The organism is Pseudomonas turukhanskensis (genome assembly GCF_027922365.1).
GTDB classification, from domain to species: domain Bacteria; phylum Pseudomonadota; class Gammaproteobacteria; order Pseudomonadales; family Pseudomonadaceae; genus Aquipseudomonas; species Aquipseudomonas turukhanskensis.
Genome location: NZ_BSFN01000011.1, coordinates 115,344 through 162,724, shown reverse-complemented (window position 1 = coordinate 162,724; position 47,381 = coordinate 115,344). Strand labels below are relative to the sequence as shown.

Genomic DNA, 47,381 nt, shown 5'->3' with positions numbered 1-47,381 from the left:
CGCAAGCTGCTGCACATCGCCTATGGTGTACTCAAATCGGGACAACCCTTCGATGTGCAAAAGGCGCTTGCCCACTGATGGGCAAGACGGTATCTACAAGGCGACGGGTCAGGCGTAGAGCCGCTCGAACGCCAACCAACGCCCAAACGCCCCACCTTCAACCCACGCCCGCGCCGCCGCGATATCCGGGGCGAAGTAGCGGTCTTCGTCGTAATGCGCCACTTCGCTGCGCACCAATTCAATCACTTCCACCAGCAGCGGCGAGGTTTTCAGCGGCGCATGCAGCTCCACGCCCTGGGCTGCGCCCAGCAATTCGATAGCCACTACCGCGCTGCTGTTGCCGGCCATATCCAGCAGGCGGCGGGCGGCGAAGGTGGCCATGGACACGTGGTCCTCCTGGTTGGCCGAAGTCGGCAGGCTGTCGATGGACGCCGGGTGACCCAGGGTTTTGTTTTCCGAGGCCAGGGCGGCCGCCGTGACCTGGGCAATCATAAAGCCGGAATTGAGGCCGCCTTCTTTCACCAGGAAAGCCGGTAGGCCGGACATCGCCGGGTCTACGAGCTGGGCGATACGTCGCTCCGACAGCGCACCGATTTCCGCAATCGCCAGGGCCAGCACGTCGGAGGCCATGGCCACCGGTTCGGCGTGGAAGTTGCCGCCCGACAGCACGTCGCCATCGGCGCTAAATACCAACGGGTTGTCGGAAACGGCGTTGGCTTCGCGCAGGAATATCTGCGCAGCAAAGCGCATATGGTCCAGGCAGGCGCCCATCACCTGTGGCTGGCAGCGCAGGGAGTAGGGGTCTTGCACGCGGGTGCAGTCGGCGTGGGATTCGCGAATCTCGCTGGTGCTGCCCAACAGCTCGCGGTAGAAGGCGGCCACATCGATCTGCCCAGCTTGACCGCGTACGGCCTGAATGCGTGGGTCGAACGGCACGGCCGAGCCTTTCAAGGCTTCGACGCTCAGGCTGCCGGCCACGACGGCGGCGCTAAACAGTTTCTCGGTGGCGAACAGGCCACGCAGCGCCAGGGCGGTGGACACCTGGGTGCCGTTGATCAGCGCCAGCCCTTCCTTCGGCCCCAGCACCATTGGTTTCAGCCCGGCAATGGCCAGGCCTTCCACGGCATCCATTTCACGGCCTTGATGGCGCACACGGCCGACGCCGATCAGCACCGCCGACATATGCGCCAGCGGCGCCAGGTCACCCGAGGCGCCCACCGAGCCTTGCGAGGGAATGCAGGGGTACACCTTGGCGTTGTACAGCGCCGTCAGGGCTTGAATCACCTCCCAGCGAATGCCGGAAAAGCCTCGGGCCAGCGAGCCGACCTTGAGTGCCATGATCAGCCCGACGCTGGCGTCATCCAGCAGCGGTCCGGTACCTGTGCAATGCGAAAGCAGCAGGTTGCGTTGCAGCTTGGCCAGCGACTCGGTCGGGATCGAGGTGCGCGCCAACAGGCCGAACCCGGTGTTGATGCCATACACCGTGCGCTTGTTATCGATGATTTCCAGCACCGTGCGGTTACTGGTGTCGACCACTGCCTTGGCCGCCGGGTCGAGTTCCACGGGGCACTGCTGCTGATATATCGCGCGCAGTTGGTCGAGGGTAAGCAGGCCTGGCTGAAGAAGCAGTGGGTGCGACATAGGAGTGGTCCTGAAGAGTGCCGGTAAAGGTAACGAGCACCTATATACACTTGTATATACAGGTTAGGCAAATTGCACGTGAGCAGGCTGGGTTCACATCAAAGATGCAGCCGCTTATGCAGTGTGGTTGATATGCAGCGTTGATGAGCGAGGCGTGGGCGAGGGCTGCACTGCTCAATAGATGTAAAAACCTTGATCCGGTCCCCTCTCCCTGCGGGAGAGGGCTAGGGTGAGGGGCTCTGCGCGCACTTACTCAGGGCGCGATCACGCCATACCCCCGCGCCATCAACGCCGCCAACAACGGCAGCACCAGCAGGCCCAAGAGCTCCAGCCTAATCACCATCGTCACCCACTTGGCCTGCTTGGCGCTCACCTGCGGCACCTCGCCGGCCTTGAGCGCATTGCGCCAGTTGAGAAACACAAAGGTCGGCACAATCGACACCAGCCCGATCAGAATGAACAACCCGAACTTGGCGTGAAACACACTGTTGTGCAGGTAGTAATCCAGGCCTTTGCCATACCACAGCACTCGCGCCGCACCGGTCAATAGCACCAGGCCGGCTGTGGCGCCGTAGGCGATGTCGATGCGCACCAGGCTGCGTGCCCGGGGCAGGTCCAGCGGCAATTTGAACAGCTGGTGTTCCAGGGTCAGCAAGGCGAACAGCAGAAAAATCGACAGGTAGTGCAGGTACGCGGCAATGGCGGCGGCCATGGTGGTTCCTCGGGCTTGTCAGGTTTTTTGCGCGGTTCAGTTAAGCGCGTCGTACGTCTTTTTGCCCTCGTAGGCGCTGAACTCCACCCGGTTCCGGCCATTGCCTTTGGCGTGGTACAGCGCTTTGTCCGCGCGTTTGAGCGCGCGCTCGGGGTTTTCCTGCGCGTCGGCCAGGGCGCAGCCGACGCTGATGGTCAGCTCCAGTTCCACCTCGCCAGCTTCGATAGGCGTGCGGGCCACCGAGGTGCGAATGCGCTCGCCAATACGCCGCAACTCTTCTTCATCGTGCACCTGGGTCAACACCACAAATTCTTCGCCACCGCTGCGGGTGACGATGTCCTGCGGGCGCACGGCAGCGGTGATACGCCGGGCGCACTCCCACAGCACCTTGTCGCCGGCGTCATGGCCGTGTTGGTCGTTGACCCGTTTGAAGTAATCCAGGTCGCAGAACAGCAGCCCCAGCTTCAGGTCACGCTCCTCTGCGCGGGTTTGCTCCCGAGGTAGAAAGTGTTCGAGGCCTGCGCGGTTCCATACCTGGGTCAGGCTGTCGAGCATGGCTTTGCGTTGTTCCCGGCTAAGGGCCGCGCGCAGTTCCTTGGCGTGCTCACTCATATGGCGCAGCTTCAGGTAACCCTCGGCCAGTGTGGCCATGTCTTTCAGCCGTCGTTTCTGTTTACTGCTCAGATGCTTGGGCTTGGGATGCAGCAGGCACAGCGTGCCAATCGCATGGCCGCTTTCGGTATACAGCGGCTGGCCGGCGTAAAAACGCAGAAACGGCGGGTTGGTGACAATCGGGTTATCGCTGAAGCGCGTATCCAGGTGCGTGTCTTCGACCAGGAACAGGTCATCTTGCAAGATGGCGTGGCCGCAGAACGAGATATTGCGCGGGGTCTCTGGCACGTCCAGGCCACGCCGCGCTTTGAACCACTGGCGATCGCGGTCGACCAGGCTGATCAGCACCGTCTTCACCTCGAACATTTCGCCCACCACTTTTACCAGCACATCGAGGTACGGGTCGGCGGGGGTGTCCAGCAATTCCTGGTTATCCAGCACTTGCTGACGAATACGTTCGTTAACTGGGATTTCCGGGCTGAGCATGCACTGATCCTTCGGGGTTAGGCGAAACAAACCACTGGTCGTGGCGGGTCAGGTGGTAAGCATAGACACCCAGACACAGGCTTCGCAGCAACATAAAGCCCAGAAATGCGATCCACAGCCCGTGGTTGGCATAATCGCGCAGCCACCAGGCCAGCGGCAGGGCCAGCAGCACGCTAAGCAACATGGCGTCGCGCATTTCCCGGGCGCGGGTGGCGCCGATAAACAGGCCGTCGAGCAGGTAACTCCAAACTGCCACCAAGGGCAGCAACGCCAGGTAGGGCAAGTAGATATCGGCCGTGCTGCGCACCGAGGGGATATCGCTTTGCAGGGCGATAAAGAGATGGCCGCCGACAGCGAAAAACAGCGCGAACACCAGGCTAGCAATCAGCGACCAACCGCCGGCCACCACCAGACTGCGCACCAGGCCCTGGCGATCCCGGCTGCCCAAGGCATGGCCGCATAGCGCCTCGACCGCATGGGCGAAACCGTCCAGGGCGTAGGCCGTCAGCAGCAGGCCATTGAGCAGCAGGGCCTTGGCCGCCACCGTGTCATCGCCCAGACGCGCGCCCTGCACGGTGAGCAAAAAGAACACGCCTTGCAGCGCCAGCGAACGAATAAAAATGTCGCGGTTCACCGCCAACAGCGGCCGCCAGCTCTCCCAGCGCGCCATCGCCGCCCACTGGGTACGGCCGGGATAACGACGCAGCGCGCCGCCCGTCAGCGCCAGGCCCAGCAGCGCGCCGCCCCATTCACTCAGTACCGCCGCCCGCGCCGCGCCGACCACGCCCCAGTCCAGGCCGAGCACAAACCACAGCGACAGCACGATATTCAGCACATTGGTGCCCAGCAGAATCGCCAGCGGCGCGCGGGCGTTCTGAGTGCCGAGAAACCAGCCAATCAACGCGAAGTTGGCCAGCGCCGCCGGCAAGCCGAACAGGCGGGTATGGAAGAAGGCGCGGGTCTGCTCATCCAGCTCGGCAGAGGGGTTCATCCAATCCAGCGCCAGGTCGCCGAAGGGCAGGGCCAGCAACCCCAAGGTCAGCGCCAGCAGGGCGGCCAGTGCCAGGCCCTTAATCAGCACCTGCCGCAACGCACCGCCGTCGGCGCGGCCGCTGGCCTGGGCGGCAAAGCCCGTGGTGCCCATGCGCAGAAAACCGAGGATACCGACGATCATCACGTATAACGTGCTGCCCACCGCCACCGCGCCCAATTGGTGGGCATGGGGCAAATGGCCGACCACCGTGCTGTCCACCAATGCCACCAGCGGTACGGAAATGTTCGACAGAATCATGGGGGCGGCCAGCGCCCAGACACGGTGGTGAGTGGGCGTATGGGCCCAGGCTTCGCGCAGCATCGTTAGCTCCCTGTTGGCGGCGCAGTATAGAACTCGCGATGGGGGCTTATACACCGCCTGAATAGAGCCAAACGGTCATTCACAACGTCAGCGACTGGCCTACTCTGAAACGACGGACCCGTTTCCGAGAGGTAATAGCCATGACAATAAAAACAAGAAAGTGTCTGATCGCGTTTGGTTTGCTGATGGTCTGCGGTTTATATGGCGCGGCAGCCGCGCGGGTGGAGTTGGCACGCCAGGGCGCGCCGGTGGCGCAGGTGTCCTGCAAGCAGGATCTGTGTGTGCCGCATACCGGGTGGCTGAGTTCGATGCGCTAGAAATACAATGCATCGCGGCTGAAGCCGCTCCTACGGGGGCCCGTTCTCTGTGGGAGCGGCTTGAGCCGCGATTGCTGCAAACGAAGGTTTCAGCGCAACTCGCCGACCATCCCCGCCGTCACACTCAACACGTCCTTGGCCAATTGCTTGGAGCGTTTGCCATCCCAGCCGGTTTGCGCATTGGGGCTGTCGTCGTGGTCTTTGAACGGCATTTCGATGGTGAACGACAGGCAATCGAATTCCTCACCCACCGCATTGCAGGCCAAGGTCATATTGGCTTTGCCGCGCTCGCTGCGCGGGTAGCCAAAGCGCGTCTGAAATTCGGCACCGTGGGCCACCAGGCGTTGGCGGAAACGGTTTTCCAGGTCGGCAATGCGCGAGGTATACCCGGGGTTGCCCTCACAGGCCGCCGTGAAGACATGGGGAATTTCTTCGTCGCCGTGGATATCCAGAAACAAGTCCACGCCCACCTTGCGCATTTGCTGCTGCACAAAAAACACTTCCGGCGTTTCCGCTTCGTTGGCTGACTGCCAGGCGCGGTTCAGGTCCTTGCCGGCGGCGTTGGTGCGCAGGTGGCCGCGGTAAGCGCCGTCGGGGTTTACGTTCGGCACCAGGTACAAGTCGGCCTGGCGCAGCAGCGCATCCATCTCGGCGTCGTCGCGCAGCTTGAGGCGCTCAATCAGCCCTTCCATGAACCACTCAGCCATATGCTCGCCAGGGTGTTGCTGGGCGATGATCCAGACCTTGCGCTGGGCGTGCGGGTTGCGGCTGATGCGCAGCAACTGGATATCGCGGCCTTCGAGGCTTTTACCGCACGCCACCAGCTCGGCGTCGGCCTTGAATAGCGCCTGGTCGATCAACCAGTCATGGCGTTCGCGGCTGTAAGGTTCGAAATAGGCAAACCAGATCTGCGCCTGTTCCACTTCCAGGCCAAAGCTCAGGGTGCCGTTGGCGTAGGTGCTGGGCACGCGGAACCAGGTTTTACGGTCGTAGGAGGCAACGGCGTTATAGCCGTCCCAGGCCCAGTTGTAGGCCGACTCGCCCGCATTGGTAATGCTGAAGTCGTAGCGCGCACCGGGGGTGAGGTCTTCGGCTTTGAAGTGAAACCACTGGAAGTGGTGGCTGTTGAGGTCCTTGCGCATTTTCAGCAGCGGGTGCTGCGGGTTGCTGCTGTCGTGGACCTCAATGTTGCCACTGTCAAATTGCGCGCTGATTTGCATGGTGAGCCTCTACATCTGTGCAGTGCCCTGGGAGCGTCGGGCGTATGGCACCTAGCTTCGCAGGTGATCGCGTGCTTGCAAACGCAGAAGGCGACACAAATGTGCAAGGCAGCGGGTTAACTGATCAATAGACTCAGCAGCCACAACCCCAGCACCAGCCAGATCAGCCCCAGCACAATCGAGCGGCGCATAAATGCCCGCACGGCGCTAAATAGCAGCAACAAGCCAATGACCAGCGCCACGATGCTCAGCAGCGACGGCGTAATGCCCAGCGCGCTGGACAGGCCATGGAGAAACTGCCTGCCGGCATTGCCGATCAGTTGCAGCACGCCGCTCAGGGCATCGACGATAAAGCGGATAACGCTGCCCAGCGCATGGCCAAGCCAATCGAAGAATCCTTCTACCTGCATGCTCTGTCCTCGGTTGATGTTCAGCTTGGGCAAGCGCAGCGGCTGGCGGTTCAATCTGAAGTAGGAGCCAGCTTGCTGGCGAAGCCTGGAAAAGGTGTGCTGCAGGCCCAATGGTTCGCGAGCAAGCTCGCTCCTACGAAAAACAGCGAGCAAGACCGTGAACCACCTGAACGTACAGGTGATGTAACCTGCCCTTGTTACGCTACCGGCCACCCAGGATGAGTACGCCGTTTTTATGACCTCAGTTGCATTACGCTTGGACACCGCCGTAACGCCCGCGCAGTTGTTTGTGAGCGGGGACTGGACCCTGCCGCATTACAGCCAATTGAGCCGCGATGTAGCGCGTATGCGCCCGCAACTCGATGCCGCCACCGGCGTGCAACTGGCCGGCCTGCAGGGCCTGGACACCTCCGGCGCGGCGCTTCTGGCCGACCTGCTCGGTGCCGAGCGCCTGATTGATCTTGCCGCCACCGATCCCAGCCTGAATCCCGCCCGCCAGGCCCTGCTCAATTCTGTGGGCAGTGCGCTGCGCACCTACTGCCAGCCGGAAAAACCCAAGGCTCGCGCCGGTCTGGCCGACGTGTTGGCCCATATCGGTGTTTTCGTCGCCAGCCTGTGGGAGCGCATCGCAGCGCTGTTGGGCTTTATCGGGCTGGTGCTGGAGACGCTTGTGCGTGGGCTGTTCAGTCCGCGCCGCTGGCGGGTTACGTCCCTGGTGTCGAACATCGAGCAAACGGGCCTGGATGCCGTGCCCATCGTGGTGCTGCTGACCTTTATGGTCGGCGCCGTGGTGGCGTTTCTCGGGGCCACGGTATTGGCCAATTTCGGCGCCACTATCTATACCGTCAACCTGGTGGCCTTTGCCTTTCTGCGCGAGTTCGGCGTGCTGCTGACCGCCATCCTCATGGCCGGGCGCACGGCCAGCGCCTTTACCGCGCAGATCGGCTCCATGAAGGCCAACGAGGAAATCGACGCCATCCGTACCCTGGGCCTGAACCCCATCGAGTTGCTCGTGCTGCCACGGGTGTTGGCGCTGCTGATGTCGCTGCCCATTCTGACGTTTCTGGCCATGATCTCGGGCATTCTCGGCGGCGCTGTGGTGTGCCTGCTGGTGCTGAATATCTCGCCCACCATGTACCTCACCATCCTGCAAACCATCGAGGTGCAGCACCTGTTGGTGGGCCTGGTCAAAGCGCCGGTGTTTGCTTTTCTGATTGCCGTGATCGGTTGCCTGGAAGGCTTCAAGGTCAGCGGTAGCGCGCAGTCGGTGGGCGAGCACACGACCTCGGCCGTGGTGCAATCCATCTTCGTGGTGATTCTGCTGGACGCGGTGGCGGCGATGTTCTTTATGGAGATGGGCTGGTGACCACGCAGACTGCACTTATCGAGGTCCGCGACCTCACCAACGCGTTTGGCCCGCAGGTGGTGCACCAGCACCTGGACCTGGACGTGATGCGCGGCGAAATTCTCGGCATCGTCGGCGGCTCGGGTACCGGCAAGTCGGTGTTGCTGCGCTCCATCGTCGGCCTGCAACGGCCCACCGCCGGCAGCGTCAAAGTGTTCGGCGAAAACCTGCTTGATCTGTCGCCGGAAAAACGCTCGCAGGTCGAGCGCCGCTTCGGTGTGCTGTTCCAGTCCGGCGCGTTGTTTTCCTCGCTCACGGTGCTGGAAAACATTGCCCTGCCGTTGATCGAACACGCGGGCCTCAGCCGGGACGAAGCCGAAGGGCTGGCGGTGGTCAAATTGGCTCTGGCCGGCCTGCCGGAGTCGGCAGCCTACAAATACCCGGACTCGTTATCCGGCGGCATGATCAAGCGCGCCGCCCTGGCCCGTGCCCTGGCGCTGGACCCCGAAATCGTGTTTCTCGACGAACCCACCGCAGGCCTGGACCCCATCAGCGCCGCCGCCTTCGACCAGCTTATTCTGACCCTGCGTGACGCGCTGGGCCTGACTGTGTTTCTGGTCACCCATGACCTGGACACCCTCTACACCATCTGTGACCGAGTGGCCGTGCTGTCACAAAAACGCGTGCTGGTGGCCGGCGACCTGACCACAGTGGCCGCCACCAAAGACGCCTGGGTTCACGACTATTTTCATGGCCCCCGTGGCCGTGCCGCGCTGCAAGCCAGTGCCCGTTTAACGGAGAACAATTGATATGGAAACCCGCGCCCATCACGTGCTGATCGGCTTGTTCACGGTGTTGGCCGTCGGTGCCGCGCTGCTGTTCGGCCTGTGGCTGGCCAAGTCGACGGCCGACCGCGAATTCGCCCTGTACGACATCGTGTTCTATGAAGCGGTCAACGGCCTGTCACCGGGTAGCACCGTGCAGTACAGCGGCATCAAGGTGGGCGAGGTGATCGCCCTGAAACTCGACCCCAAAGACCCGCGCAAAGTGCGCGCGCGTATTCGGGTTGCCGCCGACACGCCGGTCAAGCAGGACACCCACGCCAAGCTGTCGTTGGTGGGCATTACCGGCGGCTCCTTTATCCAGATGTACAGCGGCACGCCGGACAGCCCCAAGCTTGTGAGCAAAACCGGCAAGGTGCCGGTGATCGTCGCCGACAAATCGCCCATTACGGCACTGCTGGCCAGCGGCGAAGACCTGCTGACCAATATCAACAAGCTGGCCGCCAGCGCCAACGCCCTGGTGTCGCCGGAGAACGTCGCCCGCATCAGCCGCACGCTGGACCACCTCGACCAGGTGACCGGCACCGTGGCCGAAGAGCGCGAAGACATGCGCACCATCGTCAAGCAACTGGCCGCCGCCTCGCGCCAGGCCAGTGAAACCCTGGCGCAAAGCAGCAAGGTGATGGCCAGCGCCAACAGCCTGCTCGACCAGCAAGGCAAGGACGCGCTCAACAGCGCCCGCGATGCCATGGCCTCGCTTGACCGCGCGAGCAAAAGCATCGAACGCCTGCTCAGCGATAACCGTGACTCGCTGGATGCCGGCGCCCAAGGCTTGAGCGCCCTCGGCCCAGCCGTGGGCGAGTTGCGCGAAACCCTCAGTAGCCTGCGCGCCATTACCCGGCGCCTGCAGGAAGACCCGGCCGGCTACCTGCTGGGCGGTGAGAAGAACAAGGAGTTCCAACCATGAGTGCACGCGTGTCTCGCCCCCTGCTGACCATGGGGCTGCTGAGCCTGCTGGCGGCCTGTTCGATTCTGCCCAAAAGCGAGCCGAGCAATGTCTACCTGTTGCCGGCAGCGCCTGCGACCGCTGCCGGTTCGGCGGCAGCAGTGAACTGGTCGCTGCGCATCGCCAAGCCGCAGGCGACCATGGCACTGGACAGCCCGCGTATCGCCGTGGTGCCTGAAGGCAGTGTGATCAGCAGCTACCAGGGCTCACGCTGGAGTGACAACGGCCCGGTGCTGCTGCGTAACCGCTTGATCGAAGGCTTTCAGGCCGACGGACGCATTGCCGAGCTGAGCAGCGACGACGCCCAGTTGCAGGCCGATCTGGTGCTGGTCAGCGATTTGCGCGCCTTCCAGAGCGAGTACCACAACGGCCGAGTGACGGTAGTGGTGCGTCTGGATGCGCAGTTGGTAAACAGCGCCAGCCGCAAGATTGTCGCCGCCCGGCGCTTCGACGTGCAGCAGCCGGCCAGCGGCGATCAGGTGGCCGAGGTGGTGAGCGCCTTCGGCCAGGCCAGCAACACGCTGAGCAGCCAACTGGTGCCATGGGTGCTGGAGCAGGGCGCGCGCAATCAGCGTCCCTGACCAGTGGTAGTGAGGAATGCCGGGCCGCGGCTAAAGTCGGTTATGCCGGCGGTCGATAAGTACTGAGCACGCCGTCATAAGAGCGTAATTTTCTGACCGAACGGTCGGGTGCTTTGTATACAATCTGTCGCGGTTTTCCCACCAAGCTCACACAGGTATTCGCCGATGCGCCTTTGGCAACGCAGTATTCAGTGGCAGTTGATCCTCAGCATGGGCGCCGCTCTGCTGGCCAGCATTCTGATTGTTGTCGGCATTTATGCCGCTGTGGTTAACCGCCTCGCGGAGCGGGCGTTGGTGGAGCAGGCCTTGCCAGCCAGCGTCACCGCCATAGGCAATGACCTTGAACGGATTCTCACCGAACCCTTTACCGCCGCCCGCGCCATCGCCGAGAACACCATGGTGCAGGACTGGCTTTCCTCGGGCGAGGATGCCGGTCAGCAGCAAGCCTTTGTGCGGTATTTGAAGGGGGTACAAACCCAGCAAAAAGCCCTGACCACCTTTATCGTGGGCGCCGGTAGCGGCAACTATTTCACCGACAAAGGTCTGGACCGCACACTCACCCGTGGCCCGGCGGAAAACGGCTGGTTCTACAATTTTGTCGACGGCAGCGACAACCGCGCGGTGCAGATCGATACCGACAAATCCACCAACCAGCCGACCCTGTTTATCAACCAGCGCATCACGGCCAATGGCAAAACCATTGGCCTGGCGGGCTTGGGTTTTGGCCTGCAGGCGATGTCGGATCTGGTGCGCAACTTTCACTTCGGCAAAAGCGGGCGCATTTTTCTGGTCAGTGCCGATGGCAAAGTAAAAATCCACCCGCAGGCCGAATTCAACGACACCCGCCAACTCAGCGACCTGCTGGGAAAAGACGCCGCCGCCAAGCTGCTGACAGACGGCAGCAAGGCCGTGCACTTCGAACGGGACGGCGAAGATTACCTGGCGCTGGCGCAACCGCTGAAAACCCTCGGCTGGCTCCTGGTGAGCGAAGTGCCGGAAGGGGAAATCTATGCCGAGGCCAACCAGGCGCTGGTCACCAGCAGCCTGATCGGTTTGCTGGTGGCGTTGTTCTCCCTGGGCCTGGTCGTGTTGCTGGCCCGTGGCTTGGTAAAACCCATCAAGCAAGTGACCGATGCGCTGGTGGAAATCGGCGGCGGTGGCGGCGACCTGACGCGCCGGCTGGACGAGTCACGCCAGGACGAGCTGGGCGATCTGGCCCGTGGCTTCAACCGTTTTATTGGCAGCCAGCGTGAGCTGATCAGCGCGGTGCTGGCCACCAGCGTCAAGCTGCGCACGGCCATTGGCCAGGTGGCCACGGTGGTGGAAAACACCGCCGGGCGTGCCGGTCGCCAACATGAAATGACCGATATGGTGGCCACCGCCGTGCACGAGATGGGCCTGACCGTGCAGGAAATCGCCCGCAATGCCAGCAACGCCGCCAGCACCTCGGCGAGCGCGCGCGACGAAGCAGTGCAGGCGCGGCAAGTGGTGGGTGGCTCGATCAAGCAGATTGAAAAAATGTCCGATGACATCGGCCAAGCTTCCGGCGCCGTCGGCGAGCTGGCCAATGAAGTGGCCTCCATCGACCAGGTGCTGTCGGTGATTCGCGGTATTTCCGAACAGACCAACCTGCTGGCCTTGAACGCCGCGATCGAAGCCGCGCGTGCCGGGGAGATGGGCCGTGGTTTTGCCGTGGTGGCCGACGAAGTGCGCACCCTGGCCAGCCGTACCCAGGCCTCGACCGGCGAAATTCAGCAAATGATTCAGCGCCTGAAAACCGGGGCGCAAACGGCGGTCAGTTCGATGCAGGCCGGGCAATCGGCCACCGGTGATGGCGTGCAATCCAGCCAGCGCACGGGCGAGTCGTTGGGCTCGATTACCTCGCAGATCGAGCGCATCAGCGACATGAACACCCAGGTGGCTGCGGCGACTGAAGAGCAGTCGTCGGTGACCGAAGAGATCAACCGCAACGTGCAGGGCATTGCCGATCTGGCGCATGCCACCTCGGATGAAGTGCAGGCCTGTCGGCAGGATTGCCAGACCCTGCTGGGGCTGGCTGATGATCTTGGCAAGCAGATGGGAAGTTTCCGGCTTTGACTGCCGAGCTGGTTTTGTAGGGTGTGCTCCGCGCACCGGGCGATTTCCAAGTAAACGCCTCGTACGCCTGGAACATTTTCGTACTTGGATTCCCGCCTGCGCGGGAATGACGGGGGAGGGTGGTAATCTCCGTCGTCCCCGCGTAGGCGGGGACCCAGAATGCCGAGTCATGTGCGGTAGTAGGTCACAAGTTCTCTGATGTGTTGGTGGCGATCAAGCCCCCAACAAACTCTGCCCACACACCCGCAACACCTGCCCCGTCACCGCGCCACTGGTGGGCTGGGCAAACCAGGCCACCGTCTCTGCCACATCCTGTGGCAACCCACCTTGCCCCATCGAGCTCATGCGGCGACCGGCCTCACGGATGGTCAGCGGAATGGCCGCGGTCATTTGCGTTTCGATAAAGCCCGGTGCCACGGCATTGATGCTGATGCCGCGCTTGGCCAAAGTCGGTGCCCAGGCGTTGGCCAGGCCAATCAAACCGGCCTTGCTCACGGCATAGTTGCTCTGGCCCATATTGCCAGCGATGCCGCTGATAGAGGCCAGCAGCACTACGCGGCCGTTGTCGTGCAGCTTGCCGCCGTCGAGCAGCGCTTTGGTGAGCACTTGCGGGGCGTGCAGGTTGACGTCGATCACCGAATCCCAGAACGCCTCGCTCATCTTGGCCAGGGTTTTATCGCGGGTAATCCCGGCGTTATGCACCACGATATCGACGCCATCGGGCAGCGCCGCCAGCAGTTGCTCGGCGGCGTCCGGGGCGCAGATATCCAGCGCCACGCTGCGGCCACCCAGGCGCGCGGCCAGGGCGTCGAGGGCGCCTTTCATCGCCGGTACGTCCAGCAACACCACGCTGGCGCCATCGCGGGCCAGGGTTTCGGCAATCGAGGCGCCGATGCCACGGCTGGCGCCGGTGACCAAGGCGGTTTTGCCACCCAGCGGGCGGCTCCAGTCATTCACTTGAGTGGAGCAGGCAACCAGGCGCACCACCTGGCCGGAGACATACGCACTTTTCGGCGAGAGGAAAAAGCGCAGCGCCCCTTCCAACTGGTCTTCGGCACCCTTGGCCACATAGAGCAATTGCACCGTGCCGCCGCGGCGAATCTCTTTGCCCAGCGAACGGGTAAAGCCTTCCAGCGACCGTTGGGCGCTGGCGGCGAACGGGTCTTTCAGCGACTCCGGCGGGCGGCCCAGGACCACCACGTGGGGGCACAGGTCCAGTCCCTTTAACGCCGGCTGGAAAAACTCGCGCAACTGGTCGAGCTCCTCAGTGCTGCTGATGGCGCTGGCGTCGAAAATCAGCGCCTTGAGTTTGGGCCCGTGCTCGGCTGTCCAGCGCGGCAGGCCAAACAGGCCGTCTGCGCTGGCAAAGGCCTGGTCGGTCAGACGATTCAGGCTGGCGCTGGCCGCTTCGGCCAACACGCCGCCGTTAATCAGCAGCGCGCCCTCTACCGGCCGCATGCGCCCGGCCGTCCAGCGCTCCAGGCGCACCGGGGCGGGCAGGCCGAGGACGCCAACCAGGCGGTGGCCCATGGGGGAGTTGGCGAAGTTCAGGTAACGGTCAGACATGGCAGAAGGCTCCAGCAGGAGAGTCAAATGTAGGCCCACTCTACGCAGACCGACAGCGTGCGCAATTGACCGTGCCGCTTGTGGCGCTGGCAAGGCGGCCAATGCGAGCACGATCTGGCAAGCTAGTCTTGTGACCACGTATCTCCTGAGGAGTCTCACATGACGCAACTGCGCCGGGTCGCCATTGTTGGCGGTAACCGTATTCCCTTCGCCCGTTCCAATACCGTGTATGCCACCACCAGCAACCAGGAAATGCTCACTGCCGCCCTGGAAGGCCTGATCGAGCGCTATAAGCTGCACGGCGAAATCATCGGTGAAGTGGTGGCCGGCGCGGTGCTCAAGCACTCGCGTGACTTCAACCTCACCCGCGAATGCGTACTGGGCTCGCGCTTGGCCCCGGAAACCCCGGCCTACGATATCCAGCAAGCCTGCGGCACGGGCCTGGAAGCGGCGATTCTGGTGGCCAATAAAATCGCCTTGGGGCAAATCGACAGCGCCATTGCCGGCGGCGTGGATACCACCTCCGATGCACCGATTGGCGTCAACGAAGGCCTGCGCAAGATTCTCCTGCAAGCCAACCGCGCCAAAAGCACCGGCGACAAAGTCAAAGCTCTGCTGCAGATTCGCCCCCGCCACCTGGCCCCGCATATACCCCGTAACGGCGAGCCGCGCACCGGGCTGTCCATGGGCGAACACTGCGAGCTGATGGCACAAACCTGGGCCATCCCGCGCGATGAACAAGACCAGCTTGCAGTGGCCAGCCACCAGAAGCTCTCCGCCGCCTACGCCGAAGGCTGGCAAGACGACCTGCTCACGCCGTACCTGGGCCTGACCCGCGACCAGAACCTGCGCCCGGACATCAGCCTGGAAAAGCTCGCCACGCTAAAACCGGTCTTCGAAAAAGGCCCACGCGGCACCATGACCGCCGCCAATTCCACGCCCCTCACCGACGGCGCTTCGGTAGTGCTGCTGGCCAGCGAAGAATGGGCCAAAGCGCGCGGCCTGCCGATCCTCGCCTATTTCCGCGACGGCGAAGCGGCGGCGGTGGACTTCGTCAATGGCAAGGAAGGCCTGCTGATGGCGCCGGTATACGCCGTGCCGCGTCTGCTCAAACGCAACGGCCTGACGCTGCAGGACTTTGACTACTACGAAATTCACGAAGCCTTCGCCGCGCAGGTGCTGTGCACACTCAAGGCCTGGGAAGACGCCGAATACTGCAAAACCCGCCTGGGGCTGGACGCCGCGCTGGGCTCGATAGACCGCAGCAAGATGAACGTCAAAGGCAGCTCGTTGGCAGCCGGGCACCCGTTTGCCGCAACGGGTGGGCGCATCGTCGCCAACCTGGCCAAGTTGTTGTCGGTCGCCGAAAGCGGGCGCGGGCTGATCTCGATTTGTGCCGCTGGCGGGCAGGGTGTGACCGCAATCATCGAAAAGTAATCTAACCCCTGCTGACGCAATCGATCGCGTCGGCAGGATGTAGCAACTCCGTGATTCTCTTCCCCGTGAGAGCGCGGCATCGCCCCGGCGGTGCCGTTTTTTTTTGGGTGTTCGGCGGGCGATCGGCTGCGCGTCGGCATTGCTGCGTTGAAATGGTTTTTTGAATGCTCATGGGCACCAGCCCACTGCGCTTAAAAAAACTATTTCGCCTTGCACTGCTCTAGCTCGCTCGATCTCGAGTTGTGTGAGGCAAAAGATCGAGGGCTTTTGATCTGGCTTTTGACTTACCGTTTTTGATCTTGATCTACCCGCCCCTTGAGCGCAGGCCGAGCGGAGTCGTTGCGTAAGGGGTTGAGCGGCCGGGAGCCGCGAAAGGCGTGAGGGCCATGGATGGCCCTTCGCGCCGGCCCCTGGAGCGGCGACGTAGCGAGGGGAGTCGGAGCGCAGCGTAGACCCAAGGTAGGGGCAAGATTTTTTGGTTTCTTTTTCATCGACTGGAAAAAGAAACTCGCGCGTAAGGCGCGAAATAAAACGTTCAGCACACGCGGTAACGAAGAAGAAAACCGCTCGCCAGACAACCGCTTGGTGCGCACAGCACACCCTACAAAAGCGGATTGCGTAGGGCGCGAAACAAAGCGGTCACCTCTATCAGTGCCTGCGCAACTGATACACCCCACGACTCTGCGCCACCACCTCGCCACTGCCATCCAGCAGACTCAACTCCAACACATACTCCGCCTTGCCGGTCTCGCTGGCCTCGCGCTGCAAACGCTCGATCTCATCAGCCGCCAATCGCGCCTCTACCCGAATATCCCCGGTGGCCGGCCGACGAAAGCGCAGGTTCATTTCCTTGATCACCGGGTAGTAACGCTGGGTATCGAAACTGGTCAGAAACAACGCCCCGCCAGGAATCTCGGCAAGGGTAAAAAGCGCTCCGGCATACATGCTGCCGATATGGTTCTGGTTGCCCGCCAGCGGCATCAGCAACTGCACGCAGCCAGGCTCCAGCACCTCGGCCTTGAGGCCGCTGCGTTTGACGAAGGCAATCTGTTCTTCGGTGAGCTGACGGGCGATCTCGATGGGAAATGCCATGGGCTGGGTTCCTTCTTGTTATTGAAGGCCCAGCCTAGCCTTTGGTTGGTTTACAGCAATGACCTTAATGCTCGGCTCGCCTGACCAAAAGTGACGTATCAGATACCTTGGGTCTTGAGCCACGCCATCAACTGCGGCAACGGCATCGCGCCACTTTGCCGCGCTACTTCCTTGCCGTTCTTGAACAACAGCAGGCTTGGAATCGAGCGGATATTCAGCTGCGCCGACAGCTGCTGATTGGCCTCGCTATCTAGCTTGGCCAACCGTGCACGGCCCATCAACTGCCCAGCGGCTTGCTGGAAAATGGGTGCAAATGCCTGGCACGGTCCACACCAACTGGCCCATACATCCACCAGCAGCGGCAGGTCGCCTTTGATCTGGCTGGCAAAGCCCGCTTGGCTCAGGTCGAAGGGCTTGGCCTGCAGCACGGCGTCTTTGCATTTGCCGCAGCGCGGGCTGTCGCCCAGGCGGTCGGCGGGAATGCGGTTGAGGCCGTTGCAGTGCGGGCAGGGAATAACGAGGGATTCGGACATGACAGGCTCCAGAAGCGATAACCGCTATCTGGAGCCAGAAGCGCGTGGTTTCAAGCCGAGATCGCCATATAGATGTTGTAGGCGCTGATCAGGGTAATCAGGCTGCCGATCAGCATCAGCAGGGTTTTGGCATGCAGCTTCTTGCACAGCAGCGCGGCGAATGGCGCGGCGAACAGGCCGCCGAACACCAGGCCCGCCACCAGCAACCAGGTGCTTGGCTGGCCGGCCAGCAGAATAAATGACGTGGCGCTGGCGATGGTCAGGAAGAACTCGGCAAAGTTCACCGAACCGATGGTGGTCCGTGGGTCGCTGCCCGAGCCGATCAGCGTGGTGGTCACCACCGGGCCCCAGCCACCGCCGCCGGCGGCATCCACAAAACCGCCGAACAGGGCGAGCTTGGCAATGTGTTTGGGCTCGCGCTTTTGCACCACATGCTTGAACGCCTTGCGCAGGATATACAGACCCATGATCAGCAAGTACGCCGAAATAAAGGGCTTGAGCACCTTGCCGTCGAACTGGGTGATGATCACCGCGCCGAGCACGGCGCCGATCATGCCGGGGATCAGCAGGCGCAGAAACAGCTGCTTGTTAACGTTGCCCAGTTTTACATGGGAGATGCCGGAGAGACCCGTGGTAAACACTTCGGCGATATGCACGCTGGCGCTAGCGGCCGCAGGCGAGGCCCCCGCGCTGAGCAGAAAGGTGGTGGCGGTGATGCCGTAGGCCATGCCCAGCGCACCGTCGATGGCCTGGGCAAAAAAGCCCACTGCCACCGCGCTCCAGAATAGCGGGCTGGTCAGTGCACTTTCGATGATTTCCAGGCCACTGCTCTCGTGATTGCCGAAAAACAGACGCCAGGCCAGAAAGCCCAGCAGGCTCAGCAGAATGGCGACCGCAAGCCACATAGCAATACGCAGCACAGGATGGTTGGCGGGGTGGGAGACGTAGTCTTCAACCGGCGGCAAGCCCATTGCCTGGTGTTCGGTGTTGATCGGGCTTGGGGTGTAATCGAGTTCGCGGATTTTCATCTACAACAGAGCCTTGAGCGGGACGAGCGGTTAGCCGTTCGGTGAAGCAACGATAGAGAGCTTTGCTTAGAGAGTCTAAGAATCGTTCGGCAGGTTTATATTCTCTCTGGTTATTTGTGCGGGCTGTACTGGCGGCTCGGTTCGTGCCTGTACCTATGGTCTGCGGTTCGCTCTCCGTAGGATGGGTAGAGGCGTGGCCGAAACCCATCAACCGCATAACGATGGGTTTCGCTACGCCCTACCCATCCTACGAGGCGGCGGCAATGCAGACATTGGGCGTTTTGGGCGGTATGAGTTGGGAGTCGACGGTGACCTATTACCGTCTGCTCAACGAGGGCGTGCGCGATCACCTTGGCGGTTTGCATTCAGCCCCCTTGCTGCTGCACTCGGTGGATTTCGCGCTTATTGCCGCCATGCAAAAAAGCGGCGACTGGCAGGGCGCCGGTAAGGTGCTCGCCCACGCCGCCCATGGCCTGCAACAAGCAGGCGCCACTGCGCTGTTGTTGGCCACCAACACCATGCACAAGGTTGCACCGGCCATCGAGGCAGCGATGGGCATACCGTTGCTGCATATCGGCGATGCGGTTGGCCAGGCGTTGAAAGCGGATGGCGTAAAGAAGGCGGCGCTGCTCGGCACCCGCTTCACCATGCAGGAGGCCTTTTACCGTGAGCGGCTGAGTGAGCGTTTTGGAATTGAGGTGCTGGTGCCGCCACCGGATGAGCAGGCCGAAATTGACCGCATCATTTTTCAGCAGCTTTGTGTGGGGCAGTTTCCAGAGGCGTCGAAGCGTTATTACCTCGACTGTCTGGCGCGCCTGAAAGAGCAGGGCGCCGTAGCGGCGATTCTAGGCTGTACGGAGATTGGGCTGTTACTGGAGGGATGCGCGTCGCCGTTGCCGCTTCTTGATAGCGCCCATCTGCATGTGCAGATGGGGTTGGACTGGCTATTGGGGGTGGAGCAAGAGGCCAATACCCGAGTGGCGGGTATTGGCCCTACGACGAGCAACTGATTTCCAGGTGCTTGCCCCACTCAGGCGGCCGCTCGGCGAAGCGTTCCATGCCCGGCTGATCTTCAAACGGTTTGCTTAATACGGCGTGCAACAGCCGCACTTCGCTGTAATCACCTTTCTCCGCCGCCTCGATGGCCTGTTGCGCCAGGTAGTTACGCAGGATGTATTTCGGGTTGACCGCATGCATACGCGCCCGCCGTTCGGCCGGGTCGAGGTCGCCGCAGCGCGCCAGGTAGTCCGTCACCCACTCGTCAAACCCGGCCAGATCGACGAAGTCCTCACGCAGGCGCTTGAGCGCATCGGCCGCTGCGCTGTCGCCCAGTTCGCGGAAGAAGCGGGTGTAGTCCACCGCGCTGGTTTGCATCAATTGCAGCAGGCGTTCGATCAGTTTTTCGTCGTGCTCGTGTTCGTCATACAGGCCCAGGCGTTTGCGCATCAAGGCCAGGTAATGCGCCTGGTACAGCGGCAAAAACAGGTTCAGCGTATCGCGCAGGGCGTCCACGCTGATAAAGGGCGTGAGTGCCTGGGCCAGGGCCGACAGGTTCCAGTGGGCAATCGGCACCTGGTTGCTGAAGGAGTAGCGGCCGGCGTCGTCGGAGTGGTTGCAGATAAACCGGGCGTCAAAATCGTCGAGGAAGGCGAACGGGCCGTAGTCGAAGGTGATGCCCAGAATCGACATATTGTCGGTGTTCATCACCCCGTGACAGAACCCGTAGGCCTGCCAGTAGGCGATCATCTCGGCGTTGCGCTCCAGCACCTCGCGGAACATTGCCAGGTACGGCTCCGGCTGTTCCAGGCACTGCGGGAAGTGGCTCTTGAGCACATGCTCGCCGAGGGTTTTAAGCTGTTCTTCCTGCTTGGTGTAATAGAAGTATTCGAAGTGACCAAAGCGCACGTGGCTGGGCGCCATGCGCAGCACCATGGCGGCGCTTTCCTTTTTCTCGCGCCACACCGGCGTGCTGGAGCCGACCACGCACAGCGCCCGGCTGCTGGGAATGCCCAGGGCGTGCAGGGCTTCGGAGGCCAGAAATTCGCGGATGGAGGAGCGCAATACCGCGCGGCCATCGCCCATGCGCGAGTACGGGGTTTGCCCGGCGCCCTTGAGGTGCAGGTCCCAATGCTCGCCGGCGTCGTTCACCACTTCGCCCAGCAGCAGGCCACGGCCATCGCCCAGGCGCGGGTTGTAGGAACCGAATTGATGGCCGGAATACACCATGGCGCGCGGCTCGGCGCTTTCCCAGAGCTTGTGGCCTGCGAAGATTTCGGCGAATACCGGCTGCTCGGCCTCGTCCGGGTCTAGGTCCAGCAAGGCCATGGCGGCGGGGCTGGCTACGACCAGGCGCGGCTCGTCGATGGGCTCTGGCAGCACCTCGGTGGAAAACGCATCGCCCAGGCGGGCGAAGCAGTTATCGAAGGTCAGGTCGGCGAGGGTTTTCAACGGCGGTGCCCCATCGGAGAGCGGCCTGCGCCGCGGTGCATGTGATCTCGTAAGATGTGTTCTGCGCACCAGGGAACAACTCGGTGTTCATGGTGCGCGGAGCACACCCTACGGGGCTGGCGTTTCGGGTTCGTGTTCAGCGCAAACCTTCTGCTCCTGCCCCTCGCGGTTGGCGAGGAAAATTTCCATCTTCGGCGTGCTGCTGGAGTTGATGTCGTTGGCGCGGAACAGTTGGTCGATACGGCGGTTCAATTCGTCGGTGGCCGGGCCGCGGTCGCCCAGTTCGCGCACGTATATCTTCAGCTCGTGGTCCAGGGTACTGGCGCCGTACGACGTCAGTTGCACCGTGGGCGCCGGGTCGCGCAATACGCGGGAGTTTTCCTGAACAGCCTGAATCATCAGCTTGCGCACCAGGTCCAGGTCCGTGCCGCGCTGCACGTTGAAGGTCAGCACGATGCGGGTGATGGTGTCGGTCAGGGTCCAGTTGATCAGCTGGCTGGTCAGAATGGTCTGGTTCGGCACGATCACGGCTTTGCGGTCACCGTCGGTGATGTGGGTGGCGCGAATGCGGATGCGGTTCACGGTGCCGGTCACGGTGCCGATGGTCACAAGGTCGCCAATGCGTACCGGGCGCTCGAACAGCAAAATGATGCCGGAAATAAAGTTGGCGAAAATCGCCTGCATACCGAAACCGATACCCACCGACAGCGCGGCCACCAGCCATTGCAGCTTGTCCCAGCTGACCCCGAGGGTCGACAGGGTGCTGACGATACCGATGCCGGCAATGGCATAGGACAGCAGCGTGGTGGTGGCATAGGCACTGCCTTGGGCCAGCGACAGCCGCGAGAGCACCAACACTTCCAGCAAACCGGGCAGGTTATTGGCCAGGGCAATGGTGACGCCAATAATCAGCAGCGCCCCGAGCACGTCCATCAGGCTGATGGGCACCTGGGTGGCGGTTGCGCCGGTGCCGGAGACGTATTGGTAGAGGGTGACGTTGTCCAGGTAGGCGAACACGCTGATCAGGTCGGCCCACACCCAGTACAGGCAGCCAATAAAGCCGGCCAGCAGGGCCAGGCGGATCAGGCGCAGGGACTGCTGGTTGACCTGGTCGATATCCAGCGTCGGCGTTTCCACCGGCACTTCATCGCCGTCGACATTTTCCTTGGCTTGCGCCTGGCGTTTGGCCAGGGCGCGGGCATAGGCCAGGCGCCGTGCGGCAACGGCCAGACCACGCACAAAGGCGGCCTCGATAATCAGCCAGACGATCAACAGGTACAGGGTATTGATCAGGCGGTCGGTGAGTTTCAGCGAGGTGTAGTAGTAGCCAAAACCGACGGCGATGATCAGCGCAAACGGCAGCAGGGTGAATGCCGCGCCGATCACCAGGCGGAAGGGGGAGGCGTGTTCGCGCAACTGCTCGCCGAGCAGTAACTTGCCCAGCAGCCAGGTCATCAGGCAGAAGCAGGTCAGCACGGTGACGATACCGATCACATCTTCGGCCAGCGCCGCCGGTTGTTGCTCCGCCACGCTGACCACTGCCACCAGGGCCATCACCACCAGCCCCAGATTGCGGACTTTCTTGCTTAGAAAGTCCACTTGTGGACGCGGCCAACGGAAGTGCAGTTCGGCCACGCCGCCGGGCGCCAGAATGCGGTACAGGGTGTAGAAGACCAGCCAGGCCTGGGCCATTTCCAGCAAGGCCAGGCCTAACGCAGCGTTCTGCCCGCGGGCGTCGGCGCGCAACGCCAGGCCGCCCAGGGCCAGCAGCAGCGACACCGGCAAGGCCAGCAGAATGTTCAGCAGCAGCGCCAGCGGCGTGTGCAACTGGCTGTCGCGTTTGTAGTGGCCGATGTCTTCGTGCAGTTCATTGAGCTTGCGGTAGATGGTGCTGCGCTGCCAGATCAGCAGACCGCACACCAGCAATAGCGGCAGGAAAAACCACGGCCGCTCGCCCAGCGCCTCCACCAGTTGTTTGAGGCCGGCACCCCACGGCAGGTCCGCCATCTGGCTTTGCAGGTAGCGCGGTGCCACGCGCAACCAGGAGAAATCCAGCGGCTTGTTGCTGGGAATCCAGAACATCTGCTCTTCCAGTGTGGCGCGCAGGGCCTTGGCGGTGGCTTGCAGCTGTTTCTGGTTGAGTTGCAGGGTGATGGATTCGTTAAGCAGCGCATTGAGCTCGCGGCTCAGGCGCTCCAGCAATTCGCTGCGGGTATTGGCCAGGTCCAGCAGGGTGCGGCGCAGTTCCGGGGTCACCTGCTCGGCCGGCTGTTTCGCCAGCAGGCTGTCGACGTAGGCTTGGGGGCTGCTGTATTGGTCGCGGCTCTGGTCAAGGTTGAACTGGTACAGACGGATATCGGCAATCTCGTCGGCCAGGTCTTTGTTCATGGACAGGTGCGGCAGCGACTGTTTTTGCTGGTAGAGAATTTTGGACAGCAGCAGGCTGCCCTTGAGAACGTTGATCTGCTCTTCCAGCGATTGGTCGGCCTGGTTGACGCTGTCCAGTTGCTGCTTGGTCAGCAGGTTTTCCTTGGTCAGGTCGTTGAGGCGGTCGGTGGCGCGCAGCAGGTAGTCGGAGAGCTTGAGGTTCTGTGCGCTCTCCAGCGCTACCACACTGTCGGAGCCAGCGTTCTGCGCTTCCTTGGAAAGCTCGACCAAGGTTTTTTCCGACTGCGCCCGGCGTTTTTCGCTGATCAGGGTTTGCAGGTTATTGCTGGTCTGTTCGGCACGGGCGATGCGTTCTACCAGTAGGTCACGCTGGCCGTTGCCCAGGTCCTGCAGCACATTGTTGCCCGCCAGTTCGGCGCGGCGCAGGGTGATCTTCGCGCTCAGCGCCGCTTGTTCGGCGTTCAACTGGTCACGGCGTTCGGGCGGTAGCGGCTTGTTCGCTTCCTTGCCCACTTTTAGCAGGTTGGTGATTTCCTGTGCACGGGTCTGGCCGCTGGCAATTTCGGCTTGGGCCCGCTCTGGGCGGGTTTGCGCGGTAAGGATGTCGCTATTGGCTTCGGCCAGGGCTTTTTGCCAGTCGCTTAACTGGGTACTGAGGTCGGTCAGTTTTTGCTCAAGCTGCGGAATGCTCAGCGCGCCGTAGCGTTGGCGGAAGTCGTCGACTTGGCTGCTCTTGAGTTTGGTCAGCTCGCGCTGGTTGTCGGCGGTGAGCTTGGGGGCCTCGGTCAGCTTTTGCTTGAGCTGAATCAGGCGGGTCTCGGCGTCGTTTTTTTCCGCCAGCAGGGCCAGGGTGTTTTCCAGCATCTGCTTGACGTTGGCCGCGTCGGTTTCCGCCAGTTTGCGGTCGGCCAGGCTGTCGAGGCTGCGTTGCACGTCAGCGGCGGCCGGCGGTTCGGCGGCCTGCAGGGAGGGAACAATAAGGGCAAGGCCAAGCAAGCTGGCCGTAACCCATTTGCTAATAAATCGGGAACGGAGCGAATAGGGAAACAGAGACATGGTCGCCAATCGTGCGGCTCGGGAAGCGAGCAGTTTAGAGGAACAAGCCAGGGCCGGGGCGGCTGCCTTCGGGGAATTTGACGCCGACCTTGCGAATCTTGTTCCCTTCCATGGCCGCGACGGTCCAGGTAAGGCCGTTCCACTCCACTTGGTCGCCGATAACTGGCTCGCCGCCAATCTCGTGGGAGATAAACCGGCCGAGCGGCATCGTGCCGTCAAGATCGCCGACTTTAAGCCCGTACAGTGCGGCAATGGCGCTGAGTTCGGCATCGCCTTCGAGCACGAAGTCGCCGAAGAAGCGCAGGTCCAGGCCACGCTTGGGCGCCTGGCTGAACAGTTTGCCCAGGGCGGGCAGGTCGTGTTCGTGGCCGACCACGCAGAGCATGTCGCCGGCTTCGAGCGTGGTACTACCGGAGGGGTGCAGCAATTCGGTGCCACGGAACAGCGCGGCGATCCGCGTGCCCTCGGGCATATTCAGCTCGCGCAGGGCGGCGCCGATGCACCATTTCTCCGCGCCCAGACGGTACACGAACAATTCCCACTGACTGGTGGGGTGCACTTCCAGGCCAGCACGGGAAATCGGCGCCGGCTCTGGCGGTACGGTCACCCGCAGCCACTTGGCCACCCACGGCAGACTGGTGCCTTGCACCACCAGGGAAACCAGCACGATAAAGAACGCCAGGTTGAAGTACAGCTGGGCGTGTTCCAGACCGGCCATCAGCGGGAACACCGCCAGAATGATCGGCACCGCGCCGCGCAGACCAACCCAGGCGATAAAGACTTTTTCCCGGTCGTGGAAGGCCTTGAACGGGAACAGGCCGACGGCAACCGACAGCGGCCGGGCGATCAGAATCATCCACAGCGCCAGGGCCAGGGCTGGCAGCGCGATGGGCAGCAGGTCATGGGGCGTGACCAGCAAGCCCAGCACCAGAAACATACCAATCTGCGCCAGCCAGGCCAGGCCGTCGAGCATATGCAAAATGCCATGGCGCGAGCGGATGGCCTTGTTGCCCAGCACCAGGCCGCACAGGTACACGGCCAGAATGCCGCTGCCGTGCAGGGCGTTGGTGAGGGCGAAGGTCAGCAGGCCGCCGCTGACCACCAGCAATGGGTACAGGCCGTGGGCCAGGTGAATGCGATTGACCATTTTCAGCAGCAGCCAGCCGCCGCCCAGGCCAATGACGGCACCGATACCGAACTCGCGCAGCAGGTGCAGCAACAGGCCGAAGCCAAAGTGGTCCTGGCCGCTGGCGAGCATGTCGATCAACGTCACGGTAAGAAACACCGCCATCGGATCGTTGCTACCGGACTCGATTTCCAGGGTGGCGTTTACCCGCTCGTTCAAGCCCTTGCCGCCAAGCAGGGAAAACACTGCCGCGGCGTCGGTGGAGCCGACGATGGCGCCGACCAGCAGGCCTTGCATCAGGTTGAGGTTGAACAGCCAGGCGGCCGCCACGCCAGTCAGGCCGGTGGTAATCAATACGCCCACCGTGGCCATCGACAAGGCCGGTGACAACGCCACGCGAAAGCTCGATACCCGCGTACGCAGGCCGCCGTCCAGCAGGATGACCGCCAGGGCCAGGTTGCCCACCAGGTAGGCCAGGGGATAGTTGCTGAAGCCGATACCGCCAGGCCCATCGACGCCGGCGATCATGCCGACGGCAAGAATAATGACCAGAATGGGGATGCCGAGGCGAGAAGACAGCGAGCTCACCAGAATGCTTGCGCCTACCAGCAATGCGCCGATCAGAAACAGGCTATTGATGGCGGTGGCATCCAAGGCGCAACTCCAGAAGCAGGGGATAGATCGAAAATGGCATATAGCATGCAGCAGGCATGCCAGACGATTCTAACCTGCGCTTTCCCGCGCCTGTCAAAAAAATGCCCCGCACGTTGGCGGGGCATGGTTTTTAGCGATTAAGGATCAGTGGAGGCTCGAGATTCTGGGTCCCCGCCTGCGCAGAGTCGTCGGTGGTTACAGGGAAATCACCGTAACCCCCGCGTAGGGCGAATATCCGCATTGCGGATATCCGCCGTCAACTGGCGTTAGAACCACGCATCCTGCATGGCCAGACACGTATCGTCCTTGGCCTCCAGAATCGCCAGATCATGGTGCATGCTCGGCACTTCCCAGGTCAGGAAATAGCGCGCGGCCTGCAGCTTGCCGGTGTAGAAGTCGTGGTCCTGGGCGTCGCCCTTGGCCAGCCCTTCTTCGGCGCGAATAGCCTGCTCCAGCCAGCGCCAGCCGATGACCATATGGCCAAACACTTTCAGGTACAGCGCCGAGTTGGCCAGGGTGTCGTTGACCTTGCCTTTCATCAGGTCACCCAACAGGCTCAGGGTCACGGTGGAAAGGCGCGACAGCAGGTGTTCCAGCGGTTCACGCAGCGCTGTCAGCGACTCATGGGCCTCTGCACGCTGGCAGCAGTCCTGCACCAGTTTTACCAACTGCTTGAGCGCAGCGCCGCCGTTCATGGAGACCTTGCGGCCCAGCAGATCGAGCGACTGAATGCCGTAGGTGCCTTCGTGAATCGGGTTCAGGCGGTTGTCGCGGTAGTACTGCTCCACCGGGTATTCGCGGGTGTAGCCGTGGCCGCCGAGAATCTGGATGGCCAATTCGTTGGCTTTGAGGCAGTAGTCCGACGGCCAGGATTTGACGATCGGGGTCAGCAGGTCGAGCAGTTCCAGCGCGGACTTGCGCTCTTCTTCGGTGGCCAGCGTCTGGGTGTCGTCGAACAGCCGTGCGGCGTACAAGCCTAAGTCGAACGAGCCTTCAACGTAGGCTTTCTGGGTCAGCAGCATGCGGCGCACGTCGGCGTGCTCGATGATGGCGACTTGTGCGGTGGTTGGGTCCTTGCCGTCCGGCAGGCGGCCTTGCGGACGCTGGCGGGCGTACTCCAGCGAGTACAGGTAGCCGGCATAGCCGAGCATTACCGCGCCCATGCCGACGCCTATGCGGGCCTCGTTCATCATCTGGAACATATACGACAGGCCAGCATGTGGCTTGCCTACCAGATAGCCCACGCACTCACCGTTATCGCCGAAGTTCAGCGCGGTGGAGGTGGTGCCGCGCCAGCCCATCTTGTGGAACAGGCCAGCGAGAATCACGTCGTTGCGTTTGCCCAGTGAGCCGTCGTCGTTCACCAGAAACTTGGGCACGATAAACAGCGAGATGCCTTTAACCCCGGGCGGGGCGTCCGGCAGTTTGGCTAGCACCATGTGCACGATGTTTTCCGACAGCGGGTGGTCGCCGCCGGAGATGAAAATTTTGTTGCCCTTGATCCGGTAGGTGCCATCGCCCGCCGGTTCGGCGCGGGTGCGCAGGTCCGACAGCGAGGAGCCGGCATGGGGTTCGGTGAGGGCCATGGTGCCGAAGAAACGGCCATCGATCATCGGCTGCAGAAAGCGCTGCTTCTGTTCTTCGTTGCCGAAGCTTTCGATCAGGTTCGCCGCGCCCATGGTCAGGAACGGGTACGAGGTGGTGGCGGCGTTGGCGGACTGAAAGTGACAGAAGCACGCCTGCGACAGCAGGGTAGGCAGTTGCATGCCGCCGGCTTCGAAGTCACGCGAGGCATTGAGAAAACCGGCTTCAAGGAAGGCATCGACCGCCGGTTTCACTTCCGGAATGAGCACGGCGGCGCCGTCGACGAATTGCGGTTCGTTTTCGTCGTTTTTGCGGCAGTGGGGGGCGAACAGGTTTTCGGCGATGCTGCGGGCGGTGCCGATGGCGGCGTCGAAGGTTTCGCGGCTGTGCTCGGCGAAACGCTCGCGCTGGGTCAGGGCTTCGGCGTCCAGCACTTCATAGAGCTCGAAGGCCAGGTTACGGGAGCTGAGCAGAGTCTCGGACATGCGGCTTACCTGTTTTTGTTGGACGGTTGAAAACTACGTTACCGGAGTCTATTGCGCGTTCAGGGCAGCGCCTACCTTCATACAGGCCAGTGATAAAGCAGCAAAACCCACTGCGCCTGCGCATGGCCGCCGGGCGGGCTGGTAAACTTCGCCGCCTAAGCGCGCCCGAGGACCTTGCACGATGAATTACCGCCACGCCTTCCACGCCGGCAACCATGCCGACGTGCTCAAACACCTGATCATCAGCCGCATTATTGCCTTGCTGGCGCGCAAGGAAGCTCCGTTCGTGTGCCTGGACAGCCACGCGGGCCTGGGCCTCTACGATCTTAAAGGCGATGAAGCCAGCCGCACCGGGGAATGGCAGGAAGGCATCGCCCGCCTGTGGAATGCCGACGACCTGCCGGCCAGCACTGATGACTATTTCGACGTGCTCAAGGCCATGAACCCCGACGGCGAACTGCGCTACTACCCAGGCTCTCCGGAACTTGCCCGTCAACTGACCCGCGACCAGGACCGCGTGCTGCTCAACGAAAAGCACCCGCAAGACGGCCAGCTATTGAAAGAAAACATGCGCGGCGACCGCCGCGTGGCCGTGCACCTGGGCGAAGGCTGGCATGTGCCGCGCGCTTTGTTGCCGGTGGCCGAGAAGCGCGCGCTGCTGCTGATCGACCCGCCGTTCGAGCAGAGCGACGAGCTGGACCGCTGCATCACCGCGCTGAACGAAAGCATCAGCCGCATGCGCCAGACCATAGTCGCCATCTGGTACCCGATCAAGGATGAGCGTCAGCTCAAGCGTTTCTACCAGGGCCTGAGCAAATCCACAGCGCCGAAACTGCTGCGTGCCGAATTGTTTGTGCACAGCCCCGACGACGCCACGCGCCTGACCGGCTCGGGCTTGGTGATTGCCAATGCACCCTGGGGGCTGGAAGACGAACTGAAAGAATTGCTGCCGTGGCTGGCCAAGAGCCTGGCGCAAAGCGAGGGGAATTGGCGGTTGGATTGGTTGATCGCCGAATAATCGAACGGTGTGGACGTTCGATTATTCGTAGGAGCGGGTGCTATTTCGGCCGCTTCGGATCCACGTAATAGCTCACTTGCTGGCGTGGGTTCAAATACTCGCGCGCCGCCTCATCCAGCTCCGAGGCCCGCACGCTCTTGGCAATCGCCAACTCCGGCTCCTGCTCAAGATTGACGATCAGCGCCTCGCTTTTGGGAATGGCCGCTTCGTACAGAATCAGCGTTGGCTTGAGCGGCAGGGTCGGGTGCATGCCCAGTACCAGGCCGTAACGGCCGTCCTGCAATTGCACCAGGCTGCCCGGCGGGTACACGCCCATGCAACGGATAAAAGCCTTTAGCGCGACCTGGTCGAAGCGTTCCTTGTGCTGGTTGAACATTCGCGCCAGCGCCTCGTGCGGGCTGATGGCATCGCGAGGGTTGTTCGGGTTGCACAGGTTGTCGAAGTGATTGGTGATGCATACCACGCGGCTCAGGCGGCCGATGCTGGCCTCGTGCAGTTTGTTCGGGTAGCCGCTACCGTCACAATATTCGTGGTGCTCGTAGATGATGCGCAGCACCTCGTCATCGAGCATCAGCTTCTGCCCCCGGCGGCGACCGAACTCGGGGTGCATCTGCAAAAACTGCAGTTCCGGGCGGTTTAGCGGCTCGGTTTTGAGCAGTACCTTGCTGGGCACATCCATCTTGCCGATATCGTGCAGCAGCGCGCCCAGGCCCAGCGAGTGGCAGGCTTCACTGTCATAGCCCAGTTGGCGGCCGAGCATCATCGACAGCACAGTCACGTTCAGCGCATGGGAGTAGGCGTCTTCGGCTGCCTTGCCGTTGATGGTGTGCAGTACCACGCCGTCCTCGGCCATCATGGTGCCGACGAGTTCGCGAACCACCTCACCGGCCTGCTTTACCACATCCTCGGGCGCGCGGTGCAGGGTTTGGGTGAGTTCCTTGACCAACTGGCTGGTGTGGATGAACTTGCGGTCCACCTCGGACAGACGTTTGCGCAGCTTGCTCAGTTTGACCGCGCGGGCCTGGGCAGCCAGTTCTTCGGCGGTGGGCGGCGCGGGCGGAGGCGGTGGCTCTTCAACGATAACCGGGGGCAGTTCGTCGGGGTGGGGCAGGGGCAGGCAGTCGCTCTTGGCCGGGTCGTAGCGCACCTGCGGCAAGCCGAGGGCGAGCAGCGCGTCGAGCTGGGCCTGGTCCTTGATTTTGAAGCTATTGAACGCGAAGTCGTGCTCCCACCAATTCAGGTCAAGCTGAACATAGAGGCCGACGCACAGTTGTTCGGGGACGAGCAGTTTTTTGGAATCTGGCATGCCGGGCTCATGGGGCCACTGGTTATTTGCCCCTAAGTCTAGCGTGCCAACGGCGGGCTGTGACCCGCCTAATGGCTAACAGCCAGCTTTACTTCGCTGCATTTTTTCGGTTGACCTGCTGGGCGGCCTTAATAAGGTCGGCGCCGATCACCGCTTCGTACTCTTTCCACACCGGTTGCATGGCCGCGCGCCAGCTGCTGCGTTCCTGGTCGGTGAGCGTGATGACGTGGGTTTTGCCCTGGGTCAGTTGCTGGCGCGCCAAGACGTTTTGCGCCTCGGCGGCGTTATTCACCAGAAAGGTCACCTTCTCAATAATGTCTTCCAGCTCGGTGCGCGTGGCATGGGGAATGGCGTACCAGAACTGCGTGTTGGTCACCAGCATGTAGTCGAGCACGCCGTGGTTGGTTTCCATGATGTACGGCTGCACCTGGGCGTATTGCTGGCTGTAAATATTCGACCAGGTATTCTCGGTGCCCTGCACCTGGCCGTCTTTGAGCGCTTGCAGGGTGGCGGCGAATGGCAGTTTTACCGGCGTGGCGCCGAGGGCCGTGAATTGGCTTTCGATGATGGGGGAGGGCTGAATGCGAAAAGCCAGGCCCTCGGCGTCGGCGGGGTTGTTCAGCGGTTTGATAGCCGACAACTGCTTCATGCCGTTGTGCCAATAGGCCAGGCCCGTGATGTTGCTTTTCTGCATGCCGGAGAGCAATTGACGGCCCTTCGCGCGCTGCTGGAAGCGGTTCACGGCTTCAAGGTCGTCGAACAGAAACGGCAGGTCGAAGATTTGCAGTTGCTTGTTGTACTCACCGAACTTGGCCAGTGACGGCGCGAGGATCTGCAACTTGTTATCGCGCAGAGCCTGCAGCTCATCTGCATCGCCGTACAGGCTGGAATTGGGGTAAATCTCGACCTTCACTTTGCCCGGCAGGCGCTCTTCGGCGAACTTTTTAAACAGCAATGCGCCTTCGCCCTTGGGCGTGTTTTCAGCGACAACGTGGGAAAACTTGATGACGATGGGGGCGTCGTCGGCGAGCGCGGTGTTGGCGAAACCGAGCAGTGCGGAAAAACCTACGACCAGGCGGCTACGCCCGAGGCTAAACGTGTTCATGCGGATTCTCTCTTTTTTATAGTCGCGTGCGGTGCGGCACCGGCATGGCAGCTGGCAGAGAGTCATCCTACAACTTGTGTGTTACAGCAGCACTTAGACGTTCGCCAGGGCGTGAACCGGTCGAGACTGTGGGCAGTCAAGACCGGTGCAGGTGCCTTTACAGCAGGCAAACGCCGGTGCCACCCAGCCCGCAGTAGCCATTTGGGTTCTTGGCCAAGTACTGCTGGTGGTACGCCTCGGCGTAATAGAAGGCCGGCGCTTCGATGATTTCAGTGGTGATGGCGCCAAAGCCGGCCGCTTCCAGTTGCTTCTGGAAGGCCACCTGGCTGGTCAGCGCAGCATCGAGCTGAGCCGGGCTGGTGGCGTAGATGGCCGAGCGGTACTGGCTGCCGACGTCGTTGCCCTGGCGCATGCCCTGGGTCGGGTTGTGGGCTTCCCAGAACACTTTCAGCAGCGCTTCATAGCTGGTCACTTTCGGGTCGAACACCACCAGCACCACTTCGCTGTGGCCGGTCAGGCCCGAGCAGGTTTCATCGTAGGTAGGGTTGGGCGTATGGCCGCCGGCGTAACCCACGGCGGTGCTGTACACGCCGGGCTGCTGCCAGAAACGCCGTTCGGCACCCCAGAAACAACCTAGGCCGAAAATGGCCGTTTCCAGGCCTGCGGGGAATGGGCCCTGCAGCGGGTTGCCGTTGACGAAGTGCTGCTCCGGCACCGGCATTGGGCTTTCACGGCCGGGCAGGGCTTGCTCTGCGGTGGGCAGGTCGAGCTTGTGGGCGAGAATTTGCGAACGCAGCACCATGGCAGGCTCCTTGGGTTAACAGATGGGTTTTGCAGTTGTGGTGTTGCAGTGGACCGATTGCAAGGGCCAGCGTTACAACAGAATCAGGTCGCCGGTCGGCACGGGTAGCGGCGCAGGCTTTCCAGCAGGTCGCGGCCGGGAATGGGCCGGTCAAACAGATAACCCTGGCCGGTATCGCATTTGTGCCGGCGCAGGAAGCTTAACTGGGCGGAGTTCTCGATGCCTTCGGCCACGACTTTGAGCTTGAGGTTGTGGGCCATGGCGATCACCGCAGAGGTGATTTCCATGTCGTCCTGATTGTCCGGGATGTCTTTGATAAAGCTGCGATCGATCTTGATGACATCGATGGGGAATTTCTTCAGGTAACTGAGCGACGAATAGCCGGTGCCGAAGTCGTCCATGGCCAGGGTCAGGCCCAGGCTCTTCAGGCGGTTGAGCTGTTGGCGGGTGTCGTCGGTGGCTTCCAGCAGCAGGCTCTCGGTCAGTTCCAGTTCCAACAGGTACGCCGGCAGCTGTTCCTCTTCGAGAATATCGGCGATGGAGCCCACCAGGTCGGGGTCGGAGAACTGCTTGGGCGACAGGTTGATGGCCACCTGAATATCGCCCAGCCCCAGGGCGGTGAGCTGCTTGCTCATGCGGCACGCCTGGCGCGCCACCCATTTGCCGATGGGAATGATCAGGCCGGTGTCTTCGGCCACGCTGATAAATTGGTCCGGGTTGATCATGCCTTTTTCCGGATGGTTCCAGCGCAGCAGCGCTTCCATGCCGGTTAGGTGGCCGCTGCGCAGGTCGAGCTTGGGCTGGTAGAACACTTCCAGCTCGTTCTGGGTCAGGGCGCGGCGCAGGTTGTTTTCCACAAACAGCTTGTAGTTGGCCTCGGCGTTCAGCGTCTCGGTAAACACCTGCACCTGGTGTTTACCGTTGGCCTTGGCTTTGTGCAGCGCCAGGCCCGCGTGTTTCATCAACGTGTGGGAGTCTTCGCCATGCAGCGGCGCGCAGGCCAGGCCGACCGAACCGGTGACACTAATCAGCTGGTTGTCGACGAACAGCGGTTTATCCAGGGTCTGCAAAATTTGCCCGGCAATGCGCTGGCCTTCGGCGATGTCGCAGTTATCCAGCAGCACGGCGAATTCGTTACTGGCAAAGCGCGCCAGGCTGTTATTGGCGTTCAGGCTGTTGCGCAGGCGCCGGGCCAGACTCATAAGCAGCTTGTCGCCGGTCTGATGGCCGAGGCTGTCGTTGATGCGTTTGAAGTTGTCGATATCCACCAACAGCAGGCTGGTGGGTTTCTCGCTGTGGGCGGAGAAACGCTCTTCCATGCTGCGGATAAACGCCGGGCGGTTGCCCAGGCGGGTGAGGTTGTCGGTATAAGCCAGGCGCTCGATGCGCTGCTGGGCCAACTTGCTCTGGGTGATGTCTTCGTAAATGCCGATGTAGTGCGTCAGCTCGCCGTCGCCGCCATATACCTTGGAAATCGACAGGTGGCCCCAGTAGGGCTCCAGGCTCTTGCGCCGGCTGCGGAACTCGCCGTGCCAGCTGTTTTGCTGGGCGAGGTTGGAGTGGGCATCGAACAGCAGGTCGCTGAGGTTGGCGAGGGCGGGCAGGTCGGACAAACGCCTGCCCTGTACTTCATCCGGGCTGAACAGGGTGATGGCGGTAAAGCTCGGGTTGACGTATTCGACGATGCCTTCGCGGTCGATCAGCAAAAACGCGCTGGCGCTCTGCTCCACGGCGCGGCGGAACAGTTGCAGCTCACTGTTGGCACTGCGCCGTTGCTGGTTGACCATGGCATGGGCGAACTGGTCGGCGAGCTCGCCGGCAAAGGCAATTTCATCGGCTTGCCACACGCGCTCGGTACCCACGTGCTCCAGGCACAGCACCGCCACCACTTCACCGGCCACGCGCACGCTGGCATCAAGCATGGCGGTCACGCCACGGGGCAACAGGTGGGTTTCGGCCAGCTCGCGGGTGCGCGGGTCGCGCATGGCGCTGTGGGCATCGATGGCGCGGCCGCTGTGAAGGGCGGCAAGGTAGTGCGGGTATTTGCTGGCGTTGATCGGCGTGGGCAGTTCGTGCTGGCCGATGTCGGTGCTGAACATGGTGATGGGGTCGAGCATTTCCTGGCGCAGGTGCCAGAGGCTGGCGCGGGCGACGTTGAACGTCTCGCAGGCGGCCTTGGTGATCAGTTGTGCGGCCTCGAATACCTGGTTGTCGGAGCTGTAACGATGGCGCGCCAGGCGCACGATCATGCTCTGCTGGGCGCGGCTGCGTACCAGGTGCTGCAGGTGTTCTTCCTGGGAGCGTTGATAGAGTTCGAGGGAGGCTTGCAGGCGGCTGTTCTGGATTTGCAGTTCGGACTGTTGCGGCTGGCGGTCGGGGAAAACCGGTTCCTCCGCCGACAGGAGATAACCGCGTAGCAGCTGCCGGCCGTGTTGCTTGAAGGCTTCGCCAAGCTCCACCAGGTGCAGGACGCCCAGGGGCGTGTGCAGCTTGTAATGCACTTTGTAGTGCGGGCTGTCTTTGAGTTGCAGCTGAATGGTGTCGTGCAACTGGTAGCGTTCTTCGGGCTCCATGAGGCTGGCGTAGGGCGAGCCGATCAAGCCGCAAAGTTCACCGGCGGCCAGGCCCAGTTGGGCTTCGCAGGAGGAATCGAGGAATAAAAGCGTCCAGCTGGCCTCATTAAGCCGCTCGAAACGCAACATGCCGAGCCGCGAAGGCACTGGCAACTGCGTCACAACCTCGACCGCCGGACGGCTGGCGGCATCGGTATGGCTTTTCATCGGGAGACTCGCTTCCAGTATGCTGAACGAGTGGCTCGGGGCCACTTCTTCGGTAAGGGTGCATCATGCGAACACGACTGACAAGGCGGCTGGAAATATTGCCTGCGCTCGCCTCTATCTTGCTGGCTGCGTCTGCTGCGCAAGCGGCGCAGCCGCAGGCTCAATTGAGTGGTGCCGAACAGGCCCGCTACCTCAATGAACTCAAGCATTTGTACCTCACCAATGACGAGCGCCAGGCGCTGTTGGCGCAAAGCAACGAGCTGCTCGACACCTATGCCGTGCGCGCCGCTTTTCAGGTGGGCCAGCCTGACCGCCATGACCAGGTGTATCAACTGAGCGTCGGCGCGCCGGGGGAGCTGCTGATTCAGCAGAAAACCCGTGAGGCCGAAGGCGTAAAGCTGGAAGTGCGCAACCAGCGGCTGGAGGTATTTGGTGTGGACCCGTATATCAAATACGACTGCCCGCCGACCGAGCGCACCTGCGTACTGAAAAACCCCCAGGATGGCAGCCCGTGGCTGACCATTCGCCGTGATCATCAGGGCGCGGCGGAGCTGGCCAAAGCGTTGTCGTTCTTGTTGCGTAATCTTCAGCGCGGCTGATTTCCTGGTATCGGCGGATATCCGCTGCGCGGATATTCGCCCTACGCCTGACCTGGCAAGGTTTCCACCGTCGTCCCAGCGTAGGCTGGGACCCAGAATGCAGTGTCGAACCCCATTGCTCGTCCTCTCCAGGATTCTGGATCCCAGCCTGCGCTGGAATGACGGATGTCGGGTTTGAGTGTGTTGTTTTCCCGTGAAAAAACACGCAAAAAAAACCCCGCCAATCGGCGGGGCTGAGGTACGAGCGTGGCATGCCCGAAATATTGAAGCGTTAACGCCTTACAGCAGCATGGTGCGGATATCGCCCAGTACGTCGCTCAGACGTTTGGTGAAGCGAGCGGCAGCGGCACCATTGATCACGCGGTGGTCGTAAGACAAGGACAGCGGCAGCATCAGTTTTGGCTGGAACGCTTTACCGTCCCAAACTGGCTGCATGGTGGCCTTGGAAACCCCGAGGATCGCCACTTCCGGTGCGTTGACGATCGGCGTGAAGCCGGTGCCGCCAATATGCCCGAGGCTGGAAATGGTGAAGCAGGCGCCTTGCATGGCGTCGGCCGAGAGCTTCTTGGTGCGCGCTTTTTCCGCCAGTTCTGCGGCTTCGGCAGCCAGTTGCAGCAAGCTCTTCTTGTCGACGTCCTTGATGACCGGCACCAGCAGACCGTCCGGAGTGTCCACGGCAAAGCCGATGTTCACGTATTTCTTGCGGATGATCGCTTTGCCCGACGGCGCCAGGGAGCTGTTGAAGTCTGGCAGTTCCTTGAGCAGGTAGGCGCAGGCCTTGAGCAGCAGCGGCAGCACGGTGAGCTTGACGCCCGCTTTCTCGGCGACGGCTTTCTGCGCAATGCGGAAGGCTTCGAGCTCGGTGATATCGGCCGAATCAAACTGGGTAACGTGCGGCACATTGAGCCAGCTGCGGTGCAGGTTGGCGGCGCCGACCTGCATCAGGCGGGTCATTGGCACTTCTTCAATTTCACCAAAGCGGCTGAAATCGACTTCCGGAACCGGCGGAATGCCTGCACCACCGGTAGCGCCGGCAGCCGGTGCTTCCTTGGCCTTCTGCATCATGGCTTTGACGTAGACCTGCACGTCTTCTTTGAGCACACGACCATGCGGACCGCTGGCAGTCACCGCGCTCAGCTCAACGCCGAACTCGCGAGCCAGTTGGCGAACCGCCGGGCCTGCGTGGGTTTTGGCACCGTCTTTGGCCGGGGCTGCGGGCACCGCTGGTGCCGCTTCAGCCTTGGCGGGTGCGGCAGTTGCTGGAGCTGGCGCGGCTTCTTCTTTAGCGGCAGGAGCTGCTGCTGGTGCAGGCGCTGCAGCCGGTGCGCTACCTGCCACTTTCAGTTTCAGAATCAGGTCGCCGGTGCCGACTTCGTCGTCCAGCTTCACGCTCAGGCTTTCCACCACGCCGGCAGCCGGCGAGGGGATTTCCATGCTGGCCTTGTCAGACTCCAGCACCAGCAGCGATTGCTCGGCTTGCACCGTGTCACCGACTTTTACCAGCAATTCGATGATCTTGGCTTTGCCTGACGAGCCGATATCCGGCACGTGGATGTCCTGAACCGAGCTGCTGGTAGCAGCGGCTGGCGCGGCGGCAGGCGCAGGCTCGGCCGCTTTGGCCGGTTCAGCAGCGGGCGCGGCTTCGGCCTTGGCAGCAGGTTCGGCAGCGGCCGGCGCTGCTTCAGCGCCGTCCACTTCCAATTCCAGCAGCTCATCGCCTTCTTTCAGGCGATCGCCGAGTTTGACCTTCAGGCTTTTCACCACGCCGGCTTTCGGCGCGGGGATTTCCATGCTGGCTTTGTCCGACTCGAGGGTCAGCAGGCTTTGATCGGCTTCAATCCGATCGCCCACTTTCACCATCAGTTCGATAACTTCACCTTCACCGCTGCCAATGTCAGGTACGCGAATTAATTCACTCATTTAAGCGCTCCCTTAGCAGTCCAGTGGGTTGAGTTTTTCCGGGTTGATGCCGAACTTGACGATGGCTTCTGCCACCACTTTCGGTTCGATATCACCACGGTCAGCCAGGGCTTCCAGGGCTGCCAGCACCACGAAGTGACGGTCTACTTCGAAGAAGTGACGCAGCTTCTTGCGGCTGTCGCTACGGCCGAAACCGTCGGTGCCCAACACTTTGTATTCCTTGACCGGTACCCACTGGCGAATCTGTTCGGCGAACAGCTTCATGTAGTCGGTAGAGGCAATGACCGGGCCCTTGCGGCCACCCAGGCATTCTTCCACGTAGGTTTTCTTCGGCTTCTGCCCCGGTTTCAGACGGTTGCTGCGTTCCACGGCCAGGCCATCACGGCGCAGTTCGTTGAAGCTGGTAACGCTCCACACATCGGCGCCGATGTTGAACTCCTCACGCAGGATTTTCGCCGCTTCACGCACTTCGCGCAGGATGGTGCCGGAACCCAGCAACTGCACGTGGTGCGCCGCGTCGCGCTTGTCTTCTTCGAGCAGGTACATGCCCTTGACGATGCCTTCTTCCACGCCGGCCGGAATGGCTGGCTGGGCGTAGGACTCGTTCATCACGGTGATGTAGTAGAAAACGTCCTGTTGCTCTTCGGTCATCTTCTTCATGCCGTCCTGAATGATCACCGCCAGCTCGTAGCCGTAGGTGGGGTCATAGGTGCGGCAATTGGGGATGGTGCCGGCCAGCATATGGCTGTGACCGTCTTCGTGCTGCAGGCCTTCACCGTTGAGGGTGGTGCGCCCGGCAGTACCGCCAATCAGGAAGCCACGGGTGCGGCTGTCGCCAGCGGCCCAGGCCAGGTCGCCAATACGCTGGAAACCGAACATCGAATAGAAGATGTAGAACGGCAGCATCGGCTGGTTGTGGCTGGAGTACGACGTACCGGCGGCAATGAAGGACGACATGGCGCCGGCTTCGTTGATGCCTTCCTCGAGAATCTGGCCCTTCTTGTCTTCGCGGTAGAACATCACCTGGTCTTTATCCACCGGCTCGTAGAGCTGGCCGACCGAGGAGTAGATACCGAGCTGACGGAACATGCCTTCCATACCGAAGGTACGGGCTTCGTCCGGAATGATCGGCACGATGCGCTGGCCGATTTCCTTGTCCTTGACCAACTGCGACAGGATGCGCACGAAGGCCATGGTGGTGGAGATTTCGCGGTCGCCGCTGCCGTCCAGAATGGCCTTGAGGCTTTCCAGTGGCGGGGTCGGCACGCTGAAGCTCTTGGCGCGGCGCTGAGGCACAAAACCACCGAGGGCGGCGCGGCGCTCGCTCAGGTAACGGGCCTCGGCACTGCCTTCTTCGGGTTTGAAGAACGGCAGGTTTTCCAGCTCTTCGTCCTTGACCGGAATATCGAAGCGGTCGCGGAATTTCTTCAGGCTGTCGACATCGACTTTCTTGGTGTTGTGCGCGGTGTTTTTGGCTTCGCCGGCACCTGTGCCATAACCCTTGATGGTTTTGGCCAGAATGACGGTCGGCTGCTCTTTATGGTTGACCGCCTGGTGGTAGGCCGCATAGACCTTGTACGGGTCGTGGCCGCCGCGGTTGAGCTTCCAGATTTCGTCGTCGGACAGATCGGCAACCATCGCCTTGAGTTCTGGCGAGTTGAAGAAGTGCTCACGCACAAACGCGCCGTCTTTGGCTTTGTAGTTCTGGTACTCGCCGTCGATGACTTCGTCCATGCGGCGTTGCAGGATGCCGTCGGTGTCTTTGGCCAGCAGTGGGTCCCAGAAGCGGCCCCACACGACTTTGTTTACGTTCCACTGCGCGCCACGGAACACGCCTTCGAGTTCCTGGATGATCTTGCCGTTACCACGCACCGGGCCGTCGAGGCGCTGCAGGTTGCAGTTGATGACGAAGATCAGGTTGTCGAGTTTTTCGCGGCCAGCCAGGGAAATGGCGCCGAGCGATTCCGGCTCGTCGCACTCGCCGTCGCCCATGAAACACCAGACTTTCTGCTTGCCAGCCGGAATAAAACCACGGCTTTCCAGGTACTTCATAAAGCGTGCCTGGTAAATCGCCTGGATCGGGCCAAGGCCCATGGAAACGGTAGGGAACTGCCAGAAGTCCGGCATCAGCCACGGGTGCGGGTAAGACGACAGGCCGTTACCGTCCACTTCCTGACGGAAGTTGTTCATCTGGTCTTCGCTGATGCGCCCTTCCATAAAGGCACGGGCGTAAACGCCGGGTGAGGCGTGGCCCTGGAAGTAGATCAGGTCGCCGCCGTGCTCGTCGGTCGGGGCCTGGAAGAAGTAGTTGAAGCCAATGTCATACAGCGTGGCGCTGGAGGCGAAGCTGGAGATGTGGCCACCCAGGTCCGAGTCGCGCAGGTTGGTGCGCATTACCATGGCCAGAGCGTTCCAACGTACCAACGAGCGAATGCGGCGTTCCATGAACAGGTCGCCAGGCATGCGTGCTTCGTGGGTGACGGGGATGGTGTTGCGGTACGGCGTGGTGATGGCGTAGGGCAGTTGCGCACCGCTGCGGGTGGCGAGTTCGCCCATGCGGGTCATCAGGTAATGAGCGCGGTCTTCACCTTCACGGTCTAGGACGGATTCAAGCGCGTCCAGCCATTCCTGGGTTTCGACGGGATCGAGGTCTTGCATGGCTTGCTCCATGGCGGAAAGGCTTCCAGAATCGAAAACCTTGTGTTCGTTGCCGGCCTTATGGGCGGGCACGTAAATTCTTGGATTTACCGGAGGTAGGACCGGCCGCGTGTAGTTTTACTACAAATCGACGGACGTTTCAGCCCTTGGGACACATTCTTTCGTAGTAAAACTACATTGTGTACACATTAAAACGAAAGAATCGCGACAATCCGGGCCTCAGAGCGGGGTCCGAGCTGTACGTCGATCAACAGGATAGATCATGAACTTGCCTCCGCTCGTCGAGTTGCCTTCTTCGCTTCAGTCTTTTGTTCACCGTGCCGAGCAGTCGTTCAGGGCGGCGCTGGGTGAGGCCGCTGATCAATTCGATGCCTGGCCCGCCGAACGCCTCGAAGCGTTCAAGCGTGTAGTCGGCGCCAGCGACTTTGTCAGCGAACAGGCCGTGCGCGACCCGCAAACCCTCCTGGCCCTGGCCGCCAGCGGCGAGTTGGAACGCTCCCTGCAACCGGGCGACTTGCGTGCGCAGATGGCCGCCGCTCTGGCCGACTGTACCGACGAAGCGCAATTGGGTCAGGTGCTGCGCCGTCTGCGTAACCGCCAGCAGGTGCGCATCATCTGGCGCGATATCAACCGCCTGGCGGATCTGGCGCAGACCTGTCGCGATCTCTCCGATCTGGCGGATGCCAGCATCGACCTCACCTACCACTGGCTGTACCCGCGCCATTGCGAGCAGTTCGGCACGCCCAAAGGCCAGCGCAGCGGCGAGCCGCAGCATATGGTGGTGCTGGGCATGGGCAAGCTGGGGGCGGTGGAGCTCAACCTGTCGTCCGATATCGACCTGATCTTCGCCTACCCCGAGGGCGGCGAAACCGAAGGCGTCAAACGCTCGCTGGACAACCAGGAGTTTTTTATCAAGCTCGGCCAGCGCCTGATCAAGGCGCTGGATGCCATTACGGTTGACGGTTTTGTATTTCGCGTCGATATGCGCCTGCGCCCTTACGGCTCGGCCGGTTCGTTGGTGTTCAGCTTCAACGCGCTGGAGCAGTACTACCAAGACCAGGGCCGCGACTGGGAACGCTACGCCATGATCAAGGCGCGAGTGGTGGGCGGCGACCAGGCTGCCGGCGCGCAACTGCTCGATATGCTGCGCCCCTTCGTTTATCGCCGTTACCTCGACTTCTCCGCCATCGAAGCACTGCGCGCCATGAAGCTGCTGATTCAGCAGGAGGTGCGGCGCAAAGGCATGGCCGAGAACATCAAGCTGGGTTCCGGTGGTATCCGTGAGGTGGAATTTATTGCCCAGGCGTTCCAGCTGATCCACGGCGGCCGCGACCTCAGCCTGCAACAGCGGCCGCTGTTAAAGGTGCTGAAAACCCTGGAAGGGCAGGGCTACCTGCCGCCGGCGGTGGTTGCCGAAATGCGCGATGGCTACGAGTTTTTGCGCTACACCGAACACGCCATTCAAGCCATTGCCGATCGCCAGACCCAGATGCTGCCGGACAACAACGACGAGCGCGCTCGCGTCGCCTTTATCATGGGCTTCGATACCTGGGCGGCGTTCCATGAGCGCCTGATGTACTGGCGCGGGCGCATCGAATGGCACTTCCGCCAGGTGATCGCCGACCCCGACGAAGACGAAAACGGCGAGGCCGACCTGTGCGTCGGCAGCGAATGGCTACCGCTGTGGGAAGACGCCCTGGATGAAGAGAGCGCTTGCCGGCAACTGGCCGACGCCGGGTTTGCCGATGCGCAATCGGCCTGGCAGCGCCTGGCGGGCTTGCGCAGTGGCAATCAGGTGCGCGCCATGCAGCGCCTGGGGCGTGAGCGGTTGGATGCCTTTATTCCGCGTCTGCTGGCGCAGGCCGTCGAACATGAAAACCCGGACCTGGTGCTGGAGCGCGTGCTGCCACTGATCGAAGCGGTGGCGCGGCGTTCGGCCTACCTGGTGCTGCTCACCGAAAACCCCGGCGCCTTGCAGCAGTTGCTGACGCTGTGCGCCGCCAGCCCGTGGATTGCCGAGCAGATCAGCCGCTTTCCGCTGCTGCTGGACGAACTGCTTAATGAAGGCCGCCTGTTCAAACCGCCCTTGGCGCCGGAACTGGCCGCTGAGTTGCGCGAACGCCTGACCCGCATTCCCGAGGACGATCTGGAACAGCAGATGGAAGCCCTGCGCCACTTCAAGCTGGCCCACCGCCTGCGGGTGGCGGCTTCGGAAATCTCCGGGGCGTTGCCGTTGATGAAGGTCAGCGACTACCTGACCTGGCTGGCTGAAGCCATTCTGGACCAGGTGCTGGCCCTGGCCTGGCGCCACACGGTGGCCAAGCACGGCACACCGCAGCGCGCCGATGGCGGGTTGTGTGACCCGGATTTCATCATCGTCGGTTACGGCAAGGTCGGCGGCATTGAACTGGGCCACGGTTCGGACCTCGATCTGGTGTTTATCCATGACGGCGATCCGCACGCCGAAACCGATGGCGCCAAGCCTATCGACGGCGCGCAGTTCTTCAACCGCCTGGGCCAGCGGATCATCCACTTGCTCACCGCGCAGACCAACTCCGGTCAGCTGTATGAAGTGGATATGCGCTTGCGCCCCTCCGGCGCAGCCGGGCTTTTGGTGAGTTCGCTTGGTGCCTTCGAGCGCTATCAGGAGAACGAAGCCTGGACCTGGGAGCACCAGGCGCTGGTGCGTGCTCGGGTGCTGGTGGGCAGCGAGCGGGTGGGCGCGGCGTTCGAAGCTGTACGCGCCAAGGTGCTGGGCAAAACCCGGGAGCTGCAAGCGCTGCGCGCTGAGGTCAGCGAGATGCGCGCCAAGATGCGCGACAACCTGGGCAGCAAGCAAACCGCCGCCGGTACCGGGCAAAATGCCTTCGAGGCCGCAGCGCCGTTCGATCTCAAGCAGGATGCCGGTGGTATCGTGGATATCGAATTTATGGTGCAATACGCGGCCTTGGCGTGGTCTGGCGCGTATCCGCCGCTGCTGCAATACACCGACAACATTCGCATTCTGGAAGGCCTCGAGCGCCTGGGCTTGTTGCCCGCCGCCGATGCCACGCTGCTGCAAGAGGTCTACAAGGCCTACCGTTCCGCTTCACACCGCCTGGCCCTGCAAAAGCAGCCCGGCACCGTCAGCGGCGAGCAGTTTCAGCATGAACGCCAGGAAGTGATGCGCATCTGGCGCGAACTGGGGCTCAGTTAAGCTTCCTGCGTTGCACACATTGGCAGACTTACTATTTGCATTAGCAGTGACAGGGAGGCTCAAACGCCTCCCTGCTCATTTGCGGAGTTTGAATGAACATACTGATCGTAGGGCCGAGCTGGGTCGGTGACATGGTGATGGCCCAGACCCTGTTCCAGTGCCTGAAACAGCGCCACCCCGACTGCCAGATCGACGTGCTGGCGCCCGACTGGAGCCGGCCGATTCTTGAGCGCATGCCCGAGGTGCGCCAGGCCCTGAGCTTTCCTCTGGGCCATGGCGCGCTCGAACTGGGCACGCGCCGGCGCATCGGCAAGTCGCTGGCTGGCCAGTACGATCAGGCCATTGTGCTGCCCAACTCGCTCAAATCGGCGCTGGTGCCATTCTTCGCCAGTATTCCCAAACGCACCGGCTGGAAAGGCGAGCTGCGTTACGGCCTGCTCAACGACGTGCGCACGCTCGACAAAGAACGCTACCCGCTGATGATCGAGCGCTTTATGGCCCTGGCCTATGAGCCGGGCGCCGAGCTGCCCAAACCTTATCCACAGCCCAGCCTGCGCATTGAGCCGCAGAGCCGCGATGCGGCGTTGGCCAAGTTCGGCCTGACCCTGGACCGCCCGGTATTGGCCCTGTGCCCTGGCGCCGAGTTTGGTGAGGCGAAGAAGTGGCCCAGCGAGCACTACGCCAAGGTGGCTGAGCTGAAAATCCGTGAAGGCTGGCAGGTGTGGTTGTTCGGGTCGAAAAATGATCACCCGGTGGGTGAGGCCATTCGTGCCCGGCTGATTCCCGGCCTGCGCGAAGAAGCCCATAACCTGGCCGGCGAAACCTCGTTGGCCGAGGCGATCGATCTGTTGTCCTGCGCCAACGCCGTGGCCTCCAACGACTCCGGTCTGATGCACGTAGCCGCCGCCTTGAACCGCCCGCTGGTGGCTATTTATGGCTCCACGTCGCCCGGCTTTACCCCGCCCTTGGCCGACCAGGTGGAAATCGTGCGCCTGGGCATCGAATGCAGCCCGTGCTTTGACCGCACCTGCCGCTTCGGCCACTACAACTGCCTGCGCGAACTCAAGCCGCGGCCAGTGGTGGAAGCCTTGGCGCGTTTGGCGCCCGGCCCGGTCGAGGTCGATTGATGCGGGTTCTGCTGATCAAAACCTCGTCGCTCGGCGATGTGATTCATACCCTGCCGGCGCTGACCGACGCGGCCCGCGCCATTCCCGGCATTCAGTTTGACTGGGTGGTGGAAGAAGGGTTTGCCGAGATTCCGGCCTGGCACCCGGCCGTGGCTCAGGTAATTCCAGTGGCCATTCGCCGCTGGCGCAAAAACCTGTGGCAGACCTTTAAGAATGGCGATTGGAAACGCTTCAAGCAGCGCCTGGGCGAAACCCGCTACGACCTGGTGATTGATGCGCAAGGCCTGCTCAAAAGCGCCTGGCTGACCCGTTACGTACAGGGCCCGATTGCTGGTTTTGACCGTGATTCGGCGCGCGAGCCGATTGCCTGCCGGTTCTACGACCGCACCTACCCTGTGCCGCGCGAGCAGCATGCGCTGGAGCGCGTGCGCCAATTGTTTGCCCTGGCGCTGGACTATCCGCTGCCGCCCGGCATTGGCGACTACGGGTTGAACCGCGCGCAATTGGCCGATCCCAATGCGCCGCCATACCTGTTGTTTCTGCACGGCACCACCTGGGCCAGCAAGCACTGGCCGGAGAATTACTGGCGCCGTCTGGCTGAACAAATGAGCGAGCTGGGCTACGCCATTCGCCTGCCGTGGGGCAACGACGCCGAGCAACAACGTGCCGAGCGCATCGCAGCGGGGTTGGAAAACGCCGTGGTACTGCCCAAATTAAACTTGGCGGGCGTGGCCAAGGTGATTGCCGGGGCGCAAGCCTGTGTGGCGGTGGACACCGGCCTTGGCCATCTGGCCGCTGCGCTCGATGTACCGACTATTTCGTTGTACGGCCCCACTTTGCCGGGCCGCGTTGGTGCCTACGGCCGCTCGCAGATTCACTTGTGCGCCACCGGCCCGAATGCTGGCCTGGGCGACCGCGATAAACCCTGTTTCGATGACCTGCTGCCCGAGCGTGTGGCCACCGAGTTACAAGCCCTGCTGTTGGCGCCGGAGACCGTGTGATGCAACTGGCTTTTGTTCTGTACAAGTACTTTCCCTTCGGCGGCTTGCAGCGCGACTTTATGCGCATCGCCCTGGAGTGCCAGCAGCGCGGCCACAGCATTCGCGTGTACACGCTGATCTGGGAAGGCGATATTCCGCCTGGTTTCGAAGTGCGGGTGGCGCCGGTCAAAGCGTTGTTCAACCACCGCCGCAACGAAAAGCTGCTGGCCTGGGTGCAGGCCGATCTGGCCAAGCGGCCGGTGGACCGCGTGGTGGGTTTCAACAAGATGCCGGGGCTGGATGTGTACTACGCCGCCGACGGCTGCTTTGAAGACAAAGCGCAGAACCTGCGCAACGCGCTGTACCGCAAGTGGGGCCGCTACAAGCACTTTTCCGACTACGAGCGCGCGGTGTTTGCGCCGACCGCCAAGACCGACGTGCTGATGATTTCTGAAGTGCAGCAGCCGCTGTTCGTCAAACACTACGCCACCCCGGCCGAGCGCTTTCACCTGCTGCCGCCGGGCATCGCTCCGGACCGCCGCGCGCCGGCCAATGCCGCCGAGGTTCGCGCGGAGTTTCGCCGCGAGTTCAAGCTGGCCGACGACGATTTGCTGCTGGTGCAGATCGGCTCCGGGTTCAAGACCAAGGGCCTGGATCGCACGCTCAAAGCCGTCGCCGCCTTGCCCAAAGAGTTGAAAAAACGCACGCGCCTGATCGTTATCGGTCAGGACGATCCCAAGCCGTTCCTGTTGCAGGTGGCGGCACTGGGCATCAGCGAGCAGGTACAGATCCTCAAGGGCCGCAGCGATATTCCGCGCTTTCTGCTGGGTGCCGATCTGCTGATTCACCCCGCCTACAACGAAAACACCGGCACCGTATTGCTGGAAGCCTTGGTGGCCGGCCTGCCGGTATTGGTGACCGATGTGTGCGGCTACGCCCACTACATCGAAGAAGCTGATTGCGGCCGCGTGGTACCCAGCCCGTTCCAGCAGGAACAGCTAAACACCACGTTGCAAACCATGCTCGAAGACGATGCGCAGCGTGCCGCCTGGGCGGCCAACGGCCTGGCGTTCGCTGATACGGCAGACCTCTACAGCCTGCCGCAGCGCGCCGCCGATGTGATTCTGGAGGCGCGCGCGTGAAGCTGATGCTGACTGAGCCGTTCAAGCGGCTGTGGGCCGGGCAGGACGCCTTTGATGCCGTCGAGCGCCTTGACGGCCAGGTGTACCGCGAGTTGGAAGGCCGCCGCACCCTGCGCACCGAAGTCGATGGTCGTGGCTACTTCGTGAAAATTCACCGCGGCATCGGCTGGGGCGAAATCTTCAAGAACCTGTTGACCGCCAAACTGCCGGTGCTTGGTGCCGGGCAGGAGCTCAAAGCCATCGAGCGCCTGACCGAAGTGGGCGTGCCGACCATGACCGCCGTAGCCTTCGGCGAGCGCGGCAACAACCCGGCGGCGCAGCACTCGTTTATCGTCACCGAGGAATTGGCGCCCACCGTCAGCCTGGAAGACTTCAGCATCGACTGGCGCACGCAGCCGCCCGAGCCGCGCCTGAAGCGGGCCTTGATCGCCGAAGTGGCGCGCATGACCGGCATGATGCACGCCGCCGGGGTCAATCACCGCGACTGCTATATCTGCCACTTTCTGCTGCACACCGACAAACCGGTGACGGCCGATGATTTCAAACTGTCGGTTATCGACCTGCACCGCGCGCAGAGCCGCGAGAAAATCAGCCGCCGCTGGCGCGACAAAGATCTGGCCGCCCTGTACTTCTCGGCGCTGGATATTGGCCTCACCCAGCGCGACAAGCTGCGGTTTCTGCGCAGCTATTTCCTCGTCGCCAAAGGCACCTGCAACCTGCGCCAGATTCTGCGTGAAGAGGCCGAGCTGCTGGCCTGGCTGGAACGCAAGGCTGCCAAGCTGTACGAC

Annotated in this window: 35 protein-coding genes and 1 pseudogene (1 of these 36 only partly in view); 16 read left to right on the top strand and 20 right to left on the bottom strand. The window is 62.0% G+C overall.

Annotation, left to right across the window (positions count from 1 at the left end; translation table 11 throughout):
• Positions 1 to 108 precede the first annotated feature (108 nt).
• The 4 genes from hutH to PKE98_RS18175 form a co-directional block, all read right to left on the bottom strand.
• Entirely contained in the window at positions 109 to 1,641 is a 1,533-nt protein-coding gene (gene hutH / locus PKE98_RS18190; RefSeq protein ID WP_271196741.1) for a histidine ammonia-lyase, read from the bottom strand.
• A 253-nt stretch (positions 1,642 to 1,894) separates the two neighbouring features.
• Complete coding sequence (locus tag PKE98_RS18185; protein ID WP_271196740.1) at positions 1,895 to 2,353, bottom strand: DUF2214 family protein; 459 nt, start codon at positions 2,351 to 2,353, stop codon at positions 1,895 to 1,897.
• Between the two features lie 36 nt (positions 2,354 to 2,389).
• Positions 2,390 to 3,451: a sensor domain-containing diguanylate cyclase gene (locus PKE98_RS18180; RefSeq protein ID WP_271196739.1), complete on the bottom strand. Its 1,062-nt coding sequence runs from the start codon at positions 3,449 to 3,451 to the stop codon at positions 2,390 to 2,392.
• A complete protein-coding gene (locus PKE98_RS18175; protein ID WP_271196738.1) occupies positions 3,426 to 4,805 on the bottom strand; it encodes an MATE family efflux transporter in 1,380 nt (459 codons plus the stop codon). The genes PKE98_RS18180 and PKE98_RS18175 overlap by 26 nt, the downstream gene beginning before the upstream one ends.
• Before the next feature lie 140 nt (positions 4,806 to 4,945).
• On the opposite strand from PKE98_RS18175, the gene PKE98_RS18170 reads away from it, so the two are divergent.
• Entirely contained in the window at positions 4,946 to 5,122 is a 177-nt protein-coding gene (locus PKE98_RS18170; protein ID WP_271196737.1) for a hypothetical protein, read from the top strand.
• Positions 5,123 to 5,211: 89 nt separating this feature from the next.
• Here the strand turns inward: PKE98_RS18170 and PKE98_RS18165 are convergent, their stop codons facing one another.
• Positions 5,212 to 6,342 (bottom strand): M14 family metallopeptidase, encoded by a 1,131-nt coding sequence (locus PKE98_RS18165; protein WP_271196736.1) that lies wholly within the window; start codon positions 6,340 to 6,342, stop codon positions 5,212 to 5,214.
• A gap of 116 nt (positions 6,343 to 6,458) precedes the next feature.
• The gene (locus PKE98_RS18160) at positions 6,459 to 6,752 is read right to left on the bottom strand and encodes a hypothetical protein (RefSeq protein WP_271196735.1); all 294 of its coding nucleotides are present in this window, start codon (positions 6,750 to 6,752) and stop codon (positions 6,459 to 6,461) included.
• Between the two features lie 235 nt (positions 6,753 to 6,987).
• On the opposite strand from PKE98_RS18160, the gene PKE98_RS18155 reads away from it, so the two are divergent.
• From PKE98_RS18155 to PKE98_RS27195, 6 genes and pseudogenes are all read left to right on the top strand, one after another.
• Entirely contained in the window at positions 6,988 to 8,118 is a 1,131-nt protein-coding gene (locus PKE98_RS18155; RefSeq protein WP_271196734.1) for an MlaE family ABC transporter permease, read from the top strand.
• On the top strand, positions 8,115 to 8,906 hold the full coding sequence (locus PKE98_RS18150; protein ID WP_271196733.1) for an ABC transporter ATP-binding protein: 792 nt from the start codon (positions 8,115 to 8,117) through the stop codon (positions 8,904 to 8,906). Before PKE98_RS18155 ends, PKE98_RS18150 begins: the two co-directional genes overlap by 4 nt.
• Before the next feature lies 1 nt (position 8,907).
• Entirely contained in the window at positions 8,908 to 9,846 is a 939-nt protein-coding gene (locus PKE98_RS18145; protein ID WP_271196732.1) for an MlaD family protein, read from the top strand.
• On the top strand, positions 9,843 to 10,466 hold the full coding sequence (locus tag PKE98_RS18140) for an ABC-type transport auxiliary lipoprotein family protein (protein ID WP_271196731.1): 624 nt from the start codon (positions 9,843 to 9,845) through the stop codon (positions 10,464 to 10,466). The genes PKE98_RS18145 and PKE98_RS18140 overlap by 4 nt, the downstream gene beginning before the upstream one ends.
• 165 nt (positions 10,467 to 10,631) lie before the next feature.
• Positions 10,632 to 11,699 (top strand): annotated as a pseudogene (locus PKE98_RS27200) (cache domain-containing protein); the annotation flags it as partial.
• 126 nt (positions 11,700 to 11,825) lie between these two features.
• Positions 11,826 to 12,563: a methyl-accepting chemotaxis protein gene (locus PKE98_RS27195; protein ID WP_373877883.1), complete on the top strand. Its 738-nt coding sequence runs from the start codon at positions 11,826 to 11,828 to the stop codon at positions 12,561 to 12,563.
• 213 nt (positions 12,564 to 12,776) lie between these two features.
• Here the strand turns inward: PKE98_RS27195 and PKE98_RS18130 are convergent, their stop codons facing one another.
• Positions 12,777 to 14,129, bottom strand: coding sequence for a 3-oxoacyl-ACP reductase (locus PKE98_RS18130; protein WP_271196729.1), 1,353 nt, complete (start codon positions 14,127 to 14,129; stop codon positions 12,777 to 12,779).
• Between the two features lie 159 nt (positions 14,130 to 14,288).
• Between PKE98_RS18130 and PKE98_RS18125 the strand changes: the two genes are divergently transcribed.
• Positions 14,289 to 15,566, top strand: a complete 1,278-nt coding sequence (locus tag PKE98_RS18125; RefSeq protein ID WP_271196728.1) for an acetyl-CoA C-acetyltransferase — start codon at positions 14,289 to 14,291, stop codon at positions 15,564 to 15,566.
• Positions 15,567 to 16,214: 648 nt separating this feature from the next.
• On the opposite strand, the gene PKE98_RS18120 is transcribed toward PKE98_RS18125, so the two are convergent.
• The 3 genes from PKE98_RS18120 to PKE98_RS18110 form a co-directional block, all read right to left on the bottom strand.
• Positions 16,215 to 16,658, bottom strand: a complete 444-nt coding sequence (locus PKE98_RS18120) for a PaaI family thioesterase (RefSeq protein WP_271196727.1) — start codon at positions 16,656 to 16,658, stop codon at positions 16,215 to 16,217.
• Between the two features lie 98 nt (positions 16,659 to 16,756).
• Positions 16,757 to 17,191, bottom strand: a complete 435-nt coding sequence (trxC, locus tag PKE98_RS18115) for a thioredoxin TrxC (protein ID WP_271196726.1) — start codon at positions 17,189 to 17,191, stop codon at positions 16,757 to 16,759.
• A gap of 50 nt (positions 17,192 to 17,241) precedes the next feature.
• A complete protein-coding gene (locus tag PKE98_RS18110) occupies positions 17,242 to 18,219 on the bottom strand; it encodes a sulfite exporter TauE/SafE family protein (RefSeq protein ID WP_271196725.1) in 978 nt (325 codons plus the stop codon).
• A 263-nt stretch (positions 18,220 to 18,482) separates the two neighbouring features.
• Between PKE98_RS18110 and PKE98_RS18105 the strand changes: the two genes are divergently transcribed.
• Complete coding sequence (locus PKE98_RS18105) at positions 18,483 to 19,229, top strand: aspartate/glutamate racemase family protein (protein WP_271196724.1); 747 nt, start codon at positions 18,483 to 18,485, stop codon at positions 19,227 to 19,229.
• Here PKE98_RS18105 and selO read toward each other — a convergent pair.
• The 4 genes from selO to PKE98_RS18085 form a co-directional block, all read right to left on the bottom strand.
• Positions 19,213 to 20,667 carry a protein adenylyltransferase SelO gene (selO, locus tag PKE98_RS18100; RefSeq protein ID WP_271196723.1) on the bottom strand — a complete coding sequence of 485 codons (1,455 nt, stop codon included), beginning with the start codon at positions 20,665 to 20,667 and terminating at the stop codon, positions 19,213 to 19,215. The genes PKE98_RS18105 and selO overlap by 17 nt on opposite strands.
• A 108-nt stretch (positions 20,668 to 20,775) precedes the next feature.
• Positions 20,776 to 24,111, bottom strand: a complete 3,336-nt coding sequence (gene mscK, locus PKE98_RS18095; protein WP_271196722.1) for a mechanosensitive channel MscK — start codon at positions 24,109 to 24,111, stop codon at positions 20,776 to 20,778.
• A gap of 34 nt (positions 24,112 to 24,145) precedes the next feature.
• On the bottom strand, positions 24,146 to 25,891 hold the full coding sequence (locus PKE98_RS18090) for a potassium/proton antiporter (RefSeq protein WP_271196721.1): 1,746 nt from the start codon (positions 25,889 to 25,891) through the stop codon (positions 24,146 to 24,148).
• A 266-nt stretch (positions 25,892 to 26,157) separates the two neighbouring features.
• A complete protein-coding gene (locus PKE98_RS18085) occupies positions 26,158 to 27,960 on the bottom strand; it encodes an acyl-CoA dehydrogenase (RefSeq protein ID WP_271196720.1) in 1,803 nt (600 codons plus the stop codon).
• 181 nt (positions 27,961 to 28,141) lie between these two features.
• On the opposite strand from PKE98_RS18085, the gene PKE98_RS18080 reads away from it, so the two are divergent.
• Positions 28,142 to 28,978, top strand: coding sequence for a 23S rRNA (adenine(2030)-N(6))-methyltransferase RlmJ (locus tag PKE98_RS18080; RefSeq protein WP_271196719.1), 837 nt, complete (start codon positions 28,142 to 28,144; stop codon positions 28,976 to 28,978).
• 40 nt (positions 28,979 to 29,018) lie between these two features.
• Here the strand turns inward: PKE98_RS18080 and PKE98_RS18075 are convergent, their stop codons facing one another.
• From PKE98_RS18075 to PKE98_RS18060, 4 genes are all read right to left on the bottom strand, one after another.
• Complete coding sequence (locus PKE98_RS18075) at positions 29,019 to 30,284, bottom strand: cyclic di-GMP phosphodiesterase (RefSeq protein ID WP_271196718.1); 1,266 nt, start codon at positions 30,282 to 30,284, stop codon at positions 29,019 to 29,021.
• A gap of 88 nt (positions 30,285 to 30,372) precedes the next feature.
• Positions 30,373 to 31,389, bottom strand: coding sequence for a DctP family TRAP transporter solute-binding subunit (locus tag PKE98_RS18070; RefSeq protein WP_271196717.1), 1,017 nt, complete (start codon positions 31,387 to 31,389; stop codon positions 30,373 to 30,375).
• A 157-nt stretch (positions 31,390 to 31,546) separates the two neighbouring features.
• Positions 31,547 to 32,191: a peptide-methionine (S)-S-oxide reductase MsrA gene (gene msrA, locus PKE98_RS18065; protein ID WP_271196716.1), complete on the bottom strand. Its 645-nt coding sequence runs from the start codon at positions 32,189 to 32,191 to the stop codon at positions 31,547 to 31,549.
• A gap of 83 nt (positions 32,192 to 32,274) precedes the next feature.
• On the bottom strand, positions 32,275 to 34,971 hold the full coding sequence (locus PKE98_RS18060; protein ID WP_271196715.1) for a putative bifunctional diguanylate cyclase/phosphodiesterase: 2,697 nt from the start codon (positions 34,969 to 34,971) through the stop codon (positions 32,275 to 32,277).
• Between the two features lie 65 nt (positions 34,972 to 35,036).
• Here PKE98_RS18060 and PKE98_RS18055 point away from each other — a divergent pair, with 65 nt between their 5' ends.
• The gene (locus PKE98_RS18055; protein ID WP_271196714.1) at positions 35,037 to 35,570 is read left to right on the top strand and encodes a hypothetical protein; all 534 of its coding nucleotides are present in this window, start codon (positions 35,037 to 35,039) and stop codon (positions 35,568 to 35,570) included.
• 279 nt (positions 35,571 to 35,849) lie between these two features.
• On the opposite strand, the gene aceF is transcribed toward PKE98_RS18055, so the two are convergent.
• Positions 35,850 to 37,490 carry a dihydrolipoyllysine-residue acetyltransferase gene (gene aceF / locus PKE98_RS18050; protein WP_271196713.1) on the bottom strand — a complete coding sequence of 547 codons (1,641 nt, stop codon included), beginning with the start codon at positions 37,488 to 37,490 and terminating at the stop codon, positions 35,850 to 35,852.
• A 12-nt stretch (positions 37,491 to 37,502) separates the two neighbouring features.
• Positions 37,503 to 40,148, bottom strand: coding sequence for a pyruvate dehydrogenase (acetyl-transferring), homodimeric type (gene aceE, locus PKE98_RS18045; RefSeq protein WP_271196712.1), 2,646 nt, complete (start codon positions 40,146 to 40,148; stop codon positions 37,503 to 37,505).
• A gap of 262 nt (positions 40,149 to 40,410) precedes the next feature.
• Here aceE and glnE point away from each other — a divergent pair, with 262 nt between their 5' ends.
• From glnE to rfaP, 5 genes are all read left to right on the top strand, one after another.
• On the top strand, positions 40,411 to 43,344 hold the full coding sequence (gene glnE, locus PKE98_RS18040) for a bifunctional [glutamate--ammonia ligase]-adenylyl-L-tyrosine phosphorylase/[glutamate--ammonia-ligase] adenylyltransferase (RefSeq protein WP_271196711.1): 2,934 nt from the start codon (positions 40,411 to 40,413) through the stop codon (positions 43,342 to 43,344).
• 92 nt (positions 43,345 to 43,436) lie between these two features.
• Complete coding sequence (gene waaF, locus PKE98_RS18035; protein WP_271196710.1) at positions 43,437 to 44,471, top strand: lipopolysaccharide heptosyltransferase II; 1,035 nt, start codon at positions 43,437 to 43,439, stop codon at positions 44,469 to 44,471.
• Positions 44,471 to 45,472, top strand: a complete 1,002-nt coding sequence (gene waaC, locus PKE98_RS18030) for a lipopolysaccharide heptosyltransferase I (protein ID WP_271196709.1) — start codon at positions 44,471 to 44,473, stop codon at positions 45,470 to 45,472. Before waaF ends, waaC begins: the two co-directional genes overlap by 1 nt.
• A complete protein-coding gene (locus tag PKE98_RS18025) occupies positions 45,472 to 46,593 on the top strand; it encodes a glycosyltransferase family 4 protein (RefSeq protein ID WP_271196708.1) in 1,122 nt (373 codons plus the stop codon). Before waaC ends, PKE98_RS18025 begins: the two co-directional genes overlap by 1 nt.
• Positions 46,590 to 47,381 carry the 5' portion of a lipopolysaccharide core heptose(I) kinase RfaP gene (gene rfaP, locus PKE98_RS18020; protein WP_271196707.1) on the top strand. It continues 30 nt past the right edge of the window, so the window shows 792 of its 822 coding nt (coding positions 1–792); its start codon is at positions 46,590 to 46,592; the stop codon falls past the right edge of the window. Before PKE98_RS18025 ends, rfaP begins: the two co-directional genes overlap by 4 nt.

Coding starts and splice junctions, on each gene's coding strand:
- PKE98_RS18070 (WP_271196717.1), bottom strand. CDS start 31,389: ATGAACACGTTTAGCCTCGGGCGTAGCCGCCTGGTCGTAGGTTTTTCC.
- PKE98_RS18180 (WP_271196739.1), bottom strand. CDS start 3,451: ATGCTCAGCCCGGAAATCCCAGTTAACGAACGTATTCGTCAGCAAGTG.
- PKE98_RS18055 (WP_271196714.1), top strand. CDS start 35,037: ATGCGAACACGACTGACAAGGCGGCTGGAAATATTGCCTGCGCTCGCC.
- PKE98_RS18080 (WP_271196719.1), top strand. CDS start 28,142: ATGAATTACCGCCACGCCTTCCACGCCGGCAACCATGCCGACGTGCTC.
- PKE98_RS18120 (WP_271196727.1), bottom strand. CDS start 16,658: ATGGCATTTCCCATCGAGATCGCCCGTCAGCTCACCGAAGAACAGATT.
- PKE98_RS18060 (WP_271196715.1), bottom strand. CDS start 34,971: ATGAAAAGCCATACCGATGCCGCCAGCCGTCCGGCGGTCGAGGTTGTG.
- waaC (WP_271196709.1), top strand. CDS start 44,471: ATGCGGGTTCTGCTGATCAAAACCTCGTCGCTCGGCGATGTGATTCAT.
- PKE98_RS27195 (WP_373877883.1), top strand. CDS start 11,826: ATGACCGATATGGTGGCCACCGCCGTGCACGAGATGGGCCTGACCGTG.
- trxC (WP_271196726.1), bottom strand. CDS start 17,191: ATGTCCGAATCCCTCGTTATTCCCTGCCCGCACTGCAACGGCCTCAAC.
- waaF (WP_271196710.1), top strand. CDS start 43,437: ATGAACATACTGATCGTAGGGCCGAGCTGGGTCGGTGACATGGTGATG.
- aceE (WP_271196712.1), bottom strand. CDS start 40,148: ATGCAAGACCTCGATCCCGTCGAAACCCAGGAATGGCTGGACGCGCTT.
- glnE (WP_271196711.1), top strand. CDS start 40,411: ATGAACTTGCCTCCGCTCGTCGAGTTGCCTTCTTCGCTTCAGTCTTTT.
- PKE98_RS18185 (WP_271196740.1), bottom strand. CDS start 2,353: ATGGCCGCCGCCATTGCCGCGTACCTGCACTACCTGTCGATTTTTCTG.
- aceF (WP_271196713.1), bottom strand. CDS start 37,490: ATGAGTGAATTAATTCGCGTACCTGACATTGGCAGCGGTGAAGGTGAA.
- PKE98_RS18125 (WP_271196728.1), top strand. CDS start 14,289: ATGACGCAACTGCGCCGGGTCGCCATTGTTGGCGGTAACCGTATTCCC.
- PKE98_RS18175 (WP_271196738.1), bottom strand. CDS start 4,805: ATGCTGCGCGAAGCCTGGGCCCATACGCCCACTCACCACCGTGTCTGG.
- PKE98_RS18155 (WP_271196734.1), top strand. CDS start 6,988: ATGACCTCAGTTGCATTACGCTTGGACACCGCCGTAACGCCCGCGCAG.
- PKE98_RS18110 (WP_271196725.1), bottom strand. CDS start 18,219: ATGAAAATCCGCGAACTCGATTACACCCCAAGCCCGATCAACACCGAA.
- PKE98_RS18140 (WP_271196731.1), top strand. CDS start 9,843: ATGAGTGCACGCGTGTCTCGCCCCCTGCTGACCATGGGGCTGCTGAGC.
- PKE98_RS18105 (WP_271196724.1), top strand. CDS start 18,483: ATGCAGACATTGGGCGTTTTGGGCGGTATGAGTTGGGAGTCGACGGTG.
- PKE98_RS18130 (WP_271196729.1), bottom strand. CDS start 14,129: ATGTCTGACCGTTACCTGAACTTCGCCAACTCCCCCATGGGCCACCGC.
- PKE98_RS18025 (WP_271196708.1), top strand. CDS start 45,472: ATGCAACTGGCTTTTGTTCTGTACAAGTACTTTCCCTTCGGCGGCTTG.
- msrA (WP_271196716.1), bottom strand. CDS start 32,191: ATGGTGCTGCGTTCGCAAATTCTCGCCCACAAGCTCGACCTGCCCACC.
- PKE98_RS18145 (WP_271196732.1), top strand. CDS start 8,908: ATGGAAACCCGCGCCCATCACGTGCTGATCGGCTTGTTCACGGTGTTG.
- PKE98_RS18165 (WP_271196736.1), bottom strand. CDS start 6,342: ATGCAAATCAGCGCGCAATTTGACAGTGGCAACATTGAGGTCCACGAC.
- mscK (WP_271196722.1), bottom strand. CDS start 24,111: ATGTCTCTGTTTCCCTATTCGCTCCGTTCCCGATTTATTAGCAAATGG.
- PKE98_RS18170 (WP_271196737.1), top strand. CDS start 4,946: ATGACAATAAAAACAAGAAAGTGTCTGATCGCGTTTGGTTTGCTGATG.
- PKE98_RS18085 (WP_271196720.1), bottom strand. CDS start 27,960: ATGTCCGAGACTCTGCTCAGCTCCCGTAACCTGGCCTTCGAGCTCTAT.
- PKE98_RS18075 (WP_271196718.1), bottom strand. CDS start 30,284: ATGCCAGATTCCAAAAAACTGCTCGTCCCCGAACAACTGTGCGTCGGC.
- PKE98_RS18160 (WP_271196735.1), bottom strand. CDS start 6,752: ATGCAGGTAGAAGGATTCTTCGATTGGCTTGGCCATGCGCTGGGCAGC.
- hutH (WP_271196741.1), bottom strand. CDS start 1,641: ATGTCGCACCCACTGCTTCTTCAGCCAGGCCTGCTTACCCTCGACCAA.